This window comes from Chitinophaga sp. CB10 (genome assembly GCA_001870995.2).
Lineage (GTDB): Bacteria > Bacteroidota > Bacteroidia > Chitinophagales > Chitinophagaceae > Chitinophaga.
This window is the reverse complement of sequence record MLAV02000013.1, coordinates 57,672-115,342: the sequence shown is the minus strand read 5'-3', so window position 1 is coordinate 115,342 and position 57,671 is coordinate 57,672. Positions and strand designations below refer to the sequence as shown.

At 51.4% G+C, this 57,671-nt stretch carries 49 protein-coding genes (2 of these 49 cut by a window edge); 17 read left to right on the top strand and 32 right to left on the bottom strand.

The window, feature by feature from the left end; translation table 11 throughout:
• Together BOC67_RS18155 and BOC67_RS18150 are read left to right on the top strand one after the other, a co-directional pair.
• On the top strand, positions 1-934 hold the end of the coding sequence (locus BOC67_RS18155; RefSeq protein ID WP_291912128.1) for a histidine kinase. The gene continues 2,003 nt to the left of window position 1, outside the view; 934 of the gene's 2,937 nt are visible here — the last part of the coding sequence; the start codon falls outside the window, past its left edge; it ends in the stop codon at positions 932-934.
• A complete protein-coding gene (locus BOC67_RS18150; protein WP_073080955.1) occupies positions 931-1,692 on the top strand; it encodes a LytTR family DNA-binding domain-containing protein in 762 nt (253 codons plus the stop codon). The genes BOC67_RS18155 and BOC67_RS18150 overlap by 4 nt, the downstream gene beginning before the upstream one ends.
• A gap of 257 nt (positions 1,693-1,949) precedes the next feature.
• On the opposite strand, the gene BOC67_RS18145 is transcribed toward BOC67_RS18150, so the two are convergent.
• Entirely contained in the window at positions 1,950-3,521 is a 1,572-nt protein-coding gene (locus BOC67_RS18145; protein WP_291912125.1) for a trypsin-like peptidase domain-containing protein, read from the bottom strand.
• 223 nt (positions 3,522-3,744) lie between these two features.
• Entirely contained in the window at positions 3,745-4,743 is a 999-nt protein-coding gene (locus tag BOC67_RS18140; protein WP_291912124.1) for an acyl-CoA reductase, read from the bottom strand.
• Positions 4,744-4,836: 93 nt separating this feature from the next.
• Between BOC67_RS18140 and BOC67_RS18135 the strand changes: the two genes are divergently transcribed.
• The 4 genes from BOC67_RS18135 (at position 4,837) to BOC67_RS18120 (ending at position 7,589) form a co-directional block, all read left to right on the top strand.
• Entirely contained in the window at positions 4,837-5,184 is a 348-nt protein-coding gene (locus tag BOC67_RS18135; protein WP_291912122.1) for a 4Fe-4S dicluster domain-containing protein, read from the top strand.
• A 210-nt stretch (positions 5,185-5,394) separates the two neighbouring features.
• On the top strand, positions 5,395-6,384 hold the full coding sequence (locus BOC67_RS18130; RefSeq protein ID WP_291912120.1) for a D-alanine--D-alanine ligase: 990 nt from the start codon (positions 5,395-5,397) through the stop codon (positions 6,382-6,384).
• A 36-nt stretch (positions 6,385-6,420) separates the two neighbouring features.
• Complete coding sequence (locus tag BOC67_RS18125; protein WP_291912118.1) at positions 6,421-7,236, top strand: PASTA domain-containing protein; 816 nt, start codon at positions 6,421-6,423, stop codon at positions 7,234-7,236.
• 47 nt (positions 7,237-7,283) lie between these two features.
• Positions 7,284-7,589, top strand: a complete 306-nt coding sequence (locus BOC67_RS18120) for a rhodanese-like domain-containing protein (RefSeq protein ID WP_291912115.1) — start codon at positions 7,284-7,286, stop codon at positions 7,587-7,589.
• 334 nt (positions 7,590-7,923) lie between these two features.
• Here BOC67_RS18120 and BOC67_RS18115 read toward each other — a convergent pair whose 3' ends face one another.
• Positions 7,924-8,097, bottom strand: coding sequence for a hypothetical protein (locus BOC67_RS18115; protein WP_291912113.1), 174 nt, complete (start codon positions 8,095-8,097; stop codon positions 7,924-7,926).
• A 48-nt stretch (positions 8,098-8,145) separates the two neighbouring features.
• Between BOC67_RS18115 and BOC67_RS18110 the strand changes: the two genes are divergently transcribed.
• Positions 8,146-8,898, top strand: a complete 753-nt coding sequence (locus BOC67_RS18110; protein ID WP_291912111.1) for a hypothetical protein — start codon at positions 8,146-8,148, stop codon at positions 8,896-8,898.
• 53 nt (positions 8,899-8,951) lie between these two features.
• Here the strand turns inward: BOC67_RS18110 and BOC67_RS18105 are convergent, their stop codons facing one another.
• Genes BOC67_RS18105 through BOC67_RS18075 form a run of 7 tightly spaced genes read right to left on the bottom strand, consistent with a single transcriptional unit; the run spans position 8,952 to position 15,444 of the window.
• On the bottom strand, positions 8,952-9,341 hold the full coding sequence (locus BOC67_RS18105) for a RidA family protein (protein ID WP_291912109.1): 390 nt from the start codon (positions 9,339-9,341) through the stop codon (positions 8,952-8,954).
• Between the two features lie 21 nt (positions 9,342-9,362).
• Entirely contained in the window at positions 9,363-10,442 is a 1,080-nt protein-coding gene (locus BOC67_RS18100) for a hypothetical protein (protein ID WP_291912108.1), read from the bottom strand.
• Between the two features lie 60 nt (positions 10,443-10,502).
• Entirely contained in the window at positions 10,503-11,696 is a 1,194-nt protein-coding gene (locus BOC67_RS18095; RefSeq protein ID WP_291912107.1) for a hypothetical protein, read from the bottom strand.
• An 11-nt stretch (positions 11,697-11,707) separates the two neighbouring features.
• Positions 11,708-12,592 (bottom strand): GMP synthase, encoded by an 885-nt coding sequence (locus BOC67_RS18090; RefSeq protein ID WP_291912105.1) that lies wholly within the window; start codon positions 12,590-12,592, stop codon positions 11,708-11,710.
• Between the two features lie 37 nt (positions 12,593-12,629).
• Positions 12,630-13,730, bottom strand: a complete 1,101-nt coding sequence (locus tag BOC67_RS18085; RefSeq protein ID WP_291912103.1) for a carboxylate-amine ligase — start codon at positions 13,728-13,730, stop codon at positions 12,630-12,632.
• A gap of 46 nt (positions 13,731-13,776) precedes the next feature.
• On the bottom strand, positions 13,777-14,733 hold the full coding sequence (locus tag BOC67_RS18080) for a hypothetical protein (RefSeq protein ID WP_291912101.1): 957 nt from the start codon (positions 14,731-14,733) through the stop codon (positions 13,777-13,779).
• A gap of 3 nt (positions 14,734-14,736) precedes the next feature.
• A complete protein-coding gene (locus BOC67_RS18075) occupies positions 14,737-15,444 on the bottom strand; it encodes an alpha/beta hydrolase-fold protein (protein WP_291912099.1) in 708 nt (235 codons plus the stop codon).
• A gap of 62 nt (positions 15,445-15,506) precedes the next feature.
• Here BOC67_RS18075 and BOC67_RS18070 point away from each other — a divergent pair, with 62 nt between their 5' ends.
• The 4 genes from BOC67_RS18070 (at position 15,507) to BOC67_RS18055 (ending at position 19,325) form a co-directional block, all read left to right on the top strand.
• Positions 15,507-16,259 carry an alpha/beta hydrolase-fold protein gene (locus tag BOC67_RS18070; RefSeq protein ID WP_291912097.1) on the top strand — a complete coding sequence of 251 codons (753 nt, stop codon included), beginning with the start codon at positions 15,507-15,509 and terminating at the stop codon, positions 16,257-16,259.
• Positions 16,260-16,597: 338 nt separating this feature from the next.
• Positions 16,598-17,359 carry a prolipoprotein diacylglyceryl transferase gene (locus tag BOC67_RS18065; RefSeq protein ID WP_291912095.1) on the top strand — a complete coding sequence of 254 codons (762 nt, stop codon included), beginning with the start codon at positions 16,598-16,600 and terminating at the stop codon, positions 17,357-17,359.
• A complete protein-coding gene (locus BOC67_RS18060; protein WP_291912093.1) occupies positions 17,352-18,773 on the top strand; it encodes a radical SAM protein in 1,422 nt (473 codons plus the stop codon). Before BOC67_RS18065 ends, BOC67_RS18060 begins: the two co-directional genes overlap by 8 nt.
• A 276-nt stretch (positions 18,774-19,049) precedes the next feature.
• Positions 19,050-19,325 (top strand): hypothetical protein, encoded by a 276-nt coding sequence (locus BOC67_RS18055; RefSeq protein WP_291912090.1) that lies wholly within the window; start codon positions 19,050-19,052, stop codon positions 19,323-19,325.
• A gap of 73 nt (positions 19,326-19,398) precedes the next feature.
• Here BOC67_RS18055 and BOC67_RS18050 read toward each other — a convergent pair whose 3' ends face one another.
• Positions 19,399-22,605 carry a TonB-dependent receptor gene (locus tag BOC67_RS18050; RefSeq protein ID WP_291912088.1) on the bottom strand — a complete coding sequence of 1,069 codons (3,207 nt, stop codon included), beginning with the start codon at positions 22,603-22,605 and terminating at the stop codon, positions 19,399-19,401.
• Positions 22,606-23,110: 505 nt separating this feature from the next.
• Between BOC67_RS18050 and BOC67_RS18045 the strand changes: the two genes are divergently transcribed.
• Positions 23,111-24,313 (top strand): bifunctional 3,4-dihydroxy-2-butanone-4-phosphate synthase/GTP cyclohydrolase II, encoded by a 1,203-nt coding sequence (locus tag BOC67_RS18045; protein ID WP_291912086.1) that lies wholly within the window; start codon positions 23,111-23,113, stop codon positions 24,311-24,313.
• Between the two features lie 110 nt (positions 24,314-24,423).
• Here the strand turns inward: BOC67_RS18045 and BOC67_RS18040 are convergent, their stop codons facing one another.
• The gene (locus BOC67_RS18040) at positions 24,424-29,175 is read right to left on the bottom strand and encodes a translocation/assembly module TamB domain-containing protein (RefSeq protein ID WP_291912084.1); all 4,752 of its coding nucleotides are present in this window, start codon (positions 29,173-29,175) and stop codon (positions 24,424-24,426) included.
• A 138-nt stretch (positions 29,176-29,313) separates the two neighbouring features.
• Between BOC67_RS18040 and BOC67_RS18035 the strand changes: the two genes are divergently transcribed.
• Positions 29,314-30,387: an isoaspartyl peptidase/L-asparaginase family protein gene (locus tag BOC67_RS18035; RefSeq protein ID WP_291912082.1), complete on the top strand. Its 1,074-nt coding sequence runs from the start codon at positions 29,314-29,316 to the stop codon at positions 30,385-30,387.
• Positions 30,388-30,564: 177 nt separating this feature from the next.
• Positions 30,565-31,959, top strand: a complete 1,395-nt coding sequence (locus BOC67_RS18030) for a radical SAM protein (protein ID WP_291912080.1) — start codon at positions 30,565-30,567, stop codon at positions 31,957-31,959.
• 4 nt (positions 31,960-31,963) lie between these two features.
• Here the strand turns inward: BOC67_RS18030 and BOC67_RS18025 are convergent, their stop codons facing one another.
• From BOC67_RS18025 to ggt, 5 genes are read right to left on the bottom strand one after another with little or no spacing between them, the layout of a single operon-like run.
• Positions 31,964-32,812: a TraB/GumN family protein gene (locus tag BOC67_RS18025; protein WP_291912078.1), complete on the bottom strand. Its 849-nt coding sequence runs from the start codon at positions 32,810-32,812 to the stop codon at positions 31,964-31,966.
• Between the two features lie 12 nt (positions 32,813-32,824).
• On the bottom strand, positions 32,825-33,877 hold the full coding sequence (locus BOC67_RS18020) for an aminotransferase class I/II-fold pyridoxal phosphate-dependent enzyme (RefSeq protein ID WP_291912076.1): 1,053 nt from the start codon (positions 33,875-33,877) through the stop codon (positions 32,825-32,827).
• Between the two features lie 6 nt (positions 33,878-33,883).
• Positions 33,884-34,306 carry a hypothetical protein gene (locus BOC67_RS18015; RefSeq protein ID WP_291912073.1) on the bottom strand — a complete coding sequence of 141 codons (423 nt, stop codon included), beginning with the start codon at positions 34,304-34,306 and terminating at the stop codon, positions 33,884-33,886.
• A gap of 11 nt (positions 34,307-34,317) precedes the next feature.
• On the bottom strand, positions 34,318-34,842 hold the full coding sequence (locus tag BOC67_RS18010; RefSeq protein ID WP_291912072.1) for a DUF1572 family protein: 525 nt from the start codon (positions 34,840-34,842) through the stop codon (positions 34,318-34,320).
• Positions 34,843-34,855: 13 nt separating this feature from the next.
• Entirely contained in the window at positions 34,856-36,562 is a 1,707-nt protein-coding gene (ggt, locus tag BOC67_RS18005) for a gamma-glutamyltransferase (protein ID WP_291912070.1), read from the bottom strand.
• 83 nt (positions 36,563-36,645) lie between these two features.
• On the opposite strand from ggt, the gene BOC67_RS18000 reads away from it, so the two are divergent.
• Entirely contained in the window at positions 36,646-39,168 is a 2,523-nt protein-coding gene (locus BOC67_RS18000) for a M14 family metallopeptidase (protein WP_291912068.1), read from the top strand.
• A gap of 67 nt (positions 39,169-39,235) precedes the next feature.
• Here the strand turns inward: BOC67_RS18000 and BOC67_RS17995 are convergent, their stop codons facing one another.
• The 11 genes from BOC67_RS17995 to BOC67_RS17945 all read right to left on the bottom strand — a co-directional run bounded on the left by BOC67_RS17995 (position 39,236) and on the right by BOC67_RS17945 (position 49,984).
• Positions 39,236-39,841 (bottom strand): redoxin family protein, encoded by a 606-nt coding sequence (locus BOC67_RS17995; protein ID WP_291912065.1) that lies wholly within the window; start codon positions 39,839-39,841, stop codon positions 39,236-39,238.
• A gap of 219 nt (positions 39,842-40,060) precedes the next feature.
• A complete protein-coding gene (locus BOC67_RS17990) occupies positions 40,061-41,017 on the bottom strand; it encodes a YihY/virulence factor BrkB family protein (protein WP_291912063.1) in 957 nt (318 codons plus the stop codon).
• Between the two features lie 28 nt (positions 41,018-41,045).
• Entirely contained in the window at positions 41,046-42,095 is a 1,050-nt protein-coding gene (gene mltG / locus BOC67_RS17985) for an endolytic transglycosylase MltG (RefSeq protein ID WP_291912062.1), read from the bottom strand.
• A 70-nt stretch (positions 42,096-42,165) separates the two neighbouring features.
• Positions 42,166-42,549 carry a preprotein translocase subunit SecG gene (secG, locus tag BOC67_RS17980; protein ID WP_291912060.1) on the bottom strand — a complete coding sequence of 128 codons (384 nt, stop codon included), beginning with the start codon at positions 42,547-42,549 and terminating at the stop codon, positions 42,166-42,168.
• A gap of 9 nt (positions 42,550-42,558) precedes the next feature.
• Complete coding sequence (locus BOC67_RS17975) at positions 42,559-43,770, bottom strand: hypothetical protein (RefSeq protein ID WP_291912057.1); 1,212 nt, start codon at positions 43,768-43,770, stop codon at positions 42,559-42,561.
• Between the two features lie 54 nt (positions 43,771-43,824).
• Positions 43,825-44,352, bottom strand: a complete 528-nt coding sequence (gene lptE / locus BOC67_RS17970) for an LptE family protein (protein WP_291912055.1) — start codon at positions 44,350-44,352, stop codon at positions 43,825-43,827.
• Between the two features lie 16 nt (positions 44,353-44,368).
• Positions 44,369-45,610, bottom strand: coding sequence for a sigma-54-dependent Fis family transcriptional regulator (locus BOC67_RS17965; RefSeq protein ID WP_291912053.1), 1,242 nt, complete (start codon positions 45,608-45,610; stop codon positions 44,369-44,371).
• Between the two features lie 54 nt (positions 45,611-45,664).
• A complete protein-coding gene (gene miaB, locus BOC67_RS17960; protein WP_291912051.1) occupies positions 45,665-47,080 on the bottom strand; it encodes a tRNA (N6-isopentenyl adenosine(37)-C2)-methylthiotransferase MiaB in 1,416 nt (471 codons plus the stop codon).
• 261 nt (positions 47,081-47,341) lie between these two features.
• A complete protein-coding gene (locus tag BOC67_RS17955) occupies positions 47,342-47,842 on the bottom strand; it encodes a hypothetical protein (RefSeq protein WP_291912049.1) in 501 nt (166 codons plus the stop codon).
• Between the two features lie 23 nt (positions 47,843-47,865).
• Entirely contained in the window at positions 47,866-48,645 is a 780-nt protein-coding gene (locus BOC67_RS17950; protein WP_291912047.1) for a (Fe-S)-binding protein, read from the bottom strand.
• Positions 48,646-48,661: 16 nt separating this feature from the next.
• Positions 48,662-49,984: a (Fe-S)-binding protein gene (locus BOC67_RS17945; protein ID WP_291912045.1), complete on the bottom strand. Its 1,323-nt coding sequence runs from the start codon at positions 49,982-49,984 to the stop codon at positions 48,662-48,664.
• Positions 49,985-50,062: 78 nt separating this feature from the next.
• Between BOC67_RS17945 and BOC67_RS17940 the strand changes: the two genes are divergently transcribed.
• Entirely contained in the window at positions 50,063-50,560 is a 498-nt protein-coding gene (locus BOC67_RS17940) for a phosphoribosyltransferase family protein (protein WP_291912043.1), read from the top strand.
• A gap of 6 nt (positions 50,561-50,566) precedes the next feature.
• Here BOC67_RS17940 and BOC67_RS17935 read toward each other — a convergent pair whose 3' ends face one another.
• Both BOC67_RS17935 and BOC67_RS17930 read right to left on the bottom strand, forming a co-directional pair.
• A complete protein-coding gene (locus BOC67_RS17935; RefSeq protein ID WP_291912041.1) occupies positions 50,567-51,505 on the bottom strand; it encodes a DUF2279 domain-containing protein in 939 nt (312 codons plus the stop codon).
• A 66-nt stretch (positions 51,506-51,571) separates the two neighbouring features.
• A complete protein-coding gene (locus BOC67_RS17930) occupies positions 51,572-53,296 on the bottom strand; it encodes a phospho-sugar mutase (RefSeq protein ID WP_291912039.1) in 1,725 nt (574 codons plus the stop codon).
• Positions 53,297-53,420: 124 nt separating this feature from the next.
• On the opposite strand from BOC67_RS17930, the gene BOC67_RS17925 reads away from it, so the two are divergent.
• Entirely contained in the window at positions 53,421-54,074 is a 654-nt protein-coding gene (locus BOC67_RS17925; protein WP_291912038.1) for a protein-L-isoaspartate(D-aspartate) O-methyltransferase, read from the top strand.
• A 51-nt stretch (positions 54,075-54,125) separates the two neighbouring features.
• Here the strand turns inward: BOC67_RS17925 and BOC67_RS17920 are convergent, their stop codons facing one another.
• On the bottom strand, positions 54,126-56,606 hold the full coding sequence (locus tag BOC67_RS17920; protein ID WP_291912037.1) for an outer membrane beta-barrel protein: 2,481 nt from the start codon (positions 56,604-56,606) through the stop codon (positions 54,126-54,128).
• Positions 56,607-56,776: 170 nt separating this feature from the next.
• Positions 56,777-57,671, bottom strand: partial view of a TonB-dependent receptor gene (locus BOC67_RS17915; protein ID WP_291912036.1) — the final stretch only. Its footprint extends 1,682 nt past the window's final position; only the last 895 of its 2,577 coding nucleotides appear in the window; its start codon lies off the right edge, out of view; its stop codon occupies positions 56,777-56,779.

The following is a 57,671-nucleotide window of genomic DNA, read 5'->3' as shown; positions in this document are numbered from 1 at the left end:
CGGCGACAGTACTACCGGCTGGGTAACCACGATGTCCAACATCATTCCCTTCCCGGACCTGCAGCCCGGCACCTATAAACTCATGGTGCGGGCGCGTAAGTACAAGAGCGACTGGTCCCAGCCGCTGAGCGTGAACATCAATATCCTCCCGCGCTGGTACCAGCAATGGTGGGCCAGGGGCATACTGCTGCTGTTTGGGTTACTGCTTATCCTGTTTATCCTGCGTTATATTGTGAGAAGAATTAAGCAATCGGAGAAACGTAAAACGGAATACAACCGGAGAATCGCGGAGCTGGAAGCCAAGGCGCTCACCAACCAGATGAACCCACACTTCATTTTTAATTCCCTGAACTCAGTACAGCACCTGATTCTGGAGAAAGAAGAAAAGCAGGCGCTGAACTTCCTGGCGGATTTCGCCACCCTCATGCGCCAGATGCTCAACAATTCCCGGAAGTCCTACATCTCCCTGGAAGAAGAAATTGCCTTCCTGACCAGGTACCTGGAACTGGAAAAGATTCGGTTTGCACATTCCTTTACCTATAAGTTTATCATGGAGGATAAACTGAAAGACTATACGATTTACATACCTCCCATGATTATCCAGCCGATTGTTGAAAACGCCATCAAACACGGCCTGGCGCCTAAAAACAGCAGCGGCTGCCTGGAAATCAGGCTGGAAATGGTGGACGACCTGCTTTATTGCTCCGTGGACGATGACGGAATTGGATGGGATAAGTCCAACGCCCTCAAAAGTAACCGGCTGGTAAAGCACGAATCTACCGCCCTGAGCGTAATCAAGGAGCGTTTGCAGATTATAAAATCTTTTAATGGAAGTGTTGGAAAGTTAGAAATTATTGATAAATTTAAATCTGGTTTCGGCAATAAGGAAGGTACCTTAGTTGAAATACTGATTCCCATTGTTAAGATGTTATGAGTAATATTAAAGCTGCCATTGTCGACGATGAAGTTCGCAACATTCATATTTTGCGTAATATCCTGGAAAACTACTGTAAAGATGTCACTGTAGTTGGAGAGGCACAGAATATCCATGAGGCGGCGGAAATGATCAAGAACAACCCCATTGACGTACTGTTCCTCGATATTGAGATGCCCCCGCACAATGGGTTCCAGTTGCTGGAAATGTTTCCTGTACTGAATTTTGAAGTCATTTTTATCACCGCCTTCCAGGAATATGCCTTGCAGGCAATTAAGTTTGCCGCGTTGGATTACCTGCTCAAACCGATCAAGGTGAGCGAGGTGGAAGATGCCCTGGAAAAAGTCAAGAAAAGTAAAAAAGGCCGCCTGAACGAGCTGGCCTCTATCCTGAAAGACTATGTCAAGAACAATGACAACGCCTTCTCCAAGATAGTGATCCCTGTCAACGACGGTTACAACGTGATAGACCTCAAGGATATCATCTACTGCGAAGCGTTTGACAGCTATACGAAAATTCAGCTGATCAATAACGTGTCCCACCTGATTTCCAAATCCCTGAAGGAGTACGAGGAAATGCTGTCAGACAAAGGTTTCTACCGGGTGCATAAATCCTTCCTGATCAATATTCACCACATCGTGAAGATCATCAAAGGGTTGGGAACGGCCGTGGTCATGAGCGATCAGAAGAATATCCCGATCTCCTCCCGTAAAAAGGAAGAATTCTTCTCCCAGTTGAAAGGTGTAATAAATTTATAATATAAAAATATTGCTGATATTTAAAAGCCGGTTGAGCGAACGCTTAACCGGCTTTTTCGTGCTTTTACGACCCAATTCTCGGCGTTGGCTGGAATCCGGTTCCTTTATCATATATATATCTTATTTTGATCATGGGTTTTCATAGATATGGCTGATTGCCTGTGAAGTTTTTTTAAGCGTACAGGTATTGCTTAAGATGAAAAGGGCCGCAGTTGCGGCCCTTTTTGTGTTTTGTTGTTATTTTTTGGGGGGAGAGATCAAAAGCTTTCGCTGGTGCTTCCGCCCGTTTTAATATTATAGTAGTAGATATTCGTGCTTTTTTCAGGATACAATCCTATCAGCTGTACGCTCCCTTTACGTTCCAGTACTTTGGCCAGTTCCTCCGGGGAAGTAACTGACTGGTCGCCGGCTTTGATGATCAGGAAGCCCGGCGCCATGGTGGTCTGCTTTTTCAGGATACCGTTGCCGATATTGCTCACCCATACGCCCCCACGAATGCCGAGGCGGCGGGCATCGTCCTTATCCAGCGAAGTGAGGTCCGCGCCCAGGCGGTCCAGCACGGTGGTCCTTACCACGTCCGTATTGCCGGCTAGGTTGCGGAGGATCACGTTTTCAGCAGTGTATTCCTTATTGTTGCGCAGGTAAGTGATGCTGATCTTGTCGCCTGGTTTGTAACGGGCAATCTGCTCGGTCATCTGGGAAGGACCAGGGATCGGCGTACCGTTGATGCGGGTGATGATATCCCCTGCCTTCAGACCTGCCGCTTTAGCGGAGCCGTTTTCAACCACTTCAGTCACCTGCACGCCGGGAGCATCCCTTCTTACGCCAAGGTCTTTCAGCTGATCGTCTGTCAGGGAGGCGATCACGGAGCTCGGCATATAGGTAACGCCCAGGTATGCACGCTGTACGTTACCGTACTTCATCAGGTCGTTCACCACTTTCTTAATCAGGTTTACCGGAATCGCGTAGGAGTAGCCGGCATAAGAACCAGTTGGGGACGCGATGGCAGAGTTAACGCCGATCAGCTCACCGTTGGTGTTGATCAGTGCGCCGCCACTGTTACCCTGGTTTACGGCCGCATCGGTCTGGATAAAGGATTCAATAGCGCTGTTGCGGGAACCGCCGCTTTTGTTGATACCAATGGACCGGGATTTCGCGCTCACGATACCGGCAGTCACCGTAGCATCGAGGTTTAAAGGATAACCAATGGCCAATACCCACTGTCCGATCTCTACATTGTCAGAGTTACCGTAGAGCAGGTAAGGGAATCCGCTACCTTCAATTTTGATCACAGCCAGGTCCGTGCTGGGATCCGCGCCGATCAGCTTTGCCTTATACGTTTTCGCGCTGTTGCTCAGCGTAACGCTGATCTCATCCGCATCGTCAATCACGTGGTTGTTGGTCACAATGTAACCGTCATCGGAGATCAGCACCCCGGAACCGCTGGCCATCTGGCCGGGAATATAGTAACGGCGGCCATCTCCGCCTCCGTTGAATTCATCGCCGAAAAACTCGTCGCCGAACAGATCCTGGAGGATGGAGCGCCTGCGCTGCAAGCCGTTTGTAATCTGGCGGGGATTGATCTTTGTTTTGATATGTACTACACCGGGTACAGCGGCTTTTGCAGCAGCTGTGAAATCAGTAGGAGGGACAGCACTGCCGTTTTCAGTACCGGGCATGTAGCGGGCATAGTTCACAGGGATCTCTGTAGAGCCATTCTGATAAATACCTACCTGCCTGGGTTGGAAATATTTGCTGTACACAAATATGGAGGCAGAAGCAGTCACAATGCTGATACAAACAATTGTAACGATTTGCTTGAATTTCATATTATAGTGTGTTTAGCTATAAGAATAAATTTGTAATACGCTGCTGGCAATTTTAATGCCTTGACTACAAATTTAATAGTCGGCCTGAATCAAATATCCCATACAGGATTCACTTTAACAGATTTTTATATCAATCGTTAATTTAAAGTAAAGTAACCCCATGCGGGTACTGACAGGGATGCATTCACTACCTGTCAACTTAACAACTGCGGGCGACATTTTGTTAGATACCCAGCATAAACGCCATGGTATCCACCCCGTCCGCATAATCCTTCAGAGAAGGTTGCTGCGCATAGCCGAAAGGCGTGAAGTCCTTGCCTACGAGGCATTGCAGCACTTCGTTCTGTCCCAGCTCCGCGGCAAGCGCCTGCTTGTCCGTATAATAACCGTAGTGCAATACGCTCAGTGGACTGAAGAGGGATTCCGCTTCGTGCAGCAGCACCGTTCCGTTGGTGAGGTAAGGACTGTTGTTGAGCAGCAGCAGGGCCAGGTTATAGTCGTAGTTATTTTTGTATTTGTGATGGTCCATCAGGTAGCTGTATTTGTTCAGCGCCTCCAGCAGGGGCTGGAAGTCATATCCCTGGGGAACAAATATTTTGGTCACATTACGGCAGCCCAGGCCAAAATAGAGCATGATATCGTCCGCGAGGGCATCCAGCTCGGCCGGAGTTTCCTCCCCGGTCAGCACTGCGGCAGAGGTGCGGTTGTGGCGGATAATGTGCGGGTATTTGGCAAAGTAGTAATTGAAGTAACGGGCAGAGTTGTTGCTGCCGGTGGCGATGTAGGCGTTGCAGTCCTTGAGGATGTCCAGCACCTCCGTCTGTCCGCCTATTTCAGGGTACCATTCCTCCATTTTCTGCAGGATGTGCCGCATCAGGACCTCGTCCTTACCGGATAATTTCAGTTTTACCTGGTGCCCGCTGATGAATCCGCAGAGCCAGTCATGGAAGCCAACCAGCGGGATATTGCCGGCGGATACGATCCCGATTTTGGCGGGAGTACGGGGCTGGGCGGCGGCAGGGTAGGCCTGCAGCCATTCCTTCAGCCTGGCGGGTTCAAGAAAGTATTGGCAGATATTGTCCAACGCTTTGTCGATGAAGGCCGGGATAAACCAACCATTGGCGATATAAGCCCTATCCTTTACCGCTACCCATTCAGGGCTGTCTCCGGCCAGGTATTGGCCCAGGCGCACCAGCGCTGCTTCTTTTTCTGCTATATTCATGAATCTTTATAAATAATGACTTGATTAAACCGGGAATATTTTATTTTTGTCCACAAAATTAATGGCTTACTACTTAAACAAAAAGTTTACTCTATGGCAATTAAGATAACAGATGAATGTATTAACTGCGGCGCTTGCGAACCTGAATGCCCAAACAATGCAATATATGAAGGCGGAGTGGAATGGGCCATTGCTGACGGTACCAGTGTAAAAGGGGCCTTCACAATGATGGATGGCAGCGTCATGGATGCTGACCAGCGTAATGCGCCAATTAGCGTAGATACATACTATATCGTTCCGAATAAATGTACTGAATGCCAGGGTTTTCATGAAGAGCCGCAATGCGCTGCTGTTTGCCCTGTAGACTGCTGCGTTCCGGACGAAATGTACCAGGAAACAGTAGAAGAACTGCTGGGTAAGAAAGAAAAGCTGCACATCTAGTTAATATTATTCAAAGGAAGCTAGAGCCGCTCTGGAATGGTGCCAGGGCGGCTTTTTTTTGCGGGTTATGGGGGATAACTTTTTGTTATGGGTATTTTCCTGCCCGGCTGCTTATCTTTCCGGGTTAATCCCGGATCATTTCCACCGCCCCCGCCTCTTGCACGGCAAAAAAGTTTCCTTAACTTTACCGGCTTATTGCTCAGACATCTTATGAAGAAAAATATAGCTTTAGTTGCCGGCGGTTATTCCGGAGAGTACGTAATTTCAGTGCAAAGCGCTGTAACGATTGAAAATAATCTGGACAGCAGCAAATATGCCGTCTATAAGGTAATCATCACCCGCGAAAGCTGGTCTTACACCGCCCCGGACGGCGCTGTGTACGAAATCGACAAGAACGATTTTTCCCTGACGATCAATGGCAATAAAATAAAATTTGACGCCGTATTCATCGGCATCCATGGCACCCCCGGCGAAGATGGCCGCCTGCAGGGCTACTTCGAAATGCTGGGCATCCCGTACACCAGCTGCGGCATGGTAACCTCCGCCATCACTTTCAACAAAAGCTATTGCAATAAAATAGTGGCAGCCCTGGACGTAGTGAACGTATCCAAATCCATTCACATCTTCCGCGACCAGCCGTACGACACTGCCGATATCCTTACCAAACTGCGTTTACCCCTGTTCGTGAAGCCGGCAGAAGGCGGCAGCAGCATCGGTATGTCCAAAGTGAAAACGGCGGAAGAGCTGCAGCCGGCTATAGACAAGGCTTTTAAGGAAGATTCCCAGGTGCTGATCGAAGAGTTTGTGAAAGGCCGCGAGCTGACGATCGGTATGTACCAGGCCGGCGGTAAGCTAAACGTGCTGCCTATCACAGAAGTAGTTAGCAGCAAGGAGTTTTTCGATTATGAAGCCAAATACACCCCGGGCGTTTCCAACGAAATCACCCCGGCCCCCGTACCGGCCGAAATCATCAGCCTGGTGCAGCAAACAGCGGCTAAACTCTATCATTTACTGAACTGCCGTGGTATTGTGCGGATCGACTTTATTTGGGATGATACCAATAATAAACTATTTTTCCTGGAGGCTAACACCATGCCCGGCCAGTCTGAAAACAGCCTGGTGCCACAGCAGGTACGCGCCGCCGGAAAAACGCTGCAGGAATTCTACGGCGCCGTACTGGAAGAAGCCATGGCAAAGTAACCTGTAACTGATTTATCACTTTTAACGTAATAAACTGTGTTTGATTTTATTACCAAACGATCTTTCCTTGTCAACTTACTGGCGGTTATAGCCATGTTTTTCCTGTTGGCAGTGATCTTTTTCTCGCTGCTGCCTGTCATTACCAAACACGGCGAACAACAAACCGTGCCGGACGTAAGAGGGCTCAAACTGGATCAGGCTATCTCCAAGCTGGAAGCTGCCGGCTTTGAAGCGGAAGTAAGGGATTCCGTATATATCGACAGTATCCCCCCGCTTGCCGTATGGGCCCAAACGCCGGATAAAGGGGCAGTAGTAAAGGTGAACCGCACCATCCACCTCACGGTGAACAAAACGGTGGCGCCAATGGTAGCCATGCCTGACCTGGAAGGCCTTACCTTCCGCAGCGCCGAAATGATGCTGAAAAGTATGCGCCTCAACGTAGGCGATACCATCTATAAACCGGACTTCGCCACCAACACCGTCCTGCAGCAGCTGCTGAACGGCCGTACCCTCAAACCGGGTACCATGATCCCGGAAGGTACCAGTATTACCCTCATCCTCAGCTCCGGCCGTGGAAACGTGGAAAACCCGGTGCCTGATTTCATCGGCCTTACCTTCGCGGAAGCCCGTGAAATCCTCAGCGCCAGCAGCCTCAATATTGGCTCCGTGATCATCGACTCCAACGTAAGCGATACCGCCAACGCCTTCGTGTACAAGCAGTATCCTACCCGCAAAAATGAGATCGGCGATTTCAATATGGTGCGTTCCGGCGAATCGGTAGACCTCTACCTCTCCGCCACCAAACCAGTGAAAGATTCCACTGCTCCGGCGCCTTCAACAGAGGAGGAATAGGCAAAAAACCTTAATTTTACCCTTACAATCATTAAAAAGAATACTATATGCAAAACATAACAGCTGAAGAACTGAAAGCCCGCCTCGACGCCGGTGAAGAACTGATCCTCGTGGACGTTAGAGAGCCGCACGAGCGTGCAGAATTCAATATCGGTGGTATCCATGTACCCCTGGGCCAGATCCAGATGATGCAAATCGATGAGCTGGAAGGGCTGGAAGATAAAGAGGTGATCGTGTACTGCCGTAGCGGTAACCGTAGCGGTCAGGCAGCCATGTCCCTGGAAACACAGGGTTTCAACAATGTGGTGAACCTGGCAGGCGGCATGCTGAAATGGAGAGAAATTTACGGTTAATCGCCGTTTTTTGAGATAATTATCAAGTAAAAAACCGGTTGGTATTTCTGCCATCCGGTTTTTACTTTTATGGAAAGATCGTTTTAATACAACCTATACTTAAATGAAATTTAAAAAGTTAGCCTGGCTGCTCCTATGTATGCCCATTGGTGCGTTTGCACAGACCGGCCTCCAGTTGGCCACAGACCAAAATAATGCAACCACAAATCAGTTATTCATAACAGGAAAGGGAAAAGCGCCCGCGTCCGGCCTGGGTTTAATGATAGGCCACGATGATGCAACCGCAGAGAGCTTTTTGTTTTCGAAGAACCTGAACACAGGCGCAAACCTGCCCTTAATCCTGTGGGGAGCCAACATAGGTTTCAATACTGACCAAACGGTCAGGTTCACGGCAAACACGCGCGGAAGCCTCTTTATGTTTGATGAGCAGGCAGGAGGAAGAAGCCTTATGGTTCTGGATGCAAACGGTGGAGATGCTTTGGGGATGGACTATTTCGCTATCTCTCATTATGCTGGTTTACAGGGAGTGGAAATGGGGACATTTAACGCAGCCCCCATGAAATTTCTAACAGGCAATACCAGGCGTATGACCATCACTGCTGATGGTTTTGTGGGAATTAATACCGAATCTCCAACCCCGGGATATATAATGGATGTAAATGGCCCTTCCTATATCCGGGGTACACTGCGTTCCGGCGGTTTTCTTGAAAGCTCCATCCCCGGCAAATGGGTGGACGCGGCAGGGAATACCCAGGATAACGGCATCGGGGGAGCGCTGCGGTTGATAGATCCGACCAAAACGCAGCCCGGAGAAGCTAAGGAATGGGTGTTGTATAATATGTCAGGCGTATATGGTAACAGCCTGCAATTCTGGAATTATGATAATCTCGGATGTGCTGCGGGAGGGATGTGCCAGGCACGAATGGTATTGATGGATGATGGCAAAGTAGGTATTAATACGCCGCGGCCCACAGAACAATTGTCAGTAAACGGGACCATCCTCGCCAGGCGCATCCGTGTCAGTACCAACGCTGCGGACTGGCCGGATTATGTATTCGCCGATAACTATCAGCTGCCCTCGCTCCAATCCGTGGAGGCCTTCATCCGCGAGCACAAACATCTCCCCGAAATACCCTCAGCGGCCACAATAGAAGAAACAGGCCAGGATTTAGGTGAAATGCAAAAACTGCAAATGCAGAAAATAGAAGAACTCACCCTCTATATCATACAGCAAAACAAGCTGATAGAAGCGCAGAACAAGCGCATAGAGATAATGGAAGCACAGCTGGCGGAACTAAAAAAGCATTAACTGCATGCTCACATCCCGGTGTATATCAGCGCCGGGATGTGAATTTCAGCCGCCTACCGCTCCTGCTTCACCGCCGTCACCTCTATCTCCACCAAATACTCCGGGTTAATCAGCTTACTCACCTCCACCATCGTCGTTGCAGGCTTGATCGCCTGGAAAAACTCCCCATGGGCGCGGCCATATTCCTCCCACTGACTGATATCCGTTACAAACATCCGCGTACGCACTACATCATGTAAAGTAGCGCCGGCGCGCAGCAGTACGGCCTCTATTTTGGCCAGCACAAATTTCGTTTGCTCGTAAGGGTTACCCGGCGCTACCACCTTCCCCTCATCTTCTGCCACCGTGCCGGAAACCTCGATGATGTTACCTACCTGGACAGCCCTGCAATACCCTACTTTCTCCTCCCAGGTGGCGCCGCTGGCGTAATTGGTACGTGTCATAACTGTTTTTTTACAAAGATACTATTTACTATCTGCGGGGGTATTGCGGAATTTTACCACTTTCCCCAGCAAGTCAAACCAGAAAGGCGCGCCCAGGCTGATCGCCATGGCGGTGATGGCCCAGCCGGCTATTACCAGCCAGCCGTTGGACTGGTAAGGGTGGGAGAGGCCGTACGGGTGGGCAGGACTGAACTCGCGGTGAATACCCAGCACGTTGCGGGCCTCGCCGGCATCGTTGCGGAGCATGGCATATACGCCTATCACGGCCGTATCGCCCACAAAGGCTTTCAGCGAGGTGTCGTTGCGGAGGAAGGCGCTGTCCTTATACAGGAGCCGGTGTTCCATGAGCGTGTCCATGGCCGGGCCGTAGCCATAACTGTGGCTACTGGCCAACTGGACCATTTCCTGGCGCACCGTTTTATCTTTCAGCAGAATTTTCGCAACAGCAATGGTGTCTACATTAAAAATACCCGCCACCATAAACCCGATGACCAGCAGCCAGGTCTGGCAATGCTTGCGGTACCAGCTGCTGGCGCGTTGCATGGCTTCGTTGAACCAGTTTTCCAGCTGAATGCGGAAAGCCGGTATGTCCTGCTGCGCGTCGGCAAATAAATTACGTATATGCGTGAGCGTATTTTTTCCCAGCCCCAGGCTGTTCTCTTCCAGCGCAGCCGCAACGGTAGCGCTGTCCGTATCCCTGGCGGCAGTGCTGTTGCGCAACAGGTGTACGATAGTCTGGGAAAAGGTGGCCGGGTTGATGTACGCAGGCCGCGAGGAGGCGGTATTTTCCCCCAGGTACCGGATGGAAGGGGAGTCGTAAAACTTTTTCAAAACAGGAGCGTCCGCAAAGGGTTTGAAATAATGCACCACACTCCATCCTTTTTCATAAAACCAGGTGAAAAATGTGAATTTTCCGAAATATCCAAGGTCTTCCCGGCGCCGGTCCTCATCCAGCATGCGGCGCAGGCCTTTGGTCAGGATGCGGGCGCGCAGGCCCAGCGCGCGGGCGATCATCTCCTGTAAAATCGTTACAAAAAGGCTGTACAAGAGGTATATAAATACCAGCCCCAGGGCAACATCGATGGCAAGGTTACTAAACATAGCATAGGTATTTGGGTCAAAAATAGGGACGCGCTGCGCAGGGTATCTTCGTACCCGGCGCTAATATTCAAAAAAGCAGCAGCTGCCGCCTACCCAGGTGTCGCTGTTGTTGAAGCCGACGCCAATCATTTTTCCTTTACTCAACCGGGATAAATTATGCACCAGCATAGGCCTGGCGGCGCCGTCCGGCCAAAAGTATATCATGCGGATCTCGCAGATGGCATTGCCATTGGGCGTTTCAATAATAGGGGCATAGTTCACCCGGCGTTGCAGAATCCAGTTCTCCGGGTCTTTGATAGCCTCAATGTCCGCCTTGGTAACGTCGATTTTCACGCCCTGCCCTGCAAAGGAGAACAAAGGCTTGAGTACGTAATTTTCCAGGTCGGCGGGGATTACCGGCAGTTGATCCAGGTACCAGCTTTTCGGGATATAATCGCTGTGCAGCAGCGGCATGGTAAACTTGCTGATGCGGTAAAACCAGTTCGGATGCGTTACCCACTCCACATCCAGCTCCTGGAAAAGATTTACATGCTGGCCCAGCTGCTCCTGCTGCCGCAGCAGATCGTCGAAAATAATGCGGTTGTAAATACGTTTCACGGGCGTCAGTACCCCGTCGCGCATATAAAAGAGGCGGTTGCCTTCCTGTATGAGCGCCGTGATACAAACCGGCCGTATGCCGAGGTACTTCTCTGTCGCGTAAAAGTCGATCCGTGTTTTTTGCTCTTCCGGCTTCACCTCCAGGAGGATCACTTCCTCCGGGGCATGATCCCCTACTATCATCTGCCGCAGCAGGTCGTAGTATTGCCGGTCGTCCAGGTGGTTGAAGTAATTGTTCAGCTCCCCGGGAATGTTGAAATGCTTCCGGAAGTTGCCTGCCATGACCTGCTGAAAGGCATTCATGGTAGGGAAGCCCTGCAGCTCGATCAGCTGGGGCTCCGGCTCTCCGCTCTCATTGCGGGTAACGGCAAAATCGATGACGATAAAATGAGGATGGTCATTTTCCTTCGGTACCCGCAATGTACTTGGGATAGCCGCTTCCGTTAGTTGTTTAAAATCCGGGCGCAGTATAACGTTCACGATTTCTTCGCAGGCTTGTACCAGTTTGGCGGTTAGGGCCGCCGGCACAAACACGGGCGTTTCCGCTACCCTGAACGCCGGCGCTACGCCAGCTTCTTCCGCCATTCCCTGCAGGAAGTTACGGTAGGCGGTTTCGGTAAAATGGTTGTTATACGCTTGTCGGACGGACGGAATCATATGTTTATCGCTTAGAAGAAAGTATTTTTATCATCGTTGTGAGCCGCCACCTGCACGCTTCTTTCAATAGCGGCAAGGCGGTCGCTGAGCGCGCCGTAAATGGCGTAATCCAGGAAGGCAGTGATAAAGCGGTCGTGCGTAAGCATGATCTTATCCGGATCGGTCAGCTGGGTAAGCATGCTTTCGTATTTTTCTATCCCGTGATGGGATACCACCTGTTCTTTCTTTTCTTCCTGTTGGAGATACATGTGCATGCCCGCGGCATCCGCCTCGGGATGGAACTGTGTACCGATGAAATGTTCGTTAAACCGGATGGACATGGTAGCTCTTTCCAGCGGCACATGCGGCCGCTCTTTTTCGATGGCCAGCACCTGCGCGCCCATGGCGGCAAGATTGGCTTCGTTCAGCTCAATCACCTGCCAGTTGCGGGAGTCTACGATATAAAACGGGTCCGGAAGGGCGCCGAATACCTTTTCCTGCATCCCTGCTTCCGTCTTGTGAACGGGAAAAACGCCGAAGGCGGGGGATTTACGTCTGCACACATTCCCTAACTTATAATAACGGCACATGATCTGGTAGGAGTGGCAGATGAAGAGCATGGGCTTTTTCACTGTTTCCGTTTTATTCCAGGCCATGAGGTCTTCCACCAGCCTGAAATAAGCGGTTTCCCAGTCGCTGCCTTCGCTGTCTACCGGGCTACCGGGGCCACCGGTGGAAATGTAAATATCATAAGAGGTATCGGGTACCTGCTGTTGGATCCTGACTTCAAACTCATCGAAGGTCAATTGAAGCGAATGCATTTCTGCATATTTCGTCAGAATCTCGCGTATGCAGCGCATACCCTCGTTGGGCACGCCTTCATACATATCCAGCACGGCTATTTTAACGTTTCGCATAGGGCAAAATTACGAATTCGCCGGGAGGAATGCTGCATTAGCAGTTCACAAGAAATTGCTGTTGAATGAAATCGGTAACGGCAACGAGGTCCTTTGTGTCCTCATAAACCAGCAGCTGCCGGTCCGCGCCGGTGCCGTTTTCCAGGATGTGATGGGTGGCGGCGATCACTTCGCGGCTGCCGAGATCGTCTACCACATCGTCGATGAAGTCGAGCAATTCCCCGATCAGGGCGCGGGTGTTCACTTCCACTTCCTTCCCGAAATCGATGAGGTTGCCGTCAATGCCATAGCGGGAGGCCCGCCATTTATTTTCATTGACGAGGGCGCGGTTGTAGATGATGAAGTTGAGGTTCTGCATGCGCAGCTTGTAAATTTTAGCGCATACCGCCTGGAAGAGTCCTGCCAGGGTGATGGTTTCGTCTACCGTCATCGGCACATCGCAGATGCGGAACTCCACGGTATTGAAGAAGGGGTGTACCCGGAGGTCCCACCATACTTTCTTGGCATTATCAATACAGTTGGTTTTTACCAGCAGCTTGATGTAGTTATCGTATTCCTCGATGCTGGCAAAATAATCCGGAATACCGGTGCGGGGAAATTTATCAAACACCTTGGTGCGGAAGGATTTGAAGCCGGTGTTACGGCCTTCCCAGAACGGGCTGTTGGTGCTGAGGGCAAAGATGTGCGGCAGGAAGTAACGCACGGAGTTGGCGATATGCAGCGCCATTTCCCGGTTTTCCATGCCTATATGTACATGCAGCCCAAAGATCAGGTTGGAGCGGGCAGCATCCTGCATTTCATTCACAATCTCAAAATACCGCGGATGGTCCGTGATCAGCTGTTGTTCCCAGTGGCTGAAGGGATGCGTGCCGGAAGCGCCAATGCTGAAGCCCAGGTCCCCGGCAATCTGGGAAATGGTTTTGCGTAGCAGGGCCACATCCTTGCGGGCTTCGTGGATATTGGCGCACACCTGCGTGCCTACTTCCACCACCGCCTGGTGAAATTCTGCTTTTACCTGGTCGTTAATCACCTTGTGGGCCTGTTCTACGATCTTTTGTTCATGCGATCTCAATTCACGGGTAACGGGGTCCATTACCATGTATTCTTCTTCTATACCCACAGTGAACGCATTGTACATATCTGCTGCTGTTCTTTTATTTTGTACACAAATGTATGCCGGGAAATCAATCGGCAGAATTTTTTTTCATAATACCGGGAGAGATGAATTTGCCCCAGGTCAGGTTATCACGGCCGGGCTCCTGTGCTATCGCTCTTTCAATGGCGTATTGCGCGCTGGTTTCCACCACCCACTCAAAATTCTCCGCGCCGATGGAGTGAATATCCGCATCTGGCGCGGGGTTACAGAAGTCGATCGCATAAGGTACCCCATCCCTTACGGCAAATTCTACCGTGTTAAAATCATATCCAAGATATTGGTTCAGGGAGAGGGTAGCCGCCGTTATACTTTGGAGCAGCGTATCGCTCACGGCAAATTCCGCCTGGTACCGGGCGTGGTGTGGGTTCCGGGGATTGTACGGCATAATATGGACGTACTTGCCGCCGATGCAGTAACACCTGAAATAGGCAGTAAAATCAATTTCTTCCTGCAGCATCATCACGAGCTGGCCTGTTTGCTGGTGTACGGCAAAGAACTCTTCCTTGCCGGCAAGCTGGTAAACATTCCGCCATCCGCCGCCATCATAGGGCTTCAGGAAGGCGGGGAAACCCACGTAGTCGAAGATGGCATTCCAGTCAAACGGGTATATCAGGTTCCGGAACGATTTTTCATTGGTATTATCCGGATGCCGGAAGGAGGGCAGCAACGCGGTTCTTGGCACATGCACCCCTATTTTCTCCGCAAGGGTATTATTAAAAAATTTATCATCCGCACTCCACCAGAAGGGGTTGTTAATGACGGCTGTGCCACCGGCGGCGGCATTTTTGAGATAGGCCCTGTAAAACGGGACATCCTGGGATATACGATCCACTATTACGGCATAATCACTGGTATCTCCCTGTAAAACCTTATCTATGGTTACAAACTCCGCAAAAATCCCCGGGGGATTCTTCCTGTTGACGCGGTCGATGAATGCCTGCGGAAAGGTGTTTTCCTGTCCGAATAAAATGCCGATCTTTTTCATTGCTTAACGGATTAATGCGAGGTAGCCTGGCAGCATGGCCTTCCAGGTAGCCCAGTCGTGGGTGGTTCCCGGCCGGATGTCCAGCCAGTGGGAAATATTTTTTTGCGCCAGCATGCCGGACATCTGTTCGTTCTGCGCGCGGGTCACATCATTGTCGGCCACGCCGAGGATAATGCCCATGCGCCACAGCGCCTCGTGCTGGTTGCCTGGCAAAAAGTCGGCCGGATTGCTGAAGTACACATTGTCATCATAATGCCCGTCCACCCGGGATTTAATATCGAAGGCGCCGCTGAGGGAAAACAGGTAACTCACGATTTCCGGGTGCCGGAAGGAAAAGGAGGCGGCATGAAACCCGCCGAAACTGCATCCGGCAGTGGCAATGCGGCTATACCCGGTTTCCGCCGCTATCCTGGGATAGACTTCCTCCATCAGCAGGCGGTCGTAACGGGTATGGTTATACGCTCTTTCAGCGGGCGGAATATGTTTATTGTACCAGCTGCTCGTGTCGAAACTATCCGGGCAGTACACCTTGATCCTGCCCTGTTCTATAAACCAGCGGATCGACTCGATCAGGCCCATGTCCTTGCTTTCGTAGTACCTGCCCATGGAGGTAGGGAACAGCAGCAGGGGATAGCCTGAGTGGCCAAAGACCAACATCTCGAATTCCCTGTCGATACTGGGCGAATGCCATTTATAGAAGTTTTCCGTCACGATAGTAGCTTTGTCTAAATTTAAAAAAAAGTTTCGTCACTTGAATATCCTTACCTTCAAATATGCTCAGGAATGATTTCGTGTATGCGCCCCGGTTGAACAGGGAAGTAGCGCTGGATATATACCAGTACAGCGATTTGCCGCAGGCGCTCCTGCTGGTAAACGATGGTCAGGAGTTACGGAAGATGCAGATTTCTTCATTATTAGATAACACCCGGGCGCCGGTGGCGATCGTAGGCATCCACGCCGGCCCGCGGCGGCTGCAGGAATACGGCATTGCCGGCTATCCGGATTTTGCCGGCAATGGCGCGGAGGCGGACCGGTACTCGGCTTTCATCACCGATACCCTGCTTCCTTACCTGTACCATGCAAATCCAGGCTGGAAAGGCCTGAAGCTCGGCTTTGCCGGTTTTTCCCTGGGCGCGCTTTCCGCGCTGGACATCGTCTGGCGGCATCCGCAGCTATTTTCCTTTGCCGGCGTGTGTTCCGGCTCCCTCTGGTGGCGGGATGTTCCGCTGGGCCCCGGTTATTCGGACGAAAAGCATCGTATCATTCACCGCATTATCCGCGAGGATGCATTCAAACCCGGCCTGCAATTCTATTTTGAATGCGGCACGGAGGACGAAACGGCGGACCGTAACGGGAACGGGGTGATTGATGCGATTGATGATACGCGGGATTTGGTGCAGATCCTGCGGGATAAAGGCTATACCGCGGTTTGGTACGACGAAATTCCCGGCGGCCGGCATGATATGGCTACCTGGGAACTTGCGCTGCAGCACCTGTTACAACTGCCCTATTTCTCCGGCGGATAATAAGTAATCATCTCTTGCTGCCTGCCTTGCGCGGTATTATTATCCGCCACCGGCATGGATGCTCCGGCCTTTGGCCGGTTTTGTATTATTATTTAGGGAAAGATTTAGTGTTGGCGGGGTCTGTAAGGCTACGGCCAGGCCCCTGCAGTTGCCGCAGTATTCCGTTTGTATCCGGGAATCCTGCCCGCTCCGGTCCTTCCGGAGGGAATGTTTCCATTTTGTACCTGGTTTCCTTATGAGTTGCTTCAGCAACCGGGTGGGTTTCATAAGCTAACGTTCCGCAGTAATATTTTATTTTGATGGGGGAAATGCTAAATTGTGGTAAATCCTGAAAAACGTTGCAATTTCCAGTATTTGTCAACCTGTTAAAATTACATTTGCCCCTGCACGCCGTTACAGAAACCCTCGGCATGTTCATCGGCTTCCGCTACTTCCTGTACCTGCGGCGCAAGCAGGGCGATACGGTGCCACAGGGCAACCGGATATGGGCTATTATCGGCGCTATATTCGGCGCTTTGTTCGGCAGCCGCATCCTCGGCGCGCTGGAAAATCCCCCGGCACTGTTGAACACAGATAATATTATCTTCTTTATATACCAGCATAAAACTATTGTAGGTGGCTTGCTCGGCGGATTAATAGGAGTAGAGCTAACCAAAAAAATGATCGGTGAAAAGCATTCCACCGGCGACTTGTTCGTATATCCGCTGATATTGGCGATAATCATTGGCCGTATCGGCTGTTTCAGCATGGGCGTGTATGAGGAAACCTATGGCATCCCCACCACGCTGCCCTGGGGGATGTACCTGGGGGATGCGTACCCGCGGCATCCGGTGGCCCTATACGAAATAGTGTTCCTGGTGGCGCTATGGGTAGCGCTGGCTGCCATCAGCAGCCGGTACCGGCTTGTCAGCGGCGGGCGGTTTAAACTTTTCATGATTGCGTACCTGCTGTTCCGGTTCCTGCTCGATTTTATCAAACCCGGATTCCGGTTCTCCTTCGGGCTGGGATCTATTCAAATAGCATGCTTGTTGGGGTTATTATATTATGCGCCCACTATTTTGTTTCCAAAGCGTTTAATCCAAAAAAGTATTTATGCCTGAGAAAAATTACACCTACTACGATTTTACCGTAAGCATCTGCAGTACCTGTTTACGGCGCGTGGATGCCAAGGTGATCTTTGAAAACGACCATGTGTACATGGTCAAACGCTGCCCGCAACACGGCATGGAAAAAGTCCTGATTGCTACCGATATTGACTACTATAAAAACACCCGCAATTACAACAAGCCTTCCGAAGCGCCGCTGAAAGCCAATACGGATACGCATTATGGCTGTCCGTATGATTGCGGCCTTTGTCATGACCATGAGCAGCATTCCTGCCTGAGCGTTATTGAGCTGACGGACCGCTGCAACCTGACCTGCCCCACCTGCTATGCCATGTCGTCCCCGCATTATGGCCGGCATCGTACGCTGGAAGAAATAGAAAGAATGCTGGACATTATTGTGGAGAATGAAGGGCAGCCGGATGTAGTGCAATTGAGCGGGGGCGAGCCTACCATTCATCCCCAGTTCTTCGAGGTGCTGGATATCGCCAAAAAGAAGCCCATCAGGCACCTGATGGTCAACACCAATGGTATCCGTATTGCGAAGGACAAAGAGTTTGTTGCCCGGCTGGCTACCTATATGCCGGATTTTGAGGTGTACCTGCAATTCGATTCCTTCCGGCCGGAAGTACTGGAACGTATGCGTGGCAAGGACCTCACAGATACCCGCTTACAGGCCATCGAAAACCTGAATGAATGCAACCTCAGCACCACGCTGGTGGTTACCCTGCAAAAAGGCCTCAACGACGATGAGATGGGCGCCATCATTGACTTCGCGCTCAAGCAACGTTGCGTGCGGGGCGTTACCTTCCAGCCCGTGCAGGTGGCCGGCCGTACGGAAGATTTCAATCCCGCTACGGACCGCATCACGCTGACGGAAGTACGCCAGCGGATATTGGAGCAATCACCCATCTGGCAGCCTAACGACATTATACCGGTGCCTTGTAACCCGGATGCCCTGGCCATGGCTTACGCCCTGAAAATCGACGGACAGGTGTTCCCGCTTACCCGCTACGTGGACCCGGCCGAGCTGCTGAATAATTCAAAGAACACCATCGTATATGAGCAGGACCAGCAGCTGCACCAGCATGTGCTGAAGATATTCAGCACCGGCATCTCCACGGATGCCGCCGTGTGCGATATGCAATCGCTGCTCTGCTGCCTGCCACAGGTACAGGCGCCGGGGCTGGATTATAATAACCTGTTCCGCATTGTGATCATGCGTTTCCTGGATGCCTACGACTTTGATGTACGGGCCATCAAAAAATCCTGCGTACATATTGTACACAAGGATGGCAGGATCATACCGTTTGAAACAATGAATATGTTTTACAGGGATGACAAGGAGGAGTACCTCAAACAGCTACAGCAGGAGCGGGCGCTTATCCCGGATGGTATCACCATTAAATGATTGCCCATGAGCGATTTTCTGAAACAGACTCTGTATTTTTCATTGATACCGATAGGAATAATGCTGCTGCTCTTTATGACAGGGGAAGGAGGCCCGCTGGTAGTACCTGTTTTATTTTGGGTACTGGGAGGCTATTTTGTAGGGGGCTTGATATCACTGGCAACCGGGCGAAAGGAAACCGGCAAGGCGTTGTTGCTGAGTTGCGGGATACTTTTTCTCATAGGACTGTCTACCTGCGGGTTAATTCTCCTGAACTTTAACTAAACCACTACCTATATGAGCGAATTTCTGAAAAAGACCTTGTACTTAACCCTGGCGCCACTTGGATTGGCATTGCTGATCTGTATGGTCGATGCTGTGGCGGTCCTGTTTGCCGGCATGCTGCTGGCAGCAGTAGTAGCGGGATATGCCCTGGTAGGTGTTATTATGATTATTACAGGGGGAGAGGAAACCGGCAAAGCGTTGTTATTGAGTGCCGGCATTATTTTACTGGTAGGGTTATCCACCTGCGGGCTTATAATAAGTCACCTGAAGCTGAGAGGAATGCATTAATGATATGGATAAGGATAAAATAAAAAAGCCGCTGCAGATGCAGCGGCTTTTTTAATGATATATCCGTTCCGGATTAGAAGATATATTTCAGACCCAGTTGCATACCCCATGTGCTGGTGGTAGTAACGATGTCTGAAGTTGCAAACGCGTTGTTTACGTTCGACATTCTGTAGGTAGCTACACCGTTAGCATTCACTGAAGCCACCTGCAGTGGGTTTACGAATGTAGTTTGTTGTTTAACGCCCCAGTTTTTATTCAGGAGGTTAGGTACGTTCAGCATGTCAACCACGAGTTGCAGGGTGTGACGTGTACCACCTTTGGAGGTGATGAAGAAATCCTGCAGGAAACGTGCATCCACTCTGTTATACCAGGGCAGTAAAGCACCGTTTCTTTCAGTGTACTGTCCTTTGTGTTTAGAGAGGTATTTGTTGTTGTTAACAAAGCGGTCGTAAGCAGCCTGTTGTTGTTCAACAGTGGCTGTTACCACGCCGGCATTGTTGGTGATAGGTGCAAAGTTGATGTCAGAACCTTTGGCGTAAACGAACATCAGGTCGTTAGAGTTCAGACCGTCGCTGTTCAGGTCACCGTTGGTATAGAAGGTGTAACGGCCCTGGTTTTGTCCTTCGTAGAAGAGGGACAGGGTAGAAGCGAAGTGCTTGGCGTATTCTTTACGGTAGGAAACGCTGGCCACAACGCGGTGAGGTACGGCATACTGCGAGTTATACAGTTCGATGCTGTTAGCGCCGTTACGGGTTACGTTTGACTGGTAAACAGAAGTAGCCTGGTTGCCTGGGTTACCGGTTACGTCCTCAGCTTTGGTGAAGGTATAACCTACGGAACCGTACAGGCCATTGCTGAAGGATTTGGTTACCTGTGCAGTTAAGGCCATAGAGTAGCCTTTGTTGGTGTTGTCCATTACTACTACAGTGCTCAGTGCAGGAGTCGGGAATTTAGCCGCGCCTGTTTGAGTAGATGGGTAGTATGGTCTGCTGTCACCGTTGCTGTTCAGGGTGCCGGTTGGGTTTTTCAGGTTACCGTTAAACATCCTGATAGCGTTGATGTCTTTGGTGAACATCGCGTCGAATGTAGCAGTAAAGCCTGCGCCCAGGGTTTTATCCACACCGATGTTGGTTCTCCAAACCTGTGGGAATTTGAAATCACGGCTTACAAATACCGGTGCACCCGTTACGGTTGTTGGAGGGGTGGTAGGGAATTTGTTCAGGTAAGCGGATGGGTCAGGGTTGAAGGTGATACCCGCCAGGTCAGCAGCTTTATTCAGCACTGCACTGTACTGGTACATACCTGAGTTGGTAGGCATATTCGTCAGGAATACGAAAGGTATTTTACCTGTGAAGATACCGGTTCCACCACGCACGATGAGGGATTTATCCTCTTTCACATCCCATCTGAAACCAAATCTTGGGGACAGCAGCAGGCGGCTCTTAGGCCATTTGCCAGTAGTGTAGTGAGTAATATTACCATCCTGGTCTACAAAATCAAGCGGCGTGTAAACCGGGTTTTCCAGTGGCTGTTCCAGGTACACCGGAATATCGCCTCTCAGACCCAGGGTCAGTTTCAGCTTGTTGTTCACCTGGTACTCGTCCTGTACATAAGCACCGATCTGGCCGATTTTCAGCTCAGCAGAATAGACAGCCGGTTTGCCAGGGATGAGCGAGTAGGTGTTGGAGTAATAGATTGGCGCCCTGTCGTTCATGAAGTCATCCAGGCTGCCATAAGCGTAGTAGCTGGAAGAACCAGGCATGAACATGTTACCCACTTTCTGGTATTCGTAAGTCAGACCAGCAGTAATGGTATGTTTACCGGCATAGTAAGTGAAGTTATCGGTAGCGGTGAATACGTTATTGATAACGTCGTTGTTGCGGGTAAACGGATCAGTACCAAAAGAAATGAAGTTATTGCCAGCGCCGTCGAAGATATCAACAGTAGGGAAAGGACTACTGAAGGAGAAACGGGTATCCTGGTTTTTGGTATAAGTCAGGATCAACTGGTTAGATATTCTGTTGGAGAACGCACTGTTCAACTCGATGGTCGCAGTCCTGGAAATGTGATCTGTACCGTAGTTGGAACCGTTGAAAGACATTGAATTCTTGCTGAACCTGTTGAATGGCAGCCTGGTGATAGTACCTGTTCTGCCTGGTACAGTCATGCTACCGGCGCCGCTGTTAGGAACGGAGCTACCGTTGAGCGGGCTGTTATCAGATCCGCTGAAATCACTATACTTCAACGTCAGTTTATGAACGGAGTTGATGTTCCAGTCGATTTTAGCGAGGATCTTGTGGTTTTTGGTTTCAAAAGCCGGGAAGTTATCATAAGCGCCAGGATCATAACCATATTTGGTGATCAGGTAGTCGTGTACAGTTTTCAACTGATCCAGGGTAGTAGTGGAAACGTTGTCACCAGTTCTGCCAGGAGCGCCGGCCAGGAAGCCAATACCAGGAGATTGGGCTCTTTCAAACTCCGCACTTGCAAAGAAGAAGAGTTTGTTCTTGATGATCGGACCACCCAGGGTAGCACCAAAAATCTTGTTTTCAGTTTGAGATTCAGGTACTTTGGCGTCGCCTACGTTTTTACCATTGAAGCTCTGGTCACGGTAGTAACCATAAGCGCTACCGTGGAATTCGTTTGTACCGCTCTTAGTAACGGCATTAATACCGGCGCCGGTAAAACCAGATTGTCTTACATCGAAAGGCGCGATATTAACAGAAATTTGATCATAAGCATCAAGAGAAATAGGGGAAGCACCGCCACCTGGCAGCGGATCGCTGCTGAGGCCGAAGTTGTTGTTCAGGTTAGCACCATCCACCTGCAGGTTGTTTAAACGACCGTCGCGGCCACCAAAGCCATTACCGTTTGCCTGAGGAGTAAGGCGGGTGAAGTCGGTAATGCTGCGGGTTACAGTTGGCAGCGTGGTTAACTGTCTGGTGTTGATGACAGTAGACATACCGGTCTTGTTCTGGTTGAGGGCATTACCTTTAGAGCCCACAACATTTACAGTCTGTAAATCCTGACCGCTGGAAAGCGTCTGGTTCAGCACGAAAGGTTCACCCAGGTTGAGGCTGAGCCCTTCCAAAACGACAGTCTTGAAACCAATAAAGCTGATTTCAACTTTGTACGGGCCGCCAATGCGCATACCCGGAATTGCGTAGTTACCACCGGTACGGGTTACTGTACCATACACCGTTCCTGATGGTACGTGTGTGGCTTTTACCGTGGCTCCGATTAATCCTTCGCCTTTGTCATCCTTGATAGTACCCGTCATGCTCGACGTGGTAACCTGACCAAAAGTAATGAGGGAAAGGAGTAAAAAAGAAAATGTTACAAGTAATTTTCTTAATCCCATGATTCCAGAAATTTGATTCATGGCGCAAAGATGCGACATTCTCATGGTTAAATTTTAACTCTATATTAACTTTTCGTTAAGCAACTTGTGGATAACTTATGTGACCCCAAAAAATTTGAAAGCTATTTAGGAAAACTTTTCAAGACCCGTGGTTTAACTAATATTCCCACCAAAATTTAGCCGCCATCAAATTGTCGTTTCTGTTAATGAATGGTTAAAGCGGAACGCTTAAACTTTTACAGGGTTTCATTTGTTATATCCCGCTTACTTTCTGCGATAAAAATATATATAAAAATTATACTGTATATTCCCCGCCCGCCCAGCAATTTTTTGACCCGGAAACCAACTTTGAATGCTTCAGTTTTCCCCATTTAATTGTCGTAACTTTGCGCCATTCATTATTACTTGACCGAAGGATTTTTTTATGTTAGATACAATAGAAGCAGCAATAGAAGATATAAAAAACGGTAAACTGGTAATAGTAGTGGACGATGAGGACCGCGAAAATGAGGGAGATTTCATCACCGCAGCCCGCAACGTTACGCCTGAGATCATCAACTTTATGAGCATTCATGGTCGCGGACTGATCTGCGCCCCCCTTGTGGAAGAACGCTGTGAAGAACTGGGCCTGGACCTGATGGTAAGGGATAACACCGCTCTGCACCAAACACCTTTCACCGTTTCGGTTGACCTGCTTGGCCACGGCTGTACCACCGGTATTTCCGCGCACGACAGGGCTAAAACCATTCAGGCGCTGATCGACCCGAACACCAAACCGGAAGAACTCGGCAAACCCGGGCATATCTTCCCGCTCAAAGCGAAATCAGGTGGAGTACTCCGCCGCTCCGGACATACGGAAGCCACTATCGACCTGGCCCGCCTCGCTGGTTTTGAACCCGCCGGCGTACTCGTCGAAATCATGAACGAGGACGGTACCATGGCGCGACTCCCACAACTCCGGGAAATCGCTACCAAATTCGATCTTAAACTGATCTCCATCAAAGACCTCATCTCCTACATGCTCAATAAGGAAACCCTTATTGAAAAAGGAGAAACCGTGCAAATGCCTACCAAATACGGCAACTTTGAACTCGTCGCCTACACCCAGACCAATACCGGCGAAATCCACATGGCCCTCAAAAAAGGTCAATGGGAAAAAGATGAACCGGTGCTGGTACGCGTGCACTCCAGCTGCGTAACGGGCGATATCCTCCACTCCCTTCGGTGCGACTGTGGCGAACAACTCCACGCCGCCATGCAGATGGTAGAAAAAGAAGGGAAAGGACTTATATTATATATGAACCAGGAAGGCCGCGGCATCGGACTGATGAACAAACTCCGCGCCTACAAACTCCAGGAAGAAGGCCGCGACACCGTGGAAGCTAACCTGGAACTGGGCTTTAAAATGGATGAACGCGACTATGGCGTAGGGGCCCAAATCCTCCGCGACCTCGGCATCTGCAAACTCCGCCTCATCACCAACAACCCGCGCAAACGCGCCGGACTCCTGGGATACGGACTGGAAGTAGTGGAAAATGTGCCCATCGAAATCCATCCTAACCCGCACAACGAAAATTATCTCCGCACCAAAAGAGATAAACTGGGACATGAAATTTTGAAAGGCTAGGGATAGTCTTATTATATTATGGTGTTGAACCGGCGCTGCCAGCAGCGCCGGTTTTTTTATGCGCCTTTGAACCGGTTGCTCTTGTCAACTGGCCTTCGGCTACCAATAGATCACTTATTACTTTTTGTGCTGTCTTTCTTCTGCCCCGGTACAGTAGTGGTAGAATCTACCGCCTGCGTGCTATCCGGCTGCGGCCGGTAAGGGTACCGGCGCCTGTTCTTGTTAAACAGCTCCAGGAAACGGTCATATTCCCGTACATAAGAAATACCAAGGCCGGATTTCGTACGGTTGTTGAGGTTATACACGTCGTAGTCCGACTTGCTGAAGGCGTTGATACGGAAGCGCCCATCCGGCGTCAGGAGGTATTCAATGCGGAAATCGCCGGCAAAACGGTTGCTGCTGGCGGAAGTAGCGGTCTTGCCCCAGTCATAGTCGCCACCGGCATACAACCGGAAACGGTTATTGAACAAGGTGCTGGTTACCCCGGCGCTTACCTGGTTACGGTCCACGGACGAATTGTCTGGCAGCCCGCCCACATTGTACGCGCGGTAATTCACGTTGATACCAATGCCGCTGCCTTTCAGCAAGGCCCCGGTAATATTGTTCAATATCGCGGAAGCCTGTGCGGAAATAGCCTGGCCCACGCTGTTCTTACCGGTAATGCCCACGTTGGCGCCGCCGCCGGCATCATCCGGCAGGAACTGGTTGGCGATCAGGAGGCCGTAAATCTGCAGCAGGGCTTTATTCTGGTCATTGTTGATCTCTTTCAGCTTCGCGGCCACGCCACTTTCATAAGAGAGGGTGCCCACTTCCGGCAGCTGGATGGAGTAGGTGATATCCGGCTTCATCAGCGCGCCCTTCAGGTTAATGAGTACATCCACCCTTTCCTGGCGGGTGGCCAGCTTATCGTTGGTAGCCATGGTGGCGGCCTGCCCTACGAGGTTGTACAGGCTTACCTTTGGCAGCGAGTACTTGGCCGTGATGTTCATGTTCGCTTCCGACGGATCCCCATTCCAGCTGATGCTGCTGTTTTTCTCTATGTCGAATTTCCAGCTGGTTACCCGCTGGAAGTTGAAGTTATAGGACCCGTTGCTGATCTCGTAGTTGCCGAACATCGTGAAATCCCCGTCTGTATTGGCGATGATCTGCAGGTTACCGGTACCGTTGGCGGAAATGATATCCCCCGTGGTGGCGTCCAGGATCACATCAATCTGCGCATCCGGATTGGCGGCAATGTCCAGTTTTACCGTCAGCTTCGTATTGTCCTTTTTCTTCTTTACCTCCTGTTCGGTGCCATAGGTCTTGAACTTGATGTAGTCGTATTTGCCTATATCCTTACTATCGGATATCGGGAGGTAAAAATGCGTTCCGCGCACCGGCCGCGCCAGCACGTGCATCTGCAGGTCGTTTAACGGGCCGGAGAAATATACCTTACCGTCAGCGATTACATCTCCATAAAACAAATCATTATCATTGGCGCTGGTATTCAGGAACAGGAACTTCCGGCCCGTCACGTCAAAATCGAAATTCAGCTTGTCGAAATGATCATGGGAAATATAGCCGTTCGCGGTACCCCTGGTATTGAACTTATCAATCACGGTAAAGCTGCCAAACTCAATGAGGTTATCATCCACATTCACATTCAGCTTGGGGATGCGGTAATGCGTACCCAGGTAATCCACCGTCACGCCTACGGTATCCAGGGAGAGCTTACCCCGGATGGAAGGCTGGTCCGTAGTGCCGCTCAGGGTGAGGTTACCGGTAACGGAACCACTGAGGTCCCGCACATAACCCACCAGGTATTTATTCAGCAAGCTGATACTGCTGCCGCCCATGTTAATCACGGCATCCAATCCTTTATCCGTTTTGGATAAGCCTATGCGGCCCTGCGCGTCGAAGTTCATGCCCACATTTTCGGATTTTACGGCAAAGGTGGCCTGCCCCGTCTGCTGCAAATAAGTGCCGTCTACCGTTACGAGGCCGATGGAATCGTTGTCAATGCGCAGCTCCCGCGTACGCAGGGCAGCGTTGATGTCCAGGTTGCTGGTAGGGTCGGAAATATTGATGGTGCCGTCAGTAATACCTTCAATACGGGTGGTTACCAGTTGGGCGGGTATTACGTCTGCCAGGTTTATATTTTTCAGGGTGATGATAAAGCGCGACTCATCAGGATTAAACTCGTTGGTTTCAACCGTAATACTCTGATCGTTACGGGTGACTTTTAAATTCTTTACGGTAAGGAAATGTTTGCTCCAATAGATTTCATTGCCTGGCGTCACGTTCCATTGGCGCTCGTTCACCGTGAAAGCGCTGTTCAGGAAGTTGACCTTGATACCCTGCTGCACGGTGATTACGCGGGCGTAAAATCCATCCAGGCTCATCGTATCCTGGGCCTGGAGGTCTACCTTGATATAGGAAGTGTCGTTGGAGGAGCTGGCGAGTACCAGCGGGTTTACCAATACCTCCTTACTGCCGTTGAAGACCTGCCCCACCGTAGTGCTGAGGTTCACCTTACGGGCATTCCCGTCTCCCTTCACCTGGATATCCTTCAGGGTATATTGCAATACGCTCGCTTCCGGCACCTGTACATTCAGCGCAAAATTCCCCGTTTCGGTATTTAAACTGCCTTCCACGATACTGTAGTCAAAGCCGGACACCTGTTTGGTAAAACCTTTGATCAGCTTGGCCACATTGCCGAACTCAAACCTGAACTGGAAGTCCTCGTGGATATTGCTGTTCGAAGGCTCGAGGAAGTAGCTGGGATAATAACGGTACAGCAGCTGCTGGAAAGCGTCCGGGAGTTCGAGGAAGCTGTATTTTCCTTTTACATAACCCTGGACTTCGCTGCCATTGAGCTGTAATGTTTTTTGATCGCCCTGGGTTTCGGCCCTGAGAGCGAGGGAGTCGAACTCGAGCCGGCTGTTATCCTTAAAAAGCGAAACGTCGTACATACGGGCGCTTCCCTCGAAGTTATCGATGTTGCTACCGGCGAAGTTCAGGTCCAGCTTGGCCTGCAGGGTAAGCGAGTCGCTCACGAAATGCAGCGCCTTCAGGTCGCTCTTGCGGATTTCCGAGTTGAATTTAAACACCGGCAGGGCCTCGTTGAAATCAATCGTACCGGCAAAATCCATGTCCAGGTTAGGATCGTTGACGGTGAGGGCCCCGTTGAAAAATTTCCGGTTCATTTCCCCTTTCGTCTTTATGTTCCGGTAGTTGTAACCATAGAGGGAAATGTTCTGTACATCCGCATCCAGCGATACTTTCAGGGTGCGGAAGTTGAACCCGGCCCCATTCAGTTTAGCCGTCAGCGTTACCTCCCGGAGGTCCGGGATGTCCAGCAGGCTGCCCAGGTTGAAGTTGCTGGTATTCAAACTACCGGAATAAACGGGTACATCCCGGTTGGTTTTAAAGTTAAGGTCGGAATTCACCTGTCCCAGGTTGGTCTGGAACTGGCCGTACGCCACAAAGTCGTTGATGAAGCCGGTGTAGCTTCCTTTAAAGTTAATGCTGGTCAGCCGGTCAATCCTCACGGTAGAAGTGATATCCTTTACGATCGGCATGATCTGCATCACATCCGCGCCGGTGGTCATCAGGTTGTCCGCATGGAAGTCGATATACGTTTCCTCGATATCCGGCAGGCCGCGCATTTCCAGGGAACCTTTCAGCCGGGTGGTATTGCCTGCCTGCAGGTCAATATCGGTGGCCTTGAGGTTGCTCACCGGCCCCCGGGCGCTGCCGTTGATAGTAATTTCTTTTTTCCAGGATGAGAGGGGCGGGGCAAAGTAGGCAATGTCGTCGCTGGATACCTTACAGTCCTTGAAGTTCGCACGCATATAAACGAGGTCGATATAATCGCTCATATCGTCAAAGTCGCTGTACTGCATGGTGTAATAATCCCCGATGTGGCTGCGGTTGGTCTGGAGGTCCAGGTGGGAGAACTCCATTTCCACCGGCGACATCTTAAACCGGCTCGTCATCTTCTTCACTTCAAAGCCGCTGCGCTCTTTGGTGGAGAGGCTCAGGTCCCCGATGATGCTGTCTTTATAGATACTGGTATTGGTTAGGGAAAGATTGATGTCACTGAAGCGGATATGATGGGGAGCAAAGTACCCGTCTTCTATTTTCGTAGAGTCTTCCGGGTTATCCACGCCGAAAAGTCCTTTTTTGATGTTGAGTTCCTTTACGATGAGCTTCCAGTTGTCATTGTTCCAGCGCAGCTGCGTGCTGTCGTATTCCACGGGAGTATTGACCCTTGGCCTGCGTTTGCGCAGGGGAGAGGCGCTGTAGCTGCTGATGATGAAACTGGGTTCGTCCAGCGTGATTTCCTGGATGTCGATATTGTGTTTCTGCAGGTCCAGGTTTTTAGCATCGAGGTAGATGCGTTTGGCGTACCCGCGCATATCCTCGCCCACCCACTGGTCTACCTGGTTGATGCGGATATTGCGGAGGTCTACTTTCTTGAGGTCGAAGGCGATGCCGCCGCTCTGTTGCTGCTTGCCGGTAGAAGGGCCGCTGAAAGCGTCGGAGATGAAGGCGTAGTTCCACACGGAGTCGTTACGCGGGCGCAGGAGGTTGACCTGCGCATTGTCCAGCCCTACAAATTTGATCACGGGCCTGTCCGCAAAAAAGAACCAGTCCGTTACCCGCAGTTGCAGGCGGCCGGCGTAGAGCAGGGTATCCTTGTGCTGGTCTTCAATGAGCGCACCTTCCAGGTCCAGGCTATTGAACAGCCGGATATTCACATGTTTGATTTCCACCCTGGTTTTTAATTGCTCCGAGAGGCGGCTGGTCACTTCATGCACCAGGTAGTTCTGGATGACCGGAATGTTTACCAGTATCCCGATCAAGATGATGAGGCCCAACAAACACAATAGAATGACTGATAATATTTTCCGTACTTTTTTCAGGCGCCAGATTTTATCCGGCAAAAATAATTAATAGTTGCCAGCCACATGCAGCAAAAGCGGAAATATCTGCTAAATTTATCCCAAAAGTCAGCTATGTTTAAGTATTGGGTAATACCATTTGCAGCGGCGCTGTTCGGAAGCAGCGCTGCCAGCGCTGCAGTGGGGCCTGCAGGAGATTCAGTTATGCAAAAGCCTAAGTATGTTTTAGTGATCCATGGCGGCGCGGGCACCATCCTGAAATCGCAGATGACGCCGCAAAAAGAGGCCGCCTATAAGGCCGGGCTCACCAAGGCCCTGGAAGCAGGTTACGCGGTGATACAACGGGGAGGCCCAAGCCTGGACGCCGTGGAAGCGGCCGTGCGCGTGATGGAAGATAATCCGCTGTTCAACGCCGGCAAAGGCGCGGTATTCACCAACGAAGGCCGCAACGAAATGGATGCCGCCATCATGAACGGGAAGAACCTGGCTGCAGGGGCAGTAGCCTCCGTCACCACCATCCGCAATCCCATCACCGCCGCCAGGGCAGTGATGGAGAAATCGCAGCACGTGATGATGATAGGCCCCGGCGCTGAAAAGTTTGCCAAACAGGCCGGTTGCGAAATAGTAGACCCTTCTTATTTTTATACGGAAGACCGCTGGAAGTCGCTCCAGAAGGTGCGTGCGGCGGATTCCACCCAGGTGCAGCTGGATCATGATTCCACCACTAAAAAGACCACGCTGCTTGGTATCGAAAACAAAGATTCGAAGTTCGGCACCGTAGGCGCCGTTGCCCTTGACAAACAGGGTAACCTGGCAGCGGCTACATCTACCGGAGGTATGACCAACAAAAAATTCGGCCGGGTAGGAGATAGCCCCCTGATCGGCGCCGGTACCTATGCGAACAATGCTACCTGCGCTATTTCGTGTACGGGTTGGGGTGAGTACTTCATCCGCCTGGTGGTGGCTAAAACCGTGAGCGACCTGATGGCATACAAAAACCTGTCCGTCCAGGATGCCGCAGCGGAGCTGATCATGAAGCAGGTACCGCAGCTGGGCGGCGATGGCGGCCTCATTGCGCTCGATAAGGACGGCAATATGGCCATGCCTTTTAATACGGCAGGTATGTACCGTGGCGCCGTTACAGCCGATGGTAAAATTGAAGTGTTTATCTATAAGGAAGACAAGTAAGTTATTCCTACCTACTTATACAGCAGGGCTGCATGACAGGTTCATGCGGCCCTTTTTTTATGCAAAGGCCCCTGTAAATAATTCAGAAATTTATTTTAAAAAGCACTTTGTAATACAAAGTAAAAGTGTACATTTGAATTGCCATTACTAAAATCTGATTATTCAAACAGGAAGTCTATGAAAATTGATATCATCATCGCCTATATCCGGCGGTATGAATTCGGCCATGAATACGACTTTGTACCGCCGATTACCGGCATCCACCTGGCGGCTATTCCGCCGGCGCCCCACGAGGTACGGGTATATCATCAGCAGGTGGATGCCATCCGCTTCGATACGGATGCGGACCTCATCGCTATTTCCTTCTTCAGCGGCTTTGCCTTATCCGCCTACCACCTGGCAGCGGAATTCCGCCAGCGGGGGAAGACTGTAGTAGCCGGCGGCCCGCACGTGACTTACTGCCAGGACGAAGCGCTGCAATACTTCGACGCCATCGTAACCGGCGAAGCGGAAGGCCAGTGGCCCCTGCTGCTGGCGGATGCCGCGGCGGGCAAGCTAAAGCAGGTGTACCTGGGCGGCCCCTGTGATATGAAAGGATTGCCTACGCCCCGGTACGATCTGCTGCCCAACAAATTCTTTATCCGCAAGGTGATCCAGGCTACAAGAGGCTGCCCTTTCTCCTGCTCGTTTTGCACGGTGCCCTCCCTGAACCCCGGCTTCCGCCTGCGGCCCGTGGAAGATGTGATCAGGGACGCCTCTTACGATGCCTTTAAATGGTGGTGGCAACGCAAGGTCGTCTGGTTCTGGGATGATAACCTCACCATCCGCCGGCCTTACATCCGCGAGTTGCTACAACAAATGATCCCCTTGAAAAAGTGGTGGCTTACCCAGGCCAGTATGGATATAGCGAAGGACCCGGAACTGCTGGACCTCATGAAAGCCTCCGGTTGCATCGGCGTATTCCTCGGCATCGAATCCTTCGGGGCGGACTCCCTCGCGGATGCCAACAAACGCCAGAACCGGATTGACCATTACAGCGCGGCCGTAAAGGCAATCCGCAAGCGGGGCATTGCTGTAATGGCGGGCTTCATCGCCGGCTTCGATCATGATGATGAAGCCAGTATAGTGGCCATGGCGGACCAACTGATGGAAATAGGCATAGACGTGCCTTTCCTCAGTATCATGACGCCTTTCAGGGGCACGCCCATTTATCAATCGCTGAAAAAAGAGGACCGGATTTTGGAAGACAGGAACTGGAATTTTTACAACGGCTACAACGTAGCCTTTCAGCCGAAAAAAATCAGCGCATCGCAATTATTGCAGGCGCACCGACAGTTGTGGAAGCGGTCATTCTCGCCCTGGTACGCTTTCAGGCGTATCTGTCGCGGCGCATTCCGCCTGCGTTTGGGGGCATTCCTGCTGTCAGTGTTTATGAACGGCTTCTATTCGTATAAAAGAGTGAGGAGGAACTTCCCGATCGACATGACCGCCCGGCAGGACGGCTATCAACCGGTCCCTGCAACGCCGGTAGCCTCCCCGCAGCCGAAGCTGCGCCAGCAACCGGCGCTCTGATGGTTTATTTTACCGGCACTACCGTGTAACCTGCTTTCCGCAGCAGGTTGATGACGCCCTGTTCCCCACCCAGGTGGCCAGCGCCAAAGGCAAAGAAATGCGTACCGCTGGCTGCTGCTTTTTCAATCACAGGAATCCAGTTACGGTTGCGCTGGAAGACCATGATATCCGCATAAGGCGCCATGGCAGTGCTTTCCAGCAGGTCGTCATACAACGCGGTGATGTTGCCTGCTTCGTAATTCTCCTTGAACCGTTTATCCCTCGCCCTGGCGGAGGCAGGATCTTTAATATCCCGGATGATGTCTGCCAGCTGCACGCTGTCCGGCACTGCTCCGAACACGCTCATTTGCTCTTCCACGGTTTCAAGGCCTTCCACAGGTTTGCCTGTTTTGCGGGCAAGGGCCATCAGCTCCTGTTCCACGCCGGAAGGAGGGCAATCGAGGCTCCTGGAAATGAACATACTCATCAGCACAATGGGTTTCAGATGCACGAGCACTTCCGGGTTCAGGTGAAAGCTGTCCTGCACGTAGCGGGAGAACAGCTGGAAGTCCGCCGGGGACATATGATTGCTGAGATTATAAGACGGGTTGGGGCCTGCCAGCCGCATCAGCTTCGGCGCAAAACTGGAATCGGCCATGTCTATTTCCAGGTACAACGCCTTCGCGCTGTCGAACGCCGCGAGGGCGGCCGGTGAAAAATGAATATCGTCCTTACAGAGCAGGTGATAGGTGCCGTAGAGCCAGGAGGGCTGTTGCAAGCCTTTGCCGCTTACTTTCCACAGCAGGGAATTTTCCTGCGCCTGGGTACAGAGTGTAACCAAAAAAGCAAACAGGGTAATGCTGAATTTTTTCATGTAAAAAATGGCTTAGTGATAATAGGCTTTTAAAAACTGCTGCAGGGTTTGCATATCCTTTGCCAGGTGCAGCGCGGATAGCACGGCCCTGTGAGCCGGCGCGTCGTGGGGTTGCGGGTAGGGGAAGCTGGAGATGATCACATCCCGCTCCGCCAGGTACTTCACCAGCGAAGGCTTGTTATCGTATTGCGGATATACGAAAACAGGCAGCTCTCCGTTTTGCGTATGCGGTATATCCTGCATGAGCTGCTGCATTTGCAACAGGTTATTTTTTAACTGCTGTTGTTGTTTTTTTATGAGGAGATGTGATTGCAGCCATGCGTAAGCATTTGCGGGCATAAGCGGCGTACTCCCGGTGAAATAAGGGGTTCGTTTTAATGCCGCGATATCCGCAGCGGAGCCTCCTATAACGCCTCCTTCAATACTGTAGGCTTTGGCCAGCGAGGTAGTCACCAGGTAACGCACCTGGTCCGTTCCCGGAGTGGCGTGCGTACTGCCTTTACCGTTAGGCCCCAGGATGCCGAAGCCGTGCGAATCGTCCAGCACTACCAATACCTTCCGCTGCAGCTGCCGCAGCCAGTCAAAGCTGTGTATAGTGCCCGTGATAGGATTGACGGTATCGGATACGATCACGTAGGTATTATCCGGATGGGTATTCACTTTTTCAATTGTCTCCGCAACCCATTGCCCGTAGCTGCCTGCGGGCAGCGCCGGCACATGATGCCAGATGGCGGGGTGCGTACCCGGGGCGTACAACAGCTCGCCGCAGTTGACGGCGTAGTGAATGGCCGCCTGGCCGGAGAGGTAGCCGGAGGAAAAAAGCACGGCCGCCTGCTGATCCAGCATAGCGGCCAGGGCATGTTCCATTTCTTCGTACAGGCTTAACCGTATGTTGCTCACACGGGAGGCAGGAAACAGGGAACCATATTTTTCAATGCCCTCTTTTAAGCTGGCTTTGAAATCCGGATGCTGGTGCAAACCCAGGTAGGAAAAGCCGGAGAAGAACAGGCAGGTTCTCCCGTCTGTGGTAACGGTCCGGCCCGGCGTGAGGTCTGTTTGTAACATATGCGGTTATTCTTTCTTCGTACAAAGTACAAAATGATAATCACCCGACTTTACTTTCATATCAAAATGATCCTCATCCAGCCGCTCTACCGTCACCAGGTTCTCCGCTTTCCGGTCGCCGTTGGAAGCGGTAACGGAAATCACCTTGCCGTTGCTGAGGATATGATACCTTCCTGAATCCGGTTTATTATCAATCGTGGCGATGAAGAGTTTATCATCCAGGAACTGGTAGTACACGTTGCTGTAATAACCGTCCTTCAGGTCTTTGGCCTGCGTTACCTGGGTGATGTTGTACGGATCGCCGGCCGGCACCTTCACGTCGTACACGCGCCATTTCTTGTGTTTGAGCAGGTCGTCAGTTTTGCCGCTGTTGCAGGCCTGGGCCAGCAGGGCGGTACTAACGGCCAGGAATATACGTAGTTTGGTCATAACGGTTGATATTAAGGCTTGCCAAATTTAGCCTGGTTATAGGCAGCCGATTGCCCTTTAGGGATGGAAAGGCTTTCCCACTGGTCCTTCAGCAGCATTTTCCCGATATACACGATCTGGCCGATGTGGTAAGGAATATGCGCCAGCTGGCGGTTGATGGCGTCTATCACGCTGTGCGGTTCCCTGCGGATGTAGACGGTTTTTTCCAGGTCCTCATCCGTCAGGGATTCCAATGCGTCCATCATGCATTTCCAGGCCTCTTCCCACAGGCGGAGGATTTCCTCTTTGGAAGCATTGTCTTCCTGGAATTCCGTATCCCGGTTGCGGTTGGGCTTTTCCCCGTCGGTGGTGAGGAAGTCCGTCCACCGGGAAAGCATATTGCCGTGCAGGTGTTTCACGATCATGGCAATGCTGTTGGGCGCGCCTTCCGGCTCCCAGTGCAGCTGTGCGGCATCGAGGCGGTCAAGGGTTTTACCGCCCAGGTCTTTGTGGTTCAGCAAGCGTTTTTTAACGCTGGTAAGATAAGTTCCTGCCATAAGAAAAGTTTTATCAGTAGCCGGCTGCGCCATCGTCGCCGCGTTTGTCCGCAGCGGCTTGCAGCTGACCTGTTTTGGTGTCTTTTTTAATCAGTTCCGTACGGCCTATAAAGCCTCTTTTTTCGATTTTATAACCCATCTGTTCCAGCGCCTGGATGCCGGCCTCCGGGAAGTCGGGCTCCACATACACCACATCCGGCAGCCACTGGTGGTGGAATTTCGGCTTATTCACGGCCTCTTCGGGGCTCAGGCCGAATTCCAGTGTATTCATCAGCGTTTGGAATACGGAGGTGATAATGGTAGACCCTCCGGGCGTACCCAGGCTGTAGATGGGTTTGTTATTTTTCAGGACGATGGTAGGCGTCATACTGCTGAGCATGCGCTTACCGGGAGCAATGGCGTTGGCGGTAGTACCGATGAGGCCGTACATATTGGGTACGCCTGGTTTTACGCTGAAGTCATCCATCTCGTTGTTCAGCAGGAATCCCGCTTTACCTGCTACGGTGCGGGAGCCATAGTGGCCGTTGAGGGTGGTGGTAACAGCCACGGCGTTGCCGTCTGCATCCATCACGCTGAGGTGGGTGGTTTGCTCGCTTTCCCTGGCGAGGCCGGCTTTGGTACTGTCGCTGTTACCGGCTTTTAAAGGCACGTAGCCGGCCATACGCTCCCGGATATACGATTTGTTGACCAGTTTATCCACGGGCACTTTCACAAAGTCAGGGTCTCCGAGGAATGCCGCCCTGTCAGCGTAGGCGCGGCGTTCGGCTTCTATCATCAGTTGCATTGCCTGCGGCGACTGGAAACCCCAGCTGCCGATGGGGTAATTTTCTACCATCATCATCATTTGCTGCAGGCAAACCCCTCCGGAGGAGGGGAGAGGCATGGTTACAATCGTTTGCCCCTTGTATTGGAAGGTGATGGCTTTACGCTCTACCGCCTTGTAGTTTTTTAAATCTTCGTGGGTGATGATGCCATGGCCGCGTTGCATTTCCGCTACGATCTTATCGGCAGTTTCCCCTTCGTAGAAGCCGGCCTTACCCTTGTCCCTGATGAGCTTCAGGGTATGCGCGAGGTCTGGCTGCACCAGGGTATCCCCCGCTTTCCAGGGGGCATCCTTCACAAAAGCCGTTGGCATGGTGTTGAGCCGGAGGAATTCCTCCCGGGTATGATTGAGGCTTTCCGCTTCTTTTTCCGTGATAACGAATCCTTTTTCCGCCAGCTGGATGGCCGGTGCAATGAGTTTGCTGAACGGGAGTTTTGCATACTTCATGGAAGCAAACAGGCCTGCCACCGTACCGGGGATGCCGGAAGCCAGGTGCCCGTCGAGGCTCAGGCGGGTGATGGGATTGCCGGCACTGTCCAGGTACATATCCCTGCTGGCTTTGGCCGGAGCGGTTTCCCGGTAGTCGATGGCAATGTTACGGCCATCCCTGAGGTGGGCCACTAAAAAGCCGCCGCCTCCGATGTTGCCGGCGCCGGGGTACACAACGGCCAGCGCCAGTTGCGTGGCGATGGCGGCATCCACGGCATTGCCGCCCTGTTGCAATACCAGCACGCCCGCCTGGCTGGCCAAAGGATGGGCGGATACGACTGCTCCTTTTTTGGCCGTTATATGCTTTTCAATCGTATAGTCGTAGGGGTGCAATACGCCGGGTTGCCGCTGTGCGCAAGCGCTTAGCAATCCTCCCAGGGCAACGCCGAATATCAACAGAAATCTCATTGCAAAAACTCTTTTAACTAAATTAGTATTAGCACGAATTTCACGAAATTTAATCTACTTTGAGAGATAATTTATTCCTTTCTATGCGTAAATATATCCTGTTGCTACTTTGTTTAGCCCATGCATGGCCGGGCAGCGCCCAGGCGCCTACGCCGTCGGCCTTCCTCGGTTACAGGCTGGGGAGTCAGTTTACCCCTTCCTACCGGGTGGTTGACTATTTCAAGGCAGTAGCAGCCAGTGTTCCCAATGTTAAGATTGAGCAGTATGGCAGCACTTATGAAGGCCGCCCGCTGATTACCGCTACCATCGCTTCCCCGGAGAATTTCGCGAAGCTGGAGCAGATACGGCAGCAGAGCTACGATCTGTCCTTTGCGAAAGGTACGCCTGCAGCGGGGCAGCCGGTGATCGTATGGCTAAGCTATAATGTGCATGGCAACGAGGCCGTGTCTTCCGAGGCTGCGATGAAAACGCTGTACGAACTGGTGAATAACGCCAACGCACAAACGCAGCAGTGGCTGAAGAACGTCGTCGTAATCATGGACCCCTGCCTGAACCCCGATGGGCACGACCGCTATGTCAATTTCTACAACGCTACCCGCAACCGCCGCCCGAGTGTGGATGTGTACGCGAGGGAGCACAATGAGCCCTGGCCGGGAGGCAGGCCCAATCACTATTACTTTGACCTGAACCGGGACTGGGCCTGGCAATCGCAACAGGAATCCCAGCAGCGGATCGCGAAATACAACCAGTGGATGCCGCAGGTACATGTGGATTTCCACGAACAGGAAATCAATGCGCCCTACTATTTTGCGCCGGCAGCGGAACCTTTTCATGACGCCATTACGCCCTGGCAGCGGGAGCTCCAGGAGCTGATCGGGAAAAATAACGCCCGTTACTTTGATAAGGAAGGATGGCTGTATTTCACCAAGGAGCGGTTTGACCTGTTCTATCCCAGCTACGGGGATACCTATCCCATGTATAACGGCGCGCTGGGTATGACCTTTGAGCAGGGCGGCAGCGGCAGGGCAGGCATTGCCGTGCTGAAAAACGACGGGGATACGCTCACCCTGGCGGACCGCATCGATCACCATTTCACTACCGGCCTCTCCACCATAGAAGTGGCGGCCAGCCACGCGGAACGGATCATGCAGGAGTATGCCCGCTTCTTCAAAGATGCTAAGCAAAATCCACAGGGCCCGTATAAAACCTACATCGTAAAAGCTGCCGGCAACCCCGAAAAGCTGAACACCCTGGCGGACCTGCTGCGCAAAAACCAGATCAGTTTCGGGTATGGCGCCAACATTGGCAGCGCCAGCGGCTTTAACTACTACAACGGCAAAACGGAGAATTTCAGCATCGATAAGGAGGACCTGGTGATCAATGCCTATCAGCCACGCTCCACGATGTTACGGGTACTTTTTGAACCCGTGTCCAGGCTATCGGATTCACTCACCTATGATATTACAGCGTGGGCCCTGCCCTATGCCTACGGGTTGCCAACCTATGCCCTGAAGCAATCTGTTACCGCGGCCACTGATTCTCCCACGATAAAAAATAACAAACCGCTGGCGGCGCAAATGCCGTATGCCTACCTGGCGCAGTGGAACAGCGTGCGGGATGCGAAATTCCTGTCGCAGCTGCTGCAACATAATGTGAAGGTGCGCTTTAGCGAAACCGGCTTTTCCGCTGCCGGCAAGGACTTCCCGGCGGGTACGCTGATCATTACCCGTCATGGCAATGCCGGTAATAACAGGGATTTTGACAACTTCATTACTACGCAGGCCAACAAATTCCGCATACAGCTGGATGCGGTGAGCTCCGGATTCGTGGAGAAGGGGATGGATTTTGGTTCCGATAAGATCCGGTATATCAAACCGCCGAAAGTATTGATGCTGGCGGGCGACAACGTATCGTCCCTGGCGATGGGCGAGGTATGGCATTACATGGAGCAACAGCTGGATTACCCCGTGACGATCGTGCAGGAAAGTAATGCCAGTGATATTAACTGGCAGGAGGTGGATGTGCTTATTTTGCCGAACGGCGAGTATCATTCGCTGGCTGATAAAGCGATGGCGGAAGCCATTAAAAACTGGGTGAAGAAAGGCGGGAAGCTGATTGCCATGGAATACGCCGCAGCGCAGGTGGCTGGCCTGGATTGGGGGATTAAGCTAAAGAAGGAAGAAGAGGAGGAGAAGGAGGGGGCGCCTGGCAAACCTGATTATTCCGACCTGAAATCATATGCGAACCGGGAGCGGGAAAGTGTGAAGCAATTCATTCCCGGCGCTATTTACCGGGTGGACCTGGATACGACGCATCCGCTGGCCTTCGGGTATTCCCCCCGGTATTACACGCTGAAGACGGACAGCCGCCTCTATGAGTTTATCAGCAGCGATGGCTGGAATGTAGGCGTTATTAAAAAAGATAATTACCTCAGTGGTTTTGTAGGCGCAGATACCCGCAACCGTATCAGGGACGGACTGGTTTTCGGGGTGAAGGAACTGGGCAACGGGCAGGTGGTGCTGATGGCGGATAATCCGCTGTTCAGGAGCTTCTGGGAGAATGGAAAACTGCTGTTTGCGAATGCGGTGTTTTTTGTAGGAGAGTAGGAGTGGAACCCTGAGCTGATTGTATGCCAGGCGTTATAAATCTTATATAACGCCTGGTATATTTGAATTATAATTTTCTTTTGATGTTGCACCCCAGCGCGTTGCTGCTGGCTACTGCCACGGATTTGCCCGCCAGCAGGTCGTTCATGGCATTTTGCAGGTGTTTTACTTTCACGGCATCTGCGTTACCCGGACTATCATCTATCCCGCCTTTATACACGAGTTTACTGTTTTTATCGAACAGGTAGCATTCCGGCGTATGGTTAGCGTCGAAGGCATCGGCCATTTCCGCATTGCGGTCCAGCACATAAAAGGCGTTGAAGCCATGGCTGGCGGCATAGTCCTTCATGGCTGCGAGCGACTCGCCCGTACTGCGGTTAGCTTCGTTGGAATTGATCAGCACCACGCCGATATGATTGCTTTTAGCCTGTTTGCTCAGCGCGAGGATACGTTCTTCATTCCGTAACATGTATGGGCATTGGTTGGCAACAAAAATGACGAGCAGCCCGTTGGCGCCTTTGGCATTGTTGAGGGATACTTCCTTGCCGGATACGTCTGTGAGCCTGTTATCAGCTTTGGGAATCGGCGCCCCGAGTTCAAGTGAAGCATCAGATCCCGGTTTAAAGGCTAACAGGAGGGTACAGACAGATAAATACAGGGCGGACTTAATCATAAAAAAGATTTTCAGGTCCTAAATAGGTGGTTAAAGGTGACAATTTCTACAGAAAGATAGGGGAAAATTCCATTGGTTCCGCCGGCATCACACGTAAATCAACCTTAGCTGCTGATACCCAATCAGAAATATTTTCAACGGTGTCCGCCGGGTTTATCCTGACGGGAAAAGAGGCGTTTGGGGCGTGGTAACGGGGATGCATGCACGAAAGGTAGCAGCTTAGCTGACGGCTGCCAGCTTCCTGGCTTTTCGCTCTTCGCTGAGGTGGCGGATGCTGGCATTCAGCTCGAAGCCAACGAGGAGGAAAAAGGAGTTGAAGAACACCCAGAGCATGAGGATCAGCACCGTACCGATGGAGCCGTAGATTTTGTTGTAGTTGCCGAAGTTGTTGACAAAGTAGGAGAAACCCAGCGTAACGAGGATCATGCCGGTGGTGGCAACGGTGGCGCCGGCGGTAATGAATCGCCAGCGTTTTTCCGTGGCGGGGCCAAAGCGGTATAAAACGGCGTTTACGGAGTAGAGCAGGCCAATGATGATGAGCCAGCGGGAGATGTCAATGATATTTTTTACAAAAGGGCTGGTGATATTGAGCCAGTTGAAGATGGTGCGGAGCGTGGCGCCCTGCGCGATGACCAGGCCAACGGTGATCAGGAGTATGATCACCAGCAGCGCCGTCAGTTGTAATGCGATCAGCCTGTTCTGCCACCATTTACGCTTGTGGAACCCGGATCGCTCCATTTTATTGAAGGAGCGGAGGATGCCCATTACCCCGTTGGAGGAGTAAAAGAAACCCATGAGGAATGCCACGGACAGCAACCCGTTGCGGTGGGTGTAGAGGAAGTCGTGGATCATTTCCCGGACGATCAGGTAGGTGTTGTAATTGGGCGTCAGGTCCTGTGCGAGGTCGTACAGGGTGGGTTCAATATTTTTCAGCGGCACATAAGGCACCAGGGTAAACAGGAAGATGAAGAACGGGGGGATGGCCAACAGGAAGTTGAAGCTGATGGCCCGCGCCCTGTCGCCCAGTCCCCGGGCCTTTGTTTCCTGACCGAATAATTTGAGCACATCATACAGTGGCAAGCCTTCAAAGCCTGGCAGGATCAGGGTTTTGGTCCGGTTAACCAGTCTTTTATAAGGGGATGATCTGAAGATTAAATTTTCAGGTTTAAATGCCAAGATGATATAAAGTTGATGTCAGTTAAAGTTAAAAGCCTCTTTTATTGAGTTCTGCCTGGTATTTCCGGGCGTTTTCCAAGTGTTCGGAGTAGGTGGCTGCAAACGCGTGATACCCTGAAAAATCGGCTCTGGCGCAAAAATACAGATAATCTGTATCCGGCGTATTTAAAACTGCATTAATGGATTTTTCCGAAGGGGTGCAGATGGGGCCAGGGGGGAGGCCGGCCACCCGGTAGGTGTTGTATGGCGATTCGTATTGGGTATGCACTTCGCGGATCCTTTTGAGTCCGAAATCCTGTAGGGCGAATTTCACCGTAGGATCGGCCTGGAGGCGCATGCCTTTGCGGTACCGGTTGATGTACACGCTGGCGATCAGCGGCTTTTCGTCATTTTTATTGGTTTCTTCCTCTACGATGGAGGCGATGATGGTCACCTGTATGGGCGTGAGGTCCAGGGCTTTGGCTTTCGCTTTCCGTTCATCCGTCCAGAATGCGGCACGGGCTTTTTCCAGTTTACGGAAAACGGCGTCGGCGCTGGTGTTCCAGTAGAATTCGTAGGTGTTGGGCAGTACGGCGCACATGACGGTATTGGAGTCCAGGCCAAACTGGCGGAGGTACACCTGGTCGCGCAGCATGGCGGCGAGGGTAGTGGAATCCGCTTCCAGGTTAACGCCTATTTTATGGATAAAGTCCTGCTTGGTGCGGATTTTATTAATCACGAGGTCCACGGGCGACTGCCTTCCGGAGCGGAGCAGTTTCACGATATCGAAGTTGCTCATACCCGGTGAAATCTTGTAGCGGCCTGCTTTTACGCGGGAGGGGTAGCCGAGTTCCTTTGCCACCCAGTTGAAGCTGTTGGTATTGCGGACGATGCCTTGTTCCCGGAGGCCTTCCAGCACATCTTTATAGGTGCTGCCCGTACGGACGTAAAAGTATTTGTTATCTCCAAAGGCCCTGGTGTTGGGGCCGAACACCCGGTAGCTGATATAAACGAGGGCTCCTGCCAGGAGGCAGCCAACAATGAGTAAAATGCGTTTCAGCAGGACGGATTTAGTGCCTGATTGCTTCCTTTTTGCCATAGCTATTGACGGTAACAAAAAACCTCGCTTTTAACGGCGAGGTTTGCTGATATATTATACTATAATAATATTATTTGCTTTCAGGAGCTGGAGCCGGGGCCGGAGTAGCCGGAGCCGGTTGGGCTGGCGCTGGAGCAGGTGCATTGTTAGCAGGAGCCTGCTGAACCGGCATTTTGCCCATTTGCTTTTCGATGGCTGTTTGCTCAAGCTGGTTAGCGCTGCCGGACCTGCTGCCGATGAAGAACGGAGCGGTGAGGCAGAGTACAGCGATGAGTGCAGCGAGAATCCAGGTACCTTTTTCCAGCACATCCGTGGTCTGACGTACACCAATCACCTGATTACCAATACCTCCAAAGGAGCCGGACAAACCACCCCCTTTAGGGTTCTGGATCAGAACGAAAAAGCCTAATAACACACAGGCCAGGATGATCAGGATACCAAAAACTATCAACATAGATTACGACTATTTATTATTGTTGTCTATAAGTGACTTTAAATCTTTTATCTTTTGCGCAAAATAAGCGTTTTTGTCGGGATTAAGCAAACTTAATTTTTGATATATCTGAATGGCATTTTGGTATTGCCGCTGGCGTACCCAGATTTCTGCCAATGTTTCAGATACGATGTCGTTGTTAATCCGGATGGAGTCGAGCGCCATTTTTTCCACGGTTTCGGAGATTTCAGGTTCCTCGTCCTCTTCATAGATGCGGTGCAGCTGTTGCTGGTACCAGTCTTTATTGCCTTTGCCGGCGAAGTTATCCTTGATCTGCCGGAGCCAGGAGGTGAAGCTTTTCATTTCCGCTTCGCCCCGGATGCTCAGTTCATCCGCATTTTCAGGGTCTTTCAGGCGTTTATATGCAAAATAGTCATCTGTATATAAAGGCTGGAAGGTCAGTTCTGTTTCTTCTGTCGCTAATTCCAATGGGAATATTTTGATGGGCGCTGGGTTATCTGCCACTGCTGATGATTCAATATTGTTTTCTGCGGCCTTTTCCGGATGAATGGATGGATCGAGTGTGGCAAGTTCGGCTTCGGTTTCCCCTTCGGCAGCCGGCACTGGGGCTGCTGTGGGATTGGACGGGACCTCGTTTTCAGGCGGCGCTGAATTTTCCCCCGAAAAAGAAACAAACGCCCCGCCTGTTGTACCAGTAACCGCTGCAGCTGCCCCTGAGGGGTCTGTAACCGCTGCAGGCGCTTCGCTTTCCGCTGCGCGCTCTTCTGCAATCGCATCCTTTATTTCCGCTACGGAGGCCTCCTGGGCCGGGGCGCCGGCAGTTGCCGCCACATCCGGGGTTTCAATGACCTCCGTGGCTTTGGCCACTACGCGGAGCGGATTCGCCGGCGCTGTAGCCACCGCATCCAACAAATCGGCGGAAGGGCCCGCAGGCAGCGCATCTTCCGGGATGATGGCGGGAATGCGTTCTTCCACTTCCATCAGCACCGGCGCTGCGGTAATGAAATGGTAGTAATAATGTTGCTGATGACTGTACAAGCTGCCCGTTTTCACGGCAGGACTATTAACATCGCTATGCCTGGAATAATCTTTCCGGGCCCGGAGGATACGCGCGGCTGCGAAATACGGGTATTCCGCCACCATGCTGTTCAACGCTGCTTCGTCTACCTGGTGCAAATCAGGCACATGGAAGATATGTTCAATAATCCTGTTTGGTGTCATACCTGCTAATGTAATAAAATTCCGAAATGTATGCGTGTTCAACGCGGAAATTGATTACCAGTTGGCAAAGGCACGGTTGAAGATATCATCGGTGATGTTGGGAATGATCTCGTTGTCCAGCAGGGAGTTTTCCACGCTGCTCGCGAGCTGCGAAGCAGAGAATTCCGCACTGCGGGAGAAAGACTGGGTCCAGCCTTTTTTATCGGTCCCTTCCACGCGTTTGATAAACACCACGTTTACGGTTACGGTAAGTTTGGATCTTGCGGACTGGTCAACGTTGGTAACAGCGGCGTTGGTGAAGCTGTAGCCGGTGATGGTAGCCCTGAATTCGTAATCGGCGCGGGGTTCGGTTTCAGCCACCTGCACCAGTTTGGTCTGCGACTGTATCTTGTCCCGCAGCTTTTGCGTCATACGCTGGCCCAGCGTAGGGTTGTTGAGTGGCGCCCGGTTTTCGAAGAAACGAACGTTCACTGTTTTGGCGTTGGCATCGATACTGGCTCCGGTTGCGGAGTATTTAACCGTGCAACCGCTGAATAAAGCAGCAAGGCTCATGATGAGCAGTACCGGGAATATTTTCCTCATGAATGATCTTTTGAAATTATTCTGCGATATTATATTCTTTCAGTTTCCTGTACAAAGTCCTTTCGGAGATTCCCAGGTCTAATGCGGCATCTTTTCGTTTACCCTTGTGTTTTTTCAGGGCTTTTACGATCAGTTCCTTTTCCTTGTCGGCAATGGAGAGGGTTTCTTCCACTTCTTCGTGATGATCGATTTTACCATCCTGGATAATGATAGGCTGCGCATTGCTGATCACCGGCGGTTGCGGCGCTATATCCGCAGCGGCGGGGAAGGGGTGCAGCACATGACCGTCCGCCGGGTGAAAGTCGTGATTAGGCGCCAGTGAAGGGTTTTGGAGGATATCGAAAAACATCTTCTTCAGTTCTGTCACATCTTTTTTCATATCGAAGAACAGTTTGTAGAGGATGTCCCTTTCGCTGGCGAAGTCGCCACTGCTTTGCTGCTGCGGCGCGGCGAGCATCGGCAGGCGGTTCACCTCCGGATGCTCCGGCAGGAAGCGTTTCAGGTCGCTGGCGGTCACCAGTTTGTCGGTAGACAGTACGGAGATTTGCTCTGCGATATTTTTCAGTTCCCTGACGTTTCCTCTCCAGGGATAGTTGACGAGCACGTTGCGGGCTTCATCGTCCAGCTGGATGGAAGGGGTTTTATATTTTTCCGAGAAGTCGACCGAAAATTTGCGGAACAGCAGCGGAATATCTTCTTTTCTGTCGCGCAGCGCCGGCACGCGTATAGGCACCGTGTTGAGGCGGTAATAGAGGTCTTCCCGGAATTTCCCCTGTTGGGTGCGTTCGAGTAAGTCCCTGTTGGTAGCGGCGATGACGCGTACATCTGTTTTCTGTACTTTGGAAGAGCCGACCCTTATATATTCGCCGGTTTCGAGTACGCGGAGTAAGCGCGCCTGTGTACCGAGCGGCATTTCACCGATTTCGTCCAGGAAGATGGTACCACCGTTTACGGTTTCGAAGTAACCTTTCCGGTTATCCACGGCGCCGGTAAAGGAGCCTTTTTCGTGACCGAAGAGTTCGGAGTCGATGGTGCCTTCAGGAATAGCGCCGCAGTTTACCGCGATGAACGGGTTGTGCTTGCGCGCACTTAACGCATGGATGATCTGAGAGAATACTTCCTTACCAACACCGCTTTCCCCGTTGATGAGCACGGTCAGGTCGGTATTGGCTACCTGTACAGCCACCTGGAGGGCGTAGTTCAACGCGGGGCTGTTGCCGATAATGCCAAACCTGTTTTTGATAGCCTGTATGTCCATATGTCGTTAAGCCTCTTTTGAGTTGTTTAAAATTGTTTCAGCTACCCGCTTTACTTATTCACTCACTGCCTTTCCCCGTAACGTTCCCGAAGTACAGCTTTCCACCTTCACCATAACATAATCTCCTTTCTGATAGTTTTCTTTAGGGAAAACAATCACCTTATTCTGGTCGTTGCGGCCAAACAGTTCTTCTGCAGAACGTTTGGAGGCGCCTTCCACCAGTACTTTATAGGTGCGGCCCACTTCGCGCTGCATACCTTCGAGGGAGTGTTTGCGGTGCAGTTCCACTACCTCTGCGAGCCGCCTTTTTTTCACTTCTTCCGGAATATCGTCCTGGTAGCGGCGTGCAGCCAGGGTGCCGGGGCGCTCGGAGTAGAAGTACATATAGGCGAGGTCGTAACGGGCATATTCCATTACTTCCATGGTTTCCCGGTGTTCTTCTTCCGTTTCTGTGCAGAATCCGCAGATGATGTCTGTAGAAATGCCGCAGTCAGGAAGGATTTCACGGATCCGGTCTACTTTCCTCAAATACCATTCTTTGGTGTAGGTACGGTTCATGAGTTGCAGTACGCGGGTGCTGCCACTTTGGAGCGGCAGGTGGATATAGTTGCAGATGTTTTCGTACTTCGCCATGGTGAAGAGTACTTCATCTGTAATATCTTTCGGGTGGGAGGTGCTGAAGCGTACGCGCAGCAGCGGATTGATCTGGGCTACTCTTTCCAGGAGCATGGCGAAGGTGACGGTTTCGTCCCCGGATTCGCTGGTCCAGTAGTAGGAGTCCACGTTTTGACCGAGCAGGGTTACCTCGCGGTAGCCTTTTTCAAATAGTTCCCTTGCTTCGCGCACGACGGAGTAAGCATCCCTGCTGCGCTCACGGCCACGGGTAAACGGTACTACGCAGAAGGTACACATATTATTACAGCCCCGCATGATGGAAACGAAGCTGGTAACGCCGTTGTTATCCAGGCGCACCGGGCTGATATCGCCATAGGTTTCCTCCCTGGAGAGCAGCACGTTCACGGCTTTTTGTCCGCCTTCGGCTTCGGCAATGAGGGCGGGCAGGCTCCTGTAGGCGTCCGGGCCTACTACCATGTCCACCAGTTTTTCCTCTTCGAGGAGTTTGGCTTTGAGCCGTTCCGCCATGCAGCCGAGTATGCCTACCAGCAGGCCGGGGTTGCGCTTTTTGGCGCCTTTGAATTCGTTGAGCCGGTTGCGTACGGTTTGCTCTGCTTTTTCGCGGATGGAGCAGGTATTGACGAGGATAAGGTCCGCTTCTTCCATATTACGGGTAGCGCCAAAGCCCTCCTCGTTTAATATGGAAGCCACGATTTCGCTGTCGTTGAAGTTCATGGCGCAGCCATAACTTTCAATATAGAATTTCTTATTATATGTATTAGGTTGGGTAGCAGCCGGGGCGAATGCTTCTCCCTGGCGGCTTTCGTCATGCACTTTTGTGATCTGATCCAGCATTTCCTTACTCAAATTTAGGATGGCAAAAATAAGGAATAAAAAATGAAAAATGACAGAATGTCATTTATATGATTGGGTTATGGGAGGGGGGTATAATAATAGGGTGCATCCGGCCAGGCATAAAACGGCAGTATCCGACCAGGCATAAAAAACGGATGTATCCGACCGGGCATCAAAACCGGGTGCATCCGCCAAGCATAAAAAAAAATCGGGTGCATCACCCTGACACACCCGTTTAAATTCTTTTAAAATAATATAATATCACGCCTTCACCCCAAACTTAGCTCCCAGCCAGCTGTCCTTCAGCGGCACCAGCCATTTGGTATCCAGGTCCGCCTTCGTCAGCACGGTATTATTCAGATACAGCGTGTTTTCGTCGATATACCCCTTTTCAAGGGCATACGGCACCTGCTGCAACGGCAGCAGCTGTACCTTGTCCTTCACTACAAAACCCAGCAGGAGGCGGTCAAAAAGGTTTACTTCGTACTGGCGTTCCAGGCTCTTGATCACCCGTACGGAGCTGTCCGTACTGCAACCGCTGACCGTCGTCAGGGTTTCGTCCGCCATTAATATGATTACCTGGTTCATTACTACGCCACCCCAGCCTTTAACCGGCTCGCCATGCGCGTTCCACTGGGAGGTGAACTGATCCAGTTGCTCGTTGATCTCCAGGACTTCCCGTTCGTTGAATGGTCGATTGCTCTGATATATCCAAACCCTGGAAGCAGGAGAAAATCCTTCAGGGAAATTTATCTTGTTCATACTGCAAAATTAGGCATTTCTCGTTATTTAAGACTCTCGGCGATGATTTCCGCCAGGTCCAGCACCTTCACGCTGTCTTCCCTGCCGGCTTCCTTCACGCCGTCCGTGAGCATGGTCATGCAAAACGGACAGTTGGCCGCTACCACGGAGGCCCCGGTATCCACTGCCTCGCGCCCGCGCTCGGTGTTGATGCGCACATTGCCTTTCTCCTCCTCCTTGAACATCTGCGCGCCGCCGGCCCCGCAGCAAAGCCCCTTACTGCGGCAACGCTTCATTTCTATCAGCTCGGCGTCTAGTATTTCCAGCACTTTTCGCGGCGCTTCATATATATCATTGGCACGGCCCAGGTAACAGGAATCATGGTACGTGATCTTTTTTCCTTTAAACGCTCCTCCTTCTTTCAACACAATTTTACCTGCATCAATCAGCTGCTGCAGGTACGTGGTATGGTGGATCACTTCATACTCCCCACCCAGGGCAGGATATTCATTTTTAATCGTATTAAAGCAATGGGGACAGGTAGTCACAATTTTTTTCACCCCGTACATATTCAATACCTGTATATTGCTCTGAGCCATCATCTGGAAAATAAATTCATTGCCTGCGCGGCGGGCGGGATCGCCGGTACAGCTTTCCTCTCGGCCCAACACCGCAAACTGCACGCCCACCTTATCGAGAATGGTTGCAAACGCTTTCGTGATCTTTTGTGTACGCTGATCAAAGCTGCTGGCGCATCCTACCCAAAAGAGGACTTCCGGGGTTTCGCCGTTGGCGGCATATTCTGCCATAGTTTTTATACGCATCGGGATAATTTTTTAGTTAGCTATTCATTTCCTGTATCCAGTTCTCCCGGTCTTCCGGCCCAAACTTCCACGGCGCCATATTATTTTCAATATTGCTGAACATGCCCGTCCACTCTGCCGGCGCGCTGGACTCTTCCATCACCAGGTAACGGCGCAGCTGCAGGATGATATCGAGCGGGTTGATGCTCACCGGGCACTCCTGTACGCAGGCATTGCAGGTGGTGCAGGCGCGCAGCTCTTCTTCGGAAATATAATCACGTAATAAAGTTTTACCATCGTCCTGGAAGCTGCCGTTGGCTTTGATGTTTTTACCCACTTCCGTCACACGGTCCCGGGTGTCCATCATAATCTTACGGGGAGAGAGCAGTTTGCCGGTCATATTTGCCGGGCAGGCAGCGCTGCAGCGGCCGCACTCTGTACAACTGTAAGCGTCCAGCAGGTTTTTCCAGGTAAGGTCCATCACATCTTTGGCGCCGAATTTTGGGATCGCATCTGAGGCAGGCGCTTCGGAAGCCAGCTCCGGCTGCAGCATCAGCTTCACCTCATGTTGTATGGCCGGCATGTTTTCCATTTCTCCTTTGGGCTCCAGCTTCGCATAGTAAGCGTTCGGAAACGCGAGGATAATATGCAGGTGTTTGGAATAAGGCAAGTAGTTGAGAAACGCCAGGATGCCCAGTATATGCAGCCACCAGCAGGTTCTTTCGATGGCGATGACCGCACTGTCGGAAAGCCCGTTGAATAAAGGACTTAGGTGACCGGAGATCCAGAAGGAACCGGTAGCGATGTAGTGTTCCGCGCCGCGGGCCTGCATTTGCTGGTCCGCCGCATTCATGGTGAGGAACAACGCCATCAGTACAATTTCAGTAATGAGGATGTAGTTGGCATCGGAGCGCGGCCACCCGTTGAGGTCGCGACTCATAAACCGGTATATCTTCAGCACATTCCTGCGGATCAGGAAGATGGCGCAGGAAATCAGCACCAGCGCCGCCAGTATTTCAAACAGTCCGATCAGGATGGGATAGAGGCTGCCCAATACGGGAACGAATAAACGATGTGTGCCCAAAATACCATCCAGGATAATCTCAAGAATTTCGAGGTTAATGATCACGAAGCCGGCATAAACGAAGAAGTGCAGCACAGCCACCAATGGATTACGGAACATCTTCTTCTGCCCGAAAGCCAGGAGCAATACGTTCTTCCAGCGCAGGTCCGGCCTGTCCGTCAGGTCCTCGTCCTGCCCGAGCAGAATGTTCTTCCTTATCTGGCGCGCCTGTTGGGTAAACAGGTACACTGCCACCCCAAAGGCAATTACAAATAACAACTGTTGTACAATTTGCATTATTTCAGATTTGACTCCCTAATTTATGTTTTTTTTCAATCGAACAACGCAGATGCGTATTTTCACTATTTTTGACGCATGGAAAGCAGGAACGTAATTCTTACAGCGGATATCATTCAAAAGAAGATAGAACGCATCGCTTATGAAATCTATGAACATAACAGCGATGGCGAAGAAATTATATTGGCAGGTATCTGGGACAGGGGCCTTATTCTTGCACAAAAGATTGCCGGCATCCTGCAGCAGATCTCCCCGCTCAAGCCCCGCATCATCGAGCTGCGTTTAGATAAACAACAACCCGGCGCAGTAACTGTTTCAGAACAACTGGATTTTAACGGCAAAGTGATCGTAGTGGTGGACGATGTGGCTAACTCCGGCCGTACCATGCTCTACGCGCTGAAACCCTTGCTGGAATTCCTTCCCGCGAAGATACAAACGGCCGTGCTGGTGGACCGCCGGCATAAGTCATTCCCCCTCTCGGTGGACTTTGTAGGCTTTTCCCTCGCTACCACCATGCAGGATACCGTTATGGTGGAAATGGAAGGGGATAATATTCTCTCTGCCTATTTACAATAACAGCCGTTAAAAATAAACCGGGTGCAGGCGCAGCTTTCCCTGGCTCGTCAATTCCAGTGTTGGCGCGGGAAACTTCAACATATTCAGGAGCTGGAAAATAACTTTCACACCTTTTTTCTTAGTGGGGATTTTAGTAAAATCAATATCGGGGGAAAGATAAAATTGCCTGATCCGGGGCGTGCTACGGTAATCAAACAGATGTCCGTCCGGGCCATGCCACCAGTTGGCATTGCCCCCATATAGATTGTCTGCCCCATAACCCAGTGAAACGTTCAACCACAGGGGGATACCCGAGTTTTTCGCAAAGGACCTCAGGTTGACGGACAGCCAATAAGTTTGCGCATTGTAATCCTTCAATACCCGCTCCAGGAAACGCGTTCCAAAGAGCTGGTTGGTTTTGTCGCGCAGCTCCGCGCCTTCATACCTGCCCGGATGCGTGGAGAATTTAATCTGGATACGCTGTTCGTTCCAGGCCAGTTCCTGGCTGATCAACAGGGCGGAGCCGGCCGCGTTGGCCGCCATATCTCCCCAGGAAAATCCCCACTCGCTGCTGTATCCGTCCAGCACCTCCACGACTGATTGATAGGCAAACCCGCTCAGGCCGCCGATCCATATCTGCTGCCGGCGGGGCAGGCCCGACCAGCGCCATAACTCGCGGCTGTACTTCCCGATGAAATACGCGCTGAACACATGCCCCAGCTTATCCATCTGCTTCCATTCATCCATATCGTTGAAGAAGTGAAAGGCGCTGCGGGGATAATCCCGGTACCAGGCTGCATTTAACGCTGCCAGTCCGCTGCCGTAGAGCACCACGGTAGCGCCGGTAAGCATGGTAACCCGCGCGGGAATGGTCGTATCAGGAATGGTGGAAAAGGCTAATTTCTCCTGCGCCTTGCCGCTCAGAAACAGCAACGATAAGAATGATATGCACAGGAAGTTCTTCATAGCAGGTAAGCCACTCCTTGCGCCAGGTTGGTGGCGCAAGGAGTGGAATGGGTTTTACAGCAAGGCTTATTTCAGGCCGAGGTCTGAAATAATACCGCTGATTTTCTGTTCCAGCCTGGCCGTAACGGCGTCAAAGTCAGCAGCGCTTGCCAGCGGCTCGTTTACGCTGAAATAGAATTTAATTTTAGGTTCAGTGCCGGACGGGCGGGCAGATATTTTGCTGCCATCCGCCAGCAGGAACTGTAATACGTTGGATTTTGGCAGGTCGATCGGTTGGATATCGCCGGTCGCGATGTCCTTAATCTGCTGCAACTGGTAGTCGTAAATAGTTACCACTTTGGAACCGTTGATGGTGGCAGGAGGGTTCTCCCGGTAGCCGCGCATCATTTCCGCAATTTCGTCCGCTCCCTTCATACCTTTTTTGGTAATGGAGATCAGTTGTTCCAGGTAATAACCGTATTTAATGTAGATATCGATCAGCTGCTCAAAGAGGGATTTACCGTTGCTGCGCGCTACGGCCGCCATTTCGCAGATCATAGCCACGGAGGAAACGGCGTCTTTATCGCGCACATTGCGGCCGATCATATACCCGTAAGATTCCTCGCCACCGCAGATGAAGCGCTCCTGTGGCTCTTTGCGGCGGATCAGGTCAGCGATCCATTTGAAACCGGTCAGTACGTTATAGCAGGTAATATTGTTTTTGGCGGCAAAAACATCGATCAGGTCGGAGGTTACCACGGTTTTACAAACGTAGTCTTCCGGTTTGGCCAACCCTTTTTCCTTACGCTGTTCGATGATATAGTTGAACAGCAGGGCTGCCGTCTGGTTGCCGTTCAGCAGGGTCCATTCCCCTTTCAGGTTCTTAACGGCAATGCCTACACGGTCGGAGTCCGGGTCAGTACCCAGGAGGATGTCCGCATCAATGGCTTTGGCTTTTTTCAGGCCCAGGTTCATCGCTTCGGATTCTTCCGGGTTTGGATATACGACGGTAGGGAAGTTACCATCCGGGGTAGCCTGTTCTTCCACGATGTTCACATTGGTGAAGCCGTATCGTTTCAGAATTTCAGGCACCATGGTGATACCGGTGCCATGAATGGGCGTATATACGATTTTCAGGTCGTGCTGTTGTTTGCAGATATCCGGGTTGATGCTCAGGCTCTGCAGCTCCTGCAGGTAAGCCTCGTCCACCTCTTTCCCGATGATGGTAATGTTGGCTTCTCCGCCGGTCCATTTCACTTCGTCCGGGGAGGTGATCTTCTCTACCTCGCGGATCACATTCTTGTCATGTGGCGGTACCAGCTGGGCCCCATCATTCCAATAGGCTTTGTAGCCGTTGTATTCACGCGGGTTGTGGGAAGCGGTACAAACCACGCCGCCCTGGCAATTCAGGTGGCGGATGGTGAAAGACAGCTCCGGGGTAGGGCGGAGGCTTTCGAAGAGATATACTTTGATACCGTTGGCCGCAAATACATTGGCAGCGGTTTCAGCAAAAAAACGGGAATTGTTGCGGCTGTCATGGGCCAGCGCTACTTTGATTTCACCCTGGAAACTCTCTTTCAGGTAATTGGCAAACCCCTGGGTGGCCATCCCTACGGTATATTTATTCATTCGGTTGGTACCCACACCCATGATTCCACGCAGGCCGCCTGTTCCAAACTCGAGGTTACGATAAAAAGCATCGGTAAGATCATCGGGGTTTTCAGCCTGCATTTTCTTTAACGTGGCAACTGTTTCAGCATCGTAATTGCCGTTGAGCCATTGCGCTACTTTGTTTTGAATATTAATATCCATGGTCATCTTAATTTTAGGAGCCGGGGGCTCAAATGGACTGTAAAGTAAATGGAAAAAAGTCAATGTGTGAAATTCCAAATCCCGAAATCATTGAAAATCGCCGGTAATAGTTAATTTTGTGAGTATGAGGCGGTATGAAGATACTTATAAACAAAAAGGACTACGCAAACAATTGGTTGATAGTATCCGTCAGAAGGGCATAACCGATGAAAATGTACTGGCGGCTATCGGCAATATTCCCCGGCACTTCTTTCTTGATACGGCTTTTGAGAGTATAGCCTATGAGGACCGGGCTTTTCCTATCGGGGAAGGCCAAACGATTTCGCAACCCTACACGGTAGCGTATCAGACGCAGTTACTGGAAATAAAGCCTTACGAGAAAGTGCTGGAGATTGGTACAGGCAGCGCCTACCAGGCTTGTGTGCTGGCGGAGCTGAAAGCGAATGTTTTCACCATCGAGCGGCAGAAGCGCCTGTTTGACCACGTCAAAACGTTCCAGTTTAAGTCCAAATACCCCAACCTGCGCTTCTTTTATGGCGATGGCTATGAAGGGCTGCCCTCGTATGCCCCGTTCGATAAGGTGCTGGTGACGGCTGCCGCTCCCCAGATTCCTGAAAAATTATTGCAGCAGATGAAGACCGGCGGCAAAATGGTGATCCCCGTGGGTGGCCAGGAGGTGCAGCGCATGCTGCGCATCACCAAGGTCAGCGAAGAAGAGTATGACCAGGAGCTGTTCGATAACTTCACTTTTGTACCCATGCTGGCAGGCAAAAAATAAACCTGCCCCTATTCCCGGCTCACATTTACCTAAATAGAGGCAGGTTGCTGATTACAGCCTGCCTCTTTCTGCATTCGGCCGCGGCTGCTCCTCCTGTTTCTCCTCTTCCTCTTCCTGTTGCTGCCTTTTTTTCTTGAAGAGGTTCGGGTCCATCTTGCCAAAGCGGTAGCGTACATTGAGGCGTACGAACCGCGTTACGCGCTTACGGTCGTAATCCTGTATGAAGGTGGGCGTTACGTAATGACTGTTAAACTGCTGGGTGTTCAGGATGTCGGACACATTCACCGCAATCACGAGGCGGTTGTTTTTCAGCATTTCCTTGCGAATCCCCAGGTCCATACCGTTCATGGCCCGGAAGGTACCCTGCGGCTGAATCCGCGGGGAGCGGTAGTGGCCGCTCAGCTCCGCGCTGAAACGCAGCGGCAGCCTGAACTGCATGTTGCCGTTGAAACCGTAGGTCAGGTTATCGTTATTGATGGTGACGCTTGTAATCTTGTTGTATTCCAGGTTTACATTGAAATTGAATTTCCACCACTTCCTGATTTTCCAGCTATAGGAAAAATTGGCGCCCATATTCTCGCTGCTGGCAAGGTTCATCGGGCGGGTGGTAGTCACGCCGCTGAGGGTATCGAGGGTGCTGATGCGGTCAATATTATCATTGGTTTTGGAAAAGTACATGCCTCCGCTGAGGTAGTTGTTCGTCCGCGGAAACCACTCGGAATAGTTTATCTCGAACTTATGCGTCAGCGCGGAACGCAGGTCCGGGTTACCGGTGCGGATGTTCTGCGGATCGGAGTTGTTGATATACGGCAGCAACTGGTCAAAGTTGGGCCGGTCTATACGCGTGGAGTAGTTAAAGACCAGGTTCTGGTTTTGGTTTTTAGGGAGATTGTATTTCAGGAAAACGCTGGGGAATACGTTAAAGAACGACCTGTCCACGCGGGAATCTTTTGTGACGGAGTATCCCCGGAGGTACGACTGCTCCGCGCGGGCTCCCACCTGGTAACCCAGGTTGCCGATGGCATTTGCGATATTGAAATACGCCGCGTAAATATCCTCTTCGTAATTGTACTTGTTACTGAGGTTCTGGCTGGGCAGGTATGCCATGCTATCCCTGTTGTACAGCGTAGCGAGGTAATCGTTGTCAATCTTGCGGATGGTGCCCTTTACGCCGGTTTCCAGCTTTCCTTTTTTACCAAACGGGGAAGTGTAGTCCGACTGCAGGTTCCAGAATTTGTTCCCGTTGTCCCCGCGGTTTTTCTGATCCGAGCTGCGATAAACGGTATCCACCACGGGCCGGTAATAGTTGCTCACATACTGGCTGTTGTTATTGCTGCTGTTGTTGCTGAAGCTGGCGTAAGCCGTCAGCTCCTGGTTGGGTTTTTTGTAAGTCCGTTTATAACTGATGTTGGTATTGCTGTTATTATTGTTATAATGACTGTTATTTGTCCGGATGCCGTAGTTCAACGGATGATATTTTTCATCCAGGTTGCTGAGGTTTATGTTCTCGTCATTACCGCCATAGGCGTAGTTCAACCCTTGTGAAATGGTGATGGTATTGCGGTCGTCCAGGAAGTAATCAAAGCCGAACCGCCCGCCGTTGTTGCCATTGCGGTTGGCGCTGGCGCTTTTTTGCGTAAAGTAGCGGGTGTTGTTGCTATCTGCCACGAGGTTTTCCCGGTTGCTGATACCGCTGCCGTCAATATCTTCATACCGGCCGTTGTAGTTGGCGAAGAAGTTGAACCGCCTGATGCGCAGGCTGGCATTGGCGCTACCGTTGAGTTGCCCGCGTGTGGCCGCTCCCACGTTAAACATCACGTTGTAACCGATGGCTTTATCTTTCTTTAGCACGATGTTGATAATACCGCCGCCGCCCTGGGCTTCAAACTTCGCGGAGGGGTTGGTGATCACTTCCACGCGGTCAATACTTTCCGCCGGAAGCATCTGCAGCGCTGTTTTAGCATCGCCGAAGGGGGATGGCTTGCCATCCACGTAGATGGTCACGCTTTTACCGCGGAGGGTCACGTTATCGTCTATATCCACATCCACACTGGGGATATTCTTGAGAATGTCCGTACCGGTGCCGCCTTCCGCGTTGATCATATCGCCGGCGTCAAATACCTGGCGGTCTATCTGCATGGAGAAGGACGGCTTTTCTGCCTTGATTTCAACGGTATTCAGCTCTTTGCCGGATCTGTTGAGGCGCAGGGTGCCGGCAAAAGTATGCTTGCCTGCCACTACTTTCACCGCTTTCTCGAGCTTGTCGTATCCCATGAAAGTGATACGCAGTACATAAATGCCGGGGGTGATATTGTTAAAGGAAAAATTGCCGGTTGCATTGGTGTACATGCCGGTTACAACGGTGGAATCGGCGCTGTTGAGCACCACTACGGATGCCATTTCCACTGGTTTGGTGGTGGAAAGGTCCACGACCTTTCCCGTTATTTTCAGCGGCGTGGTCTGCGTCGTTTGTGCATTAACGTTAGTGAACAGACATAAGGACACAATCAGCAAGGACAGGTAGTTTCGCATGCAGAGAATAGTACTAGCTTTTACAACTTTGGTTTGATCAACATAAAAGTACTCTGTACACTTGGATTATTCTGTTGTATGTGATGAATGGTAACGAAAAAATGATAGCCGGCGTTTCGCTGTAGAAGCGGGCTGCCGGCTATTGGTTGCATTCATCAACTTTAGTTATATCAGAATCCCATCTGGTCCATTCCGTTGTCGGAATTGTTATCCGGGCGTTTCTTTTTCTTGAAGAGGCTTGCATCGAATTTTCCGAACCGGTAGCTGAAGTTCACCTTGAAGATCCGGGATTCGCGCTTACGCAGGTAATCCTGTGCAAAGGTAGGCGTGATTTGATTTAGCTCGTATTGGCGGGTGTTGAAAATATCCGATACGCTCAAGGTAACGGAGGCTGCTTTGTTCTTCAGGAAGTCCTTCCGGAGGGCTGCGTCAATAAAGCTGAAACCTTTGATGGTACCTTGCGCGGAAGTGGAGATCATACCGCCTCCTCCGCCGCCGCCGCCGCGTCCACCACCGCCGCCGCTGCCATTGTTGGGCAGTGCCACGGCAGGCGCCTGGTAGGTTGCATTGATTTGCAGGGTCATGTTCCAGGGCAGTTTGGTTTCGGAATTGATTTTACCCATCCAGCTGAAACCACTGTTGGTAAAGGTATTTGCGCCATCTGTCACCTGCAGGTCCGTTTGGTACAGGTTGACGTTGGTGGTCAGGTCCCATCCGGGGATGACCTGGTTTTTCAGCGTCAGCTCAGCGCCGTAGGAGTTGCTGCGGTTGGCGTTGATAAACTGCATGAGCAATGTATCCCGGCCGATAGGCGTGTTGATGGTAGTGATCAGGTTGTTGGTATTCCTGAAGTACACGCTTCCGAGGAAGTTGGTAGCCTTCCAGGATTTCACGTAAGAGAGTTCCAGGCTGTTGGTATATTCCGGCTTCAGGTTCGGGTTACCTTCCCGCTGGTTCTGCGGATCGCTGTAGTCGCGGTAAGGTATCAGCTGGAAGAAGTTCGGACGGTTCACCCTTCTCGAATAATTCAGCTGCAGTTCCTGGTCGTGCGCAAACTTTTGCGAG

What these genes read in the sequence shown, in the direction of transcription:
- BOC67_RS18035 (WP_291912082.1), top strand. Translation starts at nt 29,314, where the DNA reads ATGTTTAAGTATTGGGTAATACCATTTGCAGCGGCGCTGTTCGGAAGC.
- BOC67_RS18105 (WP_291912109.1), bottom strand. Translation starts at nt 9,341, where the DNA reads ATGACACGTACCAATTACGCCAGCGGCGCCACCTGGGAGGAGAAAGTA.
- BOC67_RS18135 (WP_291912122.1), top strand. Translation starts at nt 4,837, where the DNA reads ATGGCAATTAAGATAACAGATGAATGTATTAACTGCGGCGCTTGCGAA.
- BOC67_RS18060 (WP_291912093.1), top strand. Translation starts at nt 17,352, where the DNA reads ATGCCTGAGAAAAATTACACCTACTACGATTTTACCGTAAGCATCTGC.
- BOC67_RS17975 (WP_291912057.1), bottom strand. Translation starts at nt 43,770, where the DNA reads ATGACACCAAACAGGATTATTGAACATATCTTCCATGTGCCTGATTTG.
- secG (WP_291912060.1), bottom strand. Translation starts at nt 42,549, where the DNA reads ATGTTGATAGTTTTTGGTATCCTGATCATCCTGGCCTGTGTGTTATTA.
- BOC67_RS18085 (WP_291912103.1), bottom strand. Translation starts at nt 13,730, where the DNA reads ATGTACAATGCGTTCACTGTGGGTATAGAAGAAGAATACATGGTAATG.
- BOC67_RS18150 (WP_073080955.1), top strand. Translation starts at nt 931, where the DNA reads ATGAGTAATATTAAAGCTGCCATTGTCGACGATGAAGTTCGCAACATT.
- BOC67_RS18140 (WP_291912124.1), bottom strand. Translation starts at nt 4,743, where the DNA reads ATGAATATAGCAGAAAAAGAAGCAGCGCTGGTGCGCCTGGGCCAATAC.
- BOC67_RS17935 (WP_291912041.1), bottom strand. Translation starts at nt 51,505, where the DNA reads ATGAAGAACTTCCTGTGCATATCATTCTTATCGTTGCTGTTTCTGAGC.
- BOC67_RS18145 (WP_291912125.1), bottom strand. Translation starts at nt 3,521, where the DNA reads ATGAAATTCAAGCAAATCGTTACAATTGTTTGTATCAGCATTGTGACT.
- BOC67_RS17930 (WP_291912039.1), bottom strand. Translation starts at nt 53,296, where the DNA reads ATGGATATTAATATTCAAAACAAAGTAGCGCAATGGCTCAACGGCAAT.
- BOC67_RS17965 (WP_291912053.1), bottom strand. Translation starts at nt 45,610, where the DNA reads ATGGACATACAGGCTATCAAAAACAGGTTTGGCATTATCGGCAACAGC.
- BOC67_RS18030 (WP_291912080.1), top strand. Translation starts at nt 30,565, where the DNA reads ATGAAAATTGATATCATCATCGCCTATATCCGGCGGTATGAATTCGGC.
- miaB (WP_291912051.1), bottom strand. Translation starts at nt 47,080, where the DNA reads ATGCTGGATCAGATCACAAAAGTGCATGACGAAAGCCGCCAGGGAGAA.
- BOC67_RS17940 (WP_291912043.1), top strand. Translation starts at nt 50,063, where the DNA reads ATGGAAAGCAGGAACGTAATTCTTACAGCGGATATCATTCAAAAGAAG.
- BOC67_RS17950 (WP_291912047.1), bottom strand. Translation starts at nt 48,645, where the DNA reads ATGCGTATAAAAACTATGGCAGAATATGCCGCCAACGGCGAAACCCCG.
- BOC67_RS18000 (WP_291912068.1), top strand. Translation starts at nt 36,646, where the DNA reads ATGCGTAAATATATCCTGTTGCTACTTTGTTTAGCCCATGCATGGCCG.
- BOC67_RS17925 (WP_291912038.1), top strand. Translation starts at nt 53,421, where the DNA reads ATGAGGCGGTATGAAGATACTTATAAACAAAAAGGACTACGCAAACAA.
- BOC67_RS17955 (WP_291912049.1), bottom strand. Translation starts at nt 47,842, where the DNA reads ATGAACAAGATAAATTTCCCTGAAGGATTTTCTCCTGCTTCCAGGGTT.
- BOC67_RS18055 (WP_291912090.1), top strand. Translation starts at nt 19,050, where the DNA reads ATGAGCGAATTTCTGAAAAAGACCTTGTACTTAACCCTGGCGCCACTT.
- BOC67_RS18080 (WP_291912101.1), bottom strand. Translation starts at nt 14,733, where the DNA reads ATGAAAAAGATCGGCATTTTATTCGGACAGGAAAACACCTTTCCGCAG.
- lptE (WP_291912055.1), bottom strand. Translation starts at nt 44,352, where the DNA reads ATGAGGAAAATATTCCCGGTACTGCTCATCATGAGCCTTGCTGCTTTA.
- ggt (WP_291912070.1), bottom strand. Translation starts at nt 36,562, where the DNA reads ATGAGATTTCTGTTGATATTCGGCGTTGCCCTGGGAGGATTGCTAAGC.
- BOC67_RS18020 (WP_291912076.1), bottom strand. Translation starts at nt 33,877, where the DNA reads ATGTTACAAACAGACCTCACGCCGGGCCGGACCGTTACCACAGACGGG.
- BOC67_RS17945 (WP_291912045.1), bottom strand. Translation starts at nt 49,984, where the DNA reads ATGCAAATTGTACAACAGTTGTTATTTGTAATTGCCTTTGGGGTGGCA.
- BOC67_RS18115 (WP_291912113.1), bottom strand. Translation starts at nt 8,097, where the DNA reads ATGAGAGATAGCGAAATAGTCCATCCCCAAAGCATCTCCACCGTTTGC.
- BOC67_RS18010 (WP_291912072.1), bottom strand. Translation starts at nt 34,842, where the DNA reads ATGGCAGGAACTTATCTTACCAGCGTTAAAAAACGCTTGCTGAACCAC.
- BOC67_RS18090 (WP_291912105.1), bottom strand. Translation starts at nt 12,592, where the DNA reads ATGCGAAACGTTAAAATAGCCGTGCTGGATATGTATGAAGGCGTGCCC.
- BOC67_RS18025 (WP_291912078.1), bottom strand. Translation starts at nt 32,812, where the DNA reads ATGAAAAAATTCAGCATTACCCTGTTTGCTTTTTTGGTTACACTCTGT.
- BOC67_RS18130 (WP_291912120.1), top strand. Translation starts at nt 5,395, where the DNA reads ATGAAGAAAAATATAGCTTTAGTTGCCGGCGGTTATTCCGGAGAGTAC.
- BOC67_RS18095 (WP_291912107.1), bottom strand. Translation starts at nt 11,696, where the DNA reads ATGATTCCGTCCGTCCGACAAGCGTATAACAACCATTTTACCGAAACC.
- BOC67_RS17995 (WP_291912065.1), bottom strand. Translation starts at nt 39,841, where the DNA reads ATGATTAAGTCCGCCCTGTATTTATCTGTCTGTACCCTCCTGTTAGCC.
- BOC67_RS18015 (WP_291912073.1), bottom strand. Translation starts at nt 34,306, where the DNA reads ATGACCAAACTACGTATATTCCTGGCCGTTAGTACCGCCCTGCTGGCC.
- BOC67_RS18120 (WP_291912115.1), top strand. Translation starts at nt 7,284, where the DNA reads ATGCAAAACATAACAGCTGAAGAACTGAAAGCCCGCCTCGACGCCGGT.
- BOC67_RS18050 (WP_291912088.1), bottom strand. Translation starts at nt 22,605, where the DNA reads ATGACGGGTACTATCAAGGATGACAAAGGCGAAGGATTAATCGGAGCC.
- BOC67_RS18070 (WP_291912097.1), top strand. Translation starts at nt 15,507, where the DNA reads ATGCTCAGGAATGATTTCGTGTATGCGCCCCGGTTGAACAGGGAAGTA.
- BOC67_RS17920 (WP_291912037.1), bottom strand. Translation starts at nt 56,606, where the DNA reads ATGCGAAACTACCTGTCCTTGCTGATTGTGTCCTTATGTCTGTTCACT.
- BOC67_RS18100 (WP_291912108.1), bottom strand. Translation starts at nt 10,442, where the DNA reads ATGTTTAGTAACCTTGCCATCGATGTTGCCCTGGGGCTGGTATTTATA.
- mltG (WP_291912062.1), bottom strand. Translation starts at nt 42,095, where the DNA reads ATGGCAAAAAGGAAGCAATCAGGCACTAAATCCGTCCTGCTGAAACGC.
- BOC67_RS18110 (WP_291912111.1), top strand. Translation starts at nt 8,146, where the DNA reads ATGAAATTTCTAACAGGCAATACCAGGCGTATGACCATCACTGCTGAT.
- BOC67_RS18045 (WP_291912086.1), top strand. Translation starts at nt 23,111, where the DNA reads ATGTTAGATACAATAGAAGCAGCAATAGAAGATATAAAAAACGGTAAA.